The sequence below is a fragment of the Halomonas sp. SpR8 genome (genome assembly GCF_031010195.1).
Lineage (GTDB): Bacteria > Pseudomonadota > Gammaproteobacteria > Pseudomonadales > Halomonadaceae > Vreelandella.
This window is the reverse complement of the sequence record NZ_JAUAMC010000001.1, coordinates 1-57,075: the sequence shown is the minus strand read 5'-3', so window position 1 is coordinate 57,075 and position 57,075 is coordinate 1. Positions and strand designations below refer to the sequence as shown.

The window sequence follows — 57,075 nt, the reverse complement described above, 5'->3', positions numbered from 1 at the left end:
GCGTGTGGCCGCCCCCGAGTTTGGCGCGGTGCCCTTGGTGCTGGTGCGTATGGGGATTGGCGCCCTGCTACTAATGCCGCTACTGATCAGCCTGCGCTATCTGCGACTCATCTGGCAGCATAAAGGCCCATTGCTGTTTTTAGGGGTCGTCAATCATGTATTGCCTTTTTCACTGTTAGCACTCGCCACCACACAACTTGAGGCGGGCTTTACCTCTTTGATTAACGCCACCACACCGATTTTCACCGCACTGCTTGGCGCGCTGTTTTTCGCTACCGCGATACAGCGACAGCAGTACTTGGGGCTCGCCTTGGCGTTGCTGGGTGTGTATGTACTGTCTGCCAATCGACTTGACTTTGCTTTGGGCGGGGACGGCTGGTTTATTTTAGCCGCACTGGGAGCAACGTTTTGCTACGGTATTGCGAGCAACTACTCCAAAACACGCCTTAGTCATCTGCCAACGCGCGTTCTCGCGGCGGGCAGTAGCGCGATGTCGGCGCTGGTGCTTCTCATCCCTGGCATTCTGCTATGGCCAAGCGACCCCATCAGCCCACTGGCGTGGGGAAACGCCCTAGCGCTCGCGGCGCTAAGCACTACGCTGGCGTTCCTGCTCTACTTTGGCCTACTCGCCAGCGCGGGCGCCACAGCAACCTCAACGGTGACCTTTTTAGTCCCGGTGAGCGCGCTGATATGGGGCTACTTGCTGCTTGATGAAATGCTGAACCTTCAGATTATCGCCGGCATGGTGATTACCCTGATCGGCACGGCCATTGCGACCAAACTGTTGCGCATTAGGCGTCGCGCGTCGCCGCCACCAGTCTATCCCCCACACGAATAACACTGCCTTCGCCGTTAAGCAGCGTGGCGTTTTGGCCAAAGTGGGCGCCTTTTTTAGTGGGTTGGGTATTGAGCTCAATCAAGGTTTTCAGAGGCTCTGCGGGAGCAGGCACTGCCGCTGTATGCTGATCGATGGTAGTGACTTTGCAACGCTTACAGGGTTTACGCAGTGCCAGCTGAAAGGTGTCGTTTTGTTCAGCGAGCGTTGCCCAGCGATCCTCCGCCCAAGGTTCATCGCTTTTGACCACGATATTGGGCCGAAAACGGTTCATGGGTACAGGCGCCTGCCCTTTCGCTACCAAGGCTTGATTAAGGGCGTCTAATGAGCCCGTGGTGGCAATCAAAAAGGGGTATCCGTCAGAGAAATAAGTGTGCGCCGCCCCGCCATCAAGGAAATCCTCTTCAACGGCACGGGTAAACTCAGTGGCAAAACGCACCATGCTAAGCCCCTGGGCCTGCTCGCCCAGAGCAGCAACCAGCCAGCGAGAGACTTCATCGCTTTCGGGCCAAGCCTTGCAGTGGTCATTCCACACGTTTACTAGGCGTAAATTCCCCTCGGGCTCTGCCAACGGCACATTCAGCGGCTCAACATTGGGATGAGAAAGCACCAAGTGTGTATCGGCCAACGCGACCTCGACGGTGGCAAGTGCCGGCAGTTGGCGTTGGGTAACAAAACGCTGTTGCGCATCGACCAGCATCCAGCGCCGATCCCAAGCTAGCCCGTGGCCTTGCAGCTCGCTGTGATCAATGCTGATGCCTTTTAGCGACTTAACGGGATAAATGTTGAGTTGAGTAATCTCCACGACGGCCTCGCGATAAAAGTAAAAGGCTACTTTAGCTACTCCCAACATTCGCTGCTACTCGAAAACACGCCGCATTTCTTAAGCAGTCGTGTTAGAGCGTCATGCCCGTTTCAATCCGATAGCCCAAATCAACCACTTTCTGTGTCAGTGCCTCTCCGCGAATACGCGCTAACAGCTCCCCCGCCGCCGCTTCGCCAATAGTTTGGCGAGGAGTCACCACGCTGGCAAGCCTAGGCGTCATCACCTGCCCGACGTCATGGCCGTGAAAGCCAGCCAGCGCCATGCGTCCTGGCACATCAATGCCGCGTCGCTGGCACTCAAAGTAGGCGCCGACCGCGACGTCATCATTGGTACAGAACACACCATCCGCCGCGGGATAATCAGCGACGACCTGCCCAAGCAGCGCCGCCCCCACGCTGTAAGATGAACGCTGGGTGCTTTGCAGCGTGACGGGCACCAAGCCATGCTCTTGCATGGCTTGGCGATAGCCCTGCTCGCGCTGGCGGGTACGCTCATCCAAACGCACTGCCAAGTAAATCACCTGTCGTCGTCCACGCCTTATCATCTCGTCAACCATGTCAAAGGCAGCTTGAACGTTGTCATAGCCTACCGCCTGCTGAAGCGGAGGGCGGCGGGTGTCCATGATTTCTACAATCGGAATCCCGGCGGTTTCCAGCATGCGCAGGCTACGCGGCGTATGGTCGCGGTCAGAAAGTATCACCCCATCAACGTTATAGGAGAGCAGCGAAGCCAAGCTGCGCTCTTCGAGTTCGGGGCTGTAGCCATAGTGAGACAGCATCAGATGGTAGCCCGCAGGCTCCGTTAATGACTCAATACCGACGATCACATCGGCAAATACCTGATTGGTGAGTGACGGCACCAGCACGCCTATCGAGTGGCTGGTGGCTCTAGACAGCAGGTCTGGCGCACGGTTGGGGATATAGCCAATCTTTTCGGCAATCGAAAAGATACGTTCGCGCAGACCTTCCGAAACCGTCTCAGGATCCCGTAGGCAGCGGCTTACCGTCATTTTGGTAGCCCCTACGTGGTCGGCAATATCTTGTAGGGTGGGGCGTTTTTTCTTCAATTGTTCTCAACTAGCAAGAAGCTGGGGTAGCGTTGGTCGTGATAAGCGCATTGATGCAGCTTTGTAAAACCATCTCTGGTGGCTGATTAATTGATACAGTTATTGCTTCAATTTCACTGGGAGGCTCTAGCTGAGCGAATTGACTTTGCAGCATATCGTCACCTTTGAAATAGTGATCTTCCCTTGCTGCAAGGCGATCGCGAATCGTTGCAAAGTCGCCCTCAAGATAAATAAACACCACCTTTGGCTCATCCCGGCGCAAGCGCTCCCGGTAGCGACGTTTCAGAGCAGAGCAGCCAAGTACTAGCGCTGTTTCTTGTGACAATAATTGTGCTAAATCGGATAGCCAGTCACTACGATCTTGATCATTCAAAGGAATTCCCTGAGCCATCTTATCTACATTGCTTTGACTATGAAAATCATCAGCATCATAAAATGGAATGCCTAACGAGCTCGCCAACTGGGCACCAATTAAACTCTTACCGCAACCAGACACACCCATAACCAGAATTTTGCAGTGCTTGGGCAAGTTATGCATTTTTAACCTCTTTAGCTGCCACTTTTTCCTTATGGCGCATCCGGATAACGACTAATAGCATGATAACCACCAGCGCTACCAACCCTTTAGATAGCGGCGTTGCTAGCAAATACTCCCATAGCGGCATATTACGGGCGCCGGCAATACGCATCGCCCTTGCTAGATTGGTCTCAATCAACGGCCCTAGCACCACCCCGATAATGATAGGTGCGACAGGCACATGGATTTTCTTAAAAATAGCGCCAACGATACCCAGCACTATGGCAATAAAGACATCAAATAGACTATTGCGCAGGCTATAGGCACCAAACAGAGCAAATACCAGCACTGTCGGTACTATATATTCCATTTTTATTTTCAAAATGTAAGAGAAGTACTTGATACCTACCGCGCCGATGATGGTCATCGCCACCACGGTTAGCAACATTCCATACAAGAATGTAAACGCTACGTCTGGACGGTTAACAAATAAACTGGGGCCAAGAACTATGCCATGAATGACGAGCGCACCTGCGATGATTGCGCTAGTGGGGCTACCTGGGACACCAAGCGCCAGCAACGGAACCATTGAACTTCCTACAGTGGCATTATTGGCGCTTTCGGCTGCGATAATCCCGTCAGGGTTTCCTTGCTCAAACGGAACATCGCGCCGAGAGGTACGCTTAGCGTCTCCATACGACATAAACACCGCAAGCGTTGTCCCCACGCCTGGCAACAGCCCCACCAAGGTGCCGATCAAGCCTGATTTCCAAACCAAAAAACGTTGGCTCAAGATATCTTTCACCACCGTCATACGCGAAATTTTCTGATCACGATACTGAACTTGTTCGCTGGGTTTTTTACCAATATTTAAGAACATTTCAGCAAAACAAAAAAGTCCCAGCACAACGGGCACTACGGAAATACCCGAGCGTAAACTTATGCTATCAAAGGTGAATCGCTCAGATCCCGTGATCATATCTACCCCGACTGTACTGATAAACAACCCTAGCAACACAGCAAACGCTGCTTTCAAAAAACTGCCGCTCAGCGCGCCCACAATGATTAAACCGCTTAGCGACACAAAAAACATTTCCGCAGGACCAAATTGCAGCGCAAGTTTTGCTAACGGCGGTGTAAACAAAATCAGGATAAGCACGCCGATAAAACCACCGAACATGCTGGAAAAAATAGAGTAATAGAGCGCTTCTTTAGCACGCCCTTGCTTCGTCAGCGGATATCCTTCCATCGCTACGGGCGCAGCGACGACATCGCCTGGCACGTTAATTAAGATCGCAGTGATGGAACCACCGTACATACCACCCATGTAAATACCACCAAGCAACAATAGTCCGATCTGCGGCTCCATCGTGAAGGTCAGTGGTAACAGCAGCGAAATACCAATAGCACCGTTTAAGCCGGGAATAGCTCCGACAACAATGCCGACCAGAACACCCGCAAACACCACTAAAAAAACGCTAGGGGTAAATAAATTGAGCAGGATTGAAAAAATATCCATGGGCACTACTCGGGTAATAGCAAAATGAAACCGGGGTGATTAACCCCGGTCATGACCTGGCATTAATTGCCGTTAATTTTATCTAAATTATTTTCAATAACAGGCATTAAGACACTATTGGATTGCTCCAACATTTTATTAACAGCACTATCATCTAAATAACGATAAGGAATTTTAGCGTTTTCAAAGTTAGCGATCATTGCTTCATCGGTACTGATCTCGTTCAATGCGGTGACAAGTGCTTCACGAACGTCGTCAGGCAGCCCTTCAGGGGCAACCAGCACCCGAGACACCCCCATTACAAGGTCAAGGCCTTGTTCTTTAAATGTCGGCACATCAGGAAACATTTCCATACGCTCTTCCGCTGCAAAACCGATCGGCGTGCCGTTTGAATCAACAATCGGATCATGGCTCATGGAAGATGTCGACGCTAAATCAATATGGTTACCTAACAAAGCATTCATCAGCTCGCCACCACCGGAGTAACGAATGGGGGTAATTTGCATATCGGAGCGTTCAGCAAAGGCTAGTGCGTGGAGCAAGCCCAGAGCGCCAGACTCGCCAATAATCATTTCGGCTGGATTTTCTTGACCATAGCTCACCAGTTCTTCCAGAGTACTGTGCTGGCTATTAGGCGAGGCAAATACTCCCATCGGCATATCGTCAAATGCAGCCAAATAGTCGAGGCTATCAAAAGTAAAACTGGTATCTCGTGTGTGCTCTAAGACAAAGTTATCAGGATAACCAAATACCCCCAGGGTATAGCCGTCAGCATCACTACGGGCAATCTCATCGATGCCGATCTCACCACCTGCACCCTCGCGGTTAACGACATTAATTTGTTGGCCTAATTCTTCTCCCAAACGATCAGCGACAATACGCGCAACCGTATCGCCTCCGCCGCCGGCGCTATATGGCACTATAATTTGAATGTTTTTAGTAGGAAAATCTTGTGCCTGGGCTATGCCCGCCGTTAGTAAAAACGGCGCACTCAGTAGAAAAGATAATTTAGCGTTCATTGTTATCACCTTGAGCAATTGTCATACGTGAATAAATTGGCGTTACTCTTCTTTCAATGCGCTTGCGTACTTGATCAAAAGAGTGCGCCGGAAGGTGCTGGGAGGCCCAGCAATAAAGTAAAAATGAGATACATAAAGAGTGTGACTGCTATCGCGAAGCCGATGGAGCGAAACCACATAGACTTGTTGAGATTAGCGGCATCAATGCGATAAGCATGGTAGCTGTAGATAGTAAAGACCAAAAAAGCAGATGCTGGATAAAACCCCACGGACAACAATAATCCATATGCCATTAGCAGTAGTCCACCAGGCACCAGCACTTGAAAAATCAGAATATCGTTTAACTGAGCACGCGCTTCACGACGGCTTACCAAACCTTCTTGTGAAACTTTTTTTCGTACTTCCAGCAACGCCTGAAAAATTAACAGCACACCCACAATCGCCATTCCCCACAAAATAAAATGCGGAAAAAGCGCTGAACGCTCAGGCAAATCAATCGCCTGTAGGTAGAAAAAAATCGAACTAAGTAAGATCACTACGCCGAGAATAAGGTTTGATAGCATTTGAGCACACGCGTTAGTGGAGCAATGGATTACTTTTATTACCGCTAATGTTACCGGTAACTTTAATAACATTAAGGCTATCTACCAATGATGCGGGCGTCAAAATAAAACTGACAAATTACGACCAATGTCTAAAAAATTGATGCCTTTTGGAGAATATAATTAGCTTTTGAAAATAACTCCGATATGTGAAGGACTTGTTCATAATAATTAATGCCTTATATCAGATATAGGCATTAAATCTTATATGAAATAAGTCCCTCCCATTGCTTAATCTTACTTTTAATTACTTGGCTTAACGTAGCGTACTTCAGGGCTTCGTCAGCGTGGCAGCAAATTGATTAACGATTTCCTGCGGCGACAGAGTAATAGAGGCGTTAAAGGCCTCTTCTTCACCGGGCGGTTCCAGATCGGCCAATTGGCTGGCCAACATGGAATCGCCTTTAAAGAAGTGGCCTGCACGGGTTTCCAGGCGTTGCTGCAACAGCGCTTGACTGCCCTCTAAATAGAGAATCTGCAGCGCCGGATCACCCTGGCGAAGCCGATCACGGTAACGCTTTTTAAGCCCCGAACAGGCAATCACCAGTGACTCATCCCGGCTCCGATACTGCGCAAATAACGCCGACAAGGTATCCAGCCACTCGCGCCGGTCATCGTCGTTAAGCGGCGTGCCGCTGGCCATCTTTGCCACATTGGCAGGCGAGTGATGATCGTCGCCATCGATAAACGTCGCGCCGACCTCTGCGGCCAGCAGTTGACCGATATACGACTTACCCGAGCCAGACACGCCCATTACCAAAATACGCTGCGAGAGGTTCTTCACAGAGGCTCTCCTATTAATTAATTGCCACGCACGGCGGTCAAGTCAGGCAGCCAGGTAACGATGCCAGGGAAGGCAATCAAGACCACCAGCACCACTAGCAGTGCTGCGTAGTAAGGCAGCATTGCTCTGACCAGTGACTCCATAGAGACCTTACCTACGCCGCAACCGACGTAAAGGCAGGTGCCCACCGGCGGCGTTAATAACCCAATGCCCAACACAAACGCCATTAATACGCCAAAGTAGGCGGCATCAACGCCCACCGATGTCACAATGGGGGCCAGCATCGGCGCCATGATGACCATCGCCGGGGTTAAGTCCATTACAAACCCTACTAGCAGTAGCAAACAGGCAACAATCAGCAGCAGCAAAAAGGGGTCTTCAGTAATCGCTTTCACCTGACTAACCAGCGTCTGCGGCACCATATTGATGGTCAAGAACCAGGCAATCACCGTTGCAAACGCCAGCAGCATCATGACCATACCGGTCAAGCGCGCGGTACGAATCAACATGCCGCCCAGTTCTTTGAGCTTAAATTCACGATATACCACTAGCGAAATAGCCAGCGAGTAAAGCAGTGCTGCCACCGCAGCTTCGGTAGCGGTAAACACGCCGCCAATAATACCGCCAATCACAATCACCGGTAGCACCAGCGCAAGCCAGGCAGCTTTGAAGGCTTTCCAAAGACGCTCCCAGTTGAACTTACGCACACCGCCGCCATCTTTTTTGGCCAAAATATAGGTGGTCACCATCAGCGCAAAGCCAATCAATAGCCCCGGAATAATACCGGCGATAAACAGGCGGCTAATCGAGGTTTCCGTAACGATGCCGTATAGAATCAGCGGGATTGACGGTGGAATAATAATCCCGATCACCGATGACACGGTATTAATCGCCGTTGCATTGGCCGCGGTATAGCCCTGCTCTTTCATTGAGGGAATCATCATTGCACCGGTAGCGGCGGTATCGGCGACGGCCGAACCACTGATGCCGCCGAAAAACATCGAGCCGGTAATAGCAACCTGCCCCAATCCACCACGCATAAAGCCCACTAACGCACCCGCTAGCTCCATCAAGCGGCGCGCGATGCCGCCATTGCTCATCACCTCACCGACTAAAATAAAGAACGGAATCGCCAGCAGCGGAAAGCTGTTCACCCCGCGAATCGACTGCTCGATCATGATCGATAGCGGTATATCAGAGAGTACCGCCATCACTAGTGCCGCCACGCCTAAACCAAAGGCAATGGGCAGGCCAATAACAATGGAGACCATTAAAATGGCTAGAAAAATCCATAGCATGATCAGTGCTCCCGCTCAGGTTGGCGAATAACGCTGAGGCTGACCCACATCCGCCAAATCGCTACCGCTGCAATAAAAGTAACGCACAGCACCAGCGAGAGGCTTAACACGCTTAACGGCACTCCCATAATCGCTGAACGCCCGCTAGACCGAGTTAGTACTTGATAGCCGCCCCACATCATTACTCCCATCAGGCCGGTAATAATCAGGTGCTGGAGTAGATAAAGCATATGCGCTAAGCGCATCGGCAGGCGGCGCACTAAGGCATCAACAGCAATGTGCTCATAGCGTGAAAACGCGGCGGCGGCACCGATAAACACCAGCCAGATAAACAGCATGCGCGCCAGCTCATCGGCCCACGGCAGCGAATGATTAAACAGCGCGCGCCCCACCACGTTGCAGGAAACGGACACAATCAACGCTACTAAGATAGCGCCGATCAGATACTCCATACCCAGGGTGAGCCAGCGGAAAACCGCCGGGCCTTGAGGGGCATCGGTATCGATTTCCAGCTGTTTGCGGTTAGGGTCGTCAAGATACACCGATGGATCTTCAAGCGGTATCGATGCAGTTGGGGGTGTAGAGGAGAGAGGCATGGGAACTCCTGGCACTGACACGCCGGGCAGACACACTGGCCTGCCCGCCGATAGTGCGCTAAACGTGAGGTTTAGTTGCTGCTGTCTTCAACAATTTGCTGAATGTCGGCGATCAGGTCTTCACCAATGCGCGGCGCCCACTCTTCATAAACCGGCTGAACGGCGTCTTGGAAAGCAGCTAACTGCTCATCATCCAGACGCGTAATTTCCATTCCTCGCTCGGCCAGTTGGTCGCGTGACCAGTCATCGTATTCAGCGGATAGCTGGATTTCGTAATCGGCAGACTGGCGCGCAGCCTCAAGCACTAACTCTTGATACTCGGGCGCCATACGATCCCAGGTACGCTCGGAAAGCATCATGATAAACGGCGTGTAGACGTGGCGCGTTTCGGTGCCGTAATCCTGCACTTCGTTGAAGTTAGACGTCAGAATGGTGCTCCAGGGGTTTTCCTGACCATCTACAACACCCTGCTCCATAGCAGAGAATAGCTCACCAAATGCCATCGGTGTTGGATTGGCGCCTAATGCTTCCCAAATAGCTAAGTGAACAGGGTTTTCCATGGTGCGAACGCTGAGACCGCGCACGTCCAGACCCGCTACATCCTCGGGGCTAGCCACCGGGCGAGCGCTGTTAGAGAGCTGACGATAGCCATTTTCAGAGAAAGCGAGGGCTTTCAGGCCAGTGCCTTCAAAGGCGTCCAGCATGCCCTGGGCCACTTCGCTCTGCATCACAGCGATGGCGGCTTTACGGCTGGGCAGTAGGAACGGCAGGTCAAACGCCGCCAGTTCCTCTACGTAACCGGTCGTTGCGGAGCTAGATGGATAGGTCATATCCAGCGTGCCGGTTTGCAGCATTTCCAGCATCTGTACATCGTCGCCTAGCTGGCTGTTAGGAAAAACGTTGACGGTAATACGGCCGTCGGTGCGCTGCTCCAAAATCTCACCAAAGTATTTACTTGAGAGGAACTGAGGCGAGCTTTCTGCAAGGCCGATGCCCATACGTAGCGTATGCGAACCGTGGTCGCCCACCACCTCACCTTCAATCTCAGGCGGATCAGACAATTCAGGGCTCTGTGCGTGAGCCATGCCTAACGTCAAAGTGGTAGCACCCACCAAGGTAAGCGTGTTGCGCCAAATAGCAGTCATAGCGTTATCTCCAAATATTCGTTGTTGTTTATAGCGAACTTAAAGACCGGCAAATTGTTACCGGTAACATTGAATAAGCAAAGGCTATCGACCTGCCGTGGGCGTGTCAAAACAAAACTGCCAACTTACGACCAACGTCTAGATCTAGCCACTGGCGCGGCATCACGCTACATTAATGTAAATACTGAATGTGAACACTAACCTTAAATACCACGGTTCGGAGCACCCCTACTTGTGCAACCATCTTGCAGCGAATTAGAACTCGATCATCAGCTTTGCTTTGCGCTCTATTCAACTTCGTTAATGATGACAAAGATCTATAAGCCGCTACTAAAAGAGCTAGGGCTTACTTACCCGCAATACCTTGCCATGCTAGTACTATGGCAAAGCGACGGCATCACCGTAGGGTCAATGAGTAAGCGTTTACTAACTGATCCAGGTTCACTAACCCCGCTGCTTAAGCGCCTTGAAGCCGACAAGCTACTGGATCGCAAACGCAGCCATCAAGATGAGCGCGTGGTAGAGCTTTATCTCACAGAAAGGGGTAAAGCCCTGCGCGAGCAGGCTTACCATATTCCTAGCTGCGTGGTGCATGCGAGCGAACAGTCAATCGAGGCACTGACCGTATTGAAAGAAGATTTGGTGAAGCTGCGCGATAGCTTACAAAAAAATCAATGACCCTTCGCTTTTCGGTCAAGAGTCGATATTAATTGATTATTTATCTTGCGCACAAAATAAAGCTGCGCTAACTTAAAGCAGCAGGTTAAAAATTAACAATTCAGACAGGAGATTTAAAATGACCACGACCACTATCGAAAAAGTTGTTTATCGCGCTCACGCCACTGCCACAGGTGGCCGTGAAGGCCAAGCCCAATCGTCGGATGGCGCGTTGGATGTCAAACTCAGCACGCCGAAAGAGCTGGGTGGCGCTGGCGGTGATGGTACCAATCCCGAGCAGCTCTTCGCGGCTGGCTACTCTGCCTGCTTTCTAGGCGCATTAAAGCACGTTGCGAGCCAGGAAAAAGTGAAGCTGCCCCAAGAGACCAAAATTGATGGTCATGTAGGTATCGGTGCGATTCCTACCGGCTTCGGCATTGAAGTTGAGTTAAAAATCAGCCTGCCCGGCCTGGAGCAATCCGTCGCCCAGCAGTTGGTCGATAAAGCTCACATCGTTTGCCCCTACTCCAATGCCACCCGTGGCAATATCAACGTCACGCTGACGCTGGTATAAATCACTCAGCTAAAGACCACGCCACCGCCTTCTGTGCATGCAGCGCGGTGGTGTCATATAGCGGCACCACGGTATCACGTTGACTCACCAGCATGGCAATTTCGGTACAGCCTAAAATCACCGCCTGAGCGCCTTGCGCATAAAGTGAATCGATGATCTTAAGGTAGCGCTGACGAGATGCCTCTTCGACCCGGCCTTGGCAAAGCTCGTCGAAAATCACTCGGTGAATGACTTCGCGCTCAACAGGCCCTGGCACCACGACTTCAATGCCAAAATGCTCTTCTAACCGGCTAGTGTAAAAGTCCTGCTCCATAGTAAAACGGGTACCTAATAAGCCGACACGCGTAATGCCATCTAACTTAAGTTGCTCAGCGGTGGCGTCGGCAATATGCAGTAGCGGAATCGTAATGGCTTGCTCAATAGCAGGCGCCACTTTATGCATGGTATTAGTGGCAATCAGCAAACACTCAGCGCCCGCGCACTCGACATTTTGGGCGGCACTGGCCAGCAGATCACCGGCTGCCTGCCAATCCCCCTGCTGCTGTAGCGCTTCAATCTCTGCGAAATCGACGCTGATTATGACGATTTTGGCCGAATGAAAACCGCCCAGCGCCGCTTTAACGCCTTCGTTTAAAGCCCGGTAGTAGCCTTGGGTAGATTCCCAGCTCATGCCGCCTAGTAGTCCAATTACACGCATCCGCCACACCCTTTGAAAATAGATTACTTATTAACAGGCTAATTACCAGCCTACCCTTGTAGCCACATTTCATCACCCCCATAACTTAACAATAGCGGCAAATATATATTCATTCCTGTACCCAGCAGCTACCGATAACCGGTTTATAGCGAGGAAACAATGAGCAATAACACCTACACACCCCCTACCATTTGGAAATGGGAACCTGGTAATGGCGGTAAATTTGCCAATATCAACCGCCCCATTGCAGGCCCCACCCATGACAAAACATTGCCTGTGGGCAAACACCCTCTCCAGCTCTACTCACTGGCCACTCCCAACGGCGTCAAAGTCACCGTGATGCTTGAAGAGCTGCTGGAAAAAGGGATTCAGGGCGCTGAGTACGACGCTTTTTTAATTCAAATTGGCGAGGGCGACCAATTCGGCAGTGGTTTTGTCGAGGTGAACCCCAACTCCAAAATTCCCGCGTTAATGGATCACTCCACTACTCCTCCTCAGCGAGTATTTGAGTCTGGCGCCATCCTGCTCTATTTGGCTGAAAAGTTTAACGCTTTCTTACCCAGCGACTCGGCAAAACGCACCGAATGTCTCTCATGGTTATTCTGGCAAATGGGTAGCGCACCGATGTTGGGCGGCGGCTTCGGACACTTTTACGCTTACGCGCCGGAGAAGTATCAGTATCCGATTGACCGCTACACCATGGAAGTAAAGCGGCAACTTGATGTCCTCGACCGCCATCTGGCGGAAAACCGCTTTATGGCGGGTGATGAGTACACCATTGCCGATATGGCGATTCACCCCTGGTACGGTGCGCTGGTAAAAAACCGCGTTTACGAAGCGGCAGAGTTCTTAGAGGCCCACACTTATAAGAACGTTTTGCGCTGGACCGAGGAGATTGATGAGCGCCCTGCAGTCAAACGTGGTCGCATGGTTAACCGCTCCTTTGGGGAGCCACACGAGCAGTTGCATGAACGCCACGACGCCAGCGACTTTGAGCTTCGCACTCAGGACAAACTGACTGATAGTGAATAAGTAGTCACCAAAAAAGGGCCTACGCTTGATCTCTCAACGTAGGCCCTAATGGATGCTAAGGTAAATTTGCTCTCTTTAACCGCTATTCAAAGCGCGAGTTATTCAAAGCGTAATTCCAAACCCGATAGAAGTAGAAAACATATCCTAAACCAAAGGTGACCAGTGAAATCAGCATCCATAGGATGATGTGGCCGACGTTGCTAAATAGATTGATATCGCAGATCATTTTTCGCTCGACGCCAGTGCTGGCATCTACTAACGACGTGCGATTAATGACGAACCGCGCAAACGAGTAGGGGAAGAAAAATAACGCTATACCAAATGTGATAATACTCAGCACCACCCAAAGAACTAGATGGCCGATGATATCGAGAATGGAAAGATCAGCTTTGATATTCACAGATTGCCCTTAATATGCGCGGAAAGCGGCTGAGAGTAACACCGCCAGCCACAAAAATTAATAAAAATTAGCGCTAGGAAGGATTGCTGCAACAGATCTTTGTCGTTTAGAAACGCTTAGATAGCGTCAGGGCGCCAAATTTATCCTGCTTTTCCTGGCCATCAAATTCACGCGAACGTTGAACAGCGGCGTAAGTGACCTGCCAATCTTCCCACGCCAGCGCCAAGCCAGCGGATACATCTCCCACCCACTCTTTACGGTCAACCGAGTGGCTATTTCTGAATGTATTGCCATCAAGCGTTAGGTTTTGCGCCATATAGTAGCCATCGACACTGGCAAACAGGTACCACTGCCAGCCGTCATTGCCGGTCATATGATGGCGACTACCAGCATTAGGCGTCAGCCTAGGAATGCCCGATGCCTCGTCACCCCATCGCACGCTGTAGCCAGCGCTGGCATAGGTGTAAAGATTCCCTAACGCAGCGCTGATACTAGGGCCATGGGCAAGTTGCTTACCGATAAACGGAGAGCTGTGCCACCACTGACGCCGCATAGCGACGTTCACAATGGCTTCATCACCCAGTTGATTATTCCAACCGTTAGGGCGTTCGCTGTCAGTGACACGATGCACTTCACGTTGAATACTATCGGCAAGGGACGACGGCCCTACTAAACCAATATCCAAGTGCAGATCGGTCGCCTGCTGCCAACGACCCATGGGCACATCTTCATACAGCGAAATACCGCCGTAAACGGTCCCAGCATAGGGGCGATCATCTTCAACCAGCCCACGCTGCTCAATGTCATCGGGCGTATAGATCTGATGCACCAGCCGATAGGCAGCCGTGTCAGCACTACCGATTATACTATCGGGTAATGCAGTGGCTAAGCGCTGTGTCCAACTCTGAGTCTCGGGCTTAAACGCCCAATTTAGCTCAAAACCGCTGGTAAAATGACCATCATCACTGCTGGCAATACTATCATTTTCGTGCTTAATCGAGAGTACGCCATCGGCTGCCTGCGCAAACTCTGGCAACAGGGTGATGGCGGCTACCAGCGGAAGCAGTTGCCACTGTATAGGGGACTTTCCTTTCATTGCTCGTTCCTTGAGGTGAGGGGGAAGAGTGGGCTGCCATCAACAAACATTGTTGATTGTATGTAATTGTGCAAAAAGATAGCAAGCATACTTTTAAAAAAATAAGGGATGACCCGTGGACCAACCCTTTGTCTGCTGATCACTTAGCGACACAGCTAAGATTTATAGCTTATACAATAAACGCAAATCTGGTATTTCCTAGCGGTCGCGTAGCAGCCACTGCGGAGTAATTTCATGCTGGCCGTTTTCATCGGTTATAAACAGCGAGCCTTCGCTAATCATAACCGCCCAATTAATAGCCCTGGGGAGGTCTTTGGCAATGGTCGCGAGCGCCTCTTGGGGCAGCCCCGCCACATGGACATTTTTCAGAGATGCCACACTGGGCAGTACTTTACTCTCCCACAGATCTACCCGACCATAAGCAAGCAGCGATACTCGCTCCGCTCGGCGCGAGCACCAGGTGATACGCTCCGCATCTGGCAGACCCACTTCGATCCAGTGCAGCAAGCGCCCATCTAAGCTTTTCTCCCATAACGCTGGCTCATCCACATCAGAGAGCCCACGCCCAAAGGCGAGGGTCTCGCTGTACCACAGCACATAGGCGAGCAAGCGTGCGGTCATGCGCTCTTCGGTTTCTGAGGGGTGGCGAGCCACGGTAAAACGCAGCGTTTCATACACCCCGCGATCCAGATCGGTAAGATTAATATCAACTTTGTAGGGCGTTGCGCTAAGAGCCATGGACGTTTCCAAACGAAATTTGCGTCAGTGTACCCGATGCTGGGTGTTCCTGGAGAATTGCCACGTAGCTTAAGGCTTACGGTAATCAGCTGTTGCGTTGCCATTTTTCAGCGTATCGGTCTCATGCATGGACTCGCGCCATGGCTCCTCAAGCGCAGCTTGATACCACGTTTGCATGGCAGGCAGCGCTAATAAGTGTTCAACATACGCTTGGGAAGCCTCGCTGAGCGGTAAGCTGAATGTCTGCGCACGAAACGCCACAGGGGCATAAAATGCATCGACAGCCGTAAAGTGGCTGCCTGCTAAAAACGGCCCACCAAAGCGCTCCAGCCCCTGCTGCCAAAGTGCATCCAAGCGCGCCACATCCGTTTTAAGTTTGGTCGATAAGCTGTTCAATGCCACCCGCATACCGCAATTCATCGGACACTCGTCGCGCAGCGTACCAAAGCCGCTGTGCATCTCGGCAGTAGCTGAGCGTGCCCAGGCGCGGGCGGTCTTGCCACTTGGCCAAACGTTGGTGTGTTGCTCGGCCAGATACTCGACAATCGCCAGGGAGTCCCATACCGCCAGCTCGTCATCATCTTGCACATCTACCAGACAAGGCACTAAGCCAGAGGGAGAAAAGCGAATAAAGGTGTCGTAGCTTGCCCCAGTGCCCCCTTCAAAGGGCATTAGGTGTTCACTAAAGGGAATTTCCAGCGCTTTCATTAGCACCCAAGGGCGCAGCGACCAAGACGAGTAATTCTTGTTGGCAATATACAGATCAAACATGCAACGCTCCTTAAGTCGAGAATTGAACTACCTAGGTAGGCAAAATGATTAACGCGCCGCCTGAGCCAAGGTGTTGCCCCCCAGCCCCATCAACACACCGCCCCCGATACGCTGAATAAGTGTGGAAGAGCCAGAGGATTTTTGTAACCACGCCCGTAGAGGGCTAGCCAGTAGCACCACCACGACATCCGCAGAGGAAAACAGCACATTGGTAGCGATACCTAGCCAAAGCAGCTGCCATGCCACTGGCATCGCGCTCTCGGGCTGCACAAACTGGGGCAGAAAGGCGACAAAGAAGAGCGCTGTTTTAGGGTTGAGCACTTCCACTAGACAACTATCGCGCAGCACGCGCTTAGTGGTGGCCAGCGGCACCTCATCGCCATGGGCGCGAATGCCCTGCTGCCACAGGCGCAGTCCCATCCACAGCAAGTAAAGCCCGCCGATAATTTTCATGGCAATATAGGCAGGCGGGATCGCTGCAAACAGCAGCGCCAGGCCAAGTGCGGCGGCAATAACGTGGACGTAGCAACCCATATGCACACCGATGACCGCTAACCACCCTGCTCGTCGGCCGCGACCCAAGGTTTGCGCTGCTGTGTATAGCATCGCAGGCCCAGGGAGATAGGCAAAACCCAGCGCGGCGAGGATAAACGCGGCCCATTGCATAGTGGCAACTCCAATGAAGTTGATGGTCGGCTTTCGAGCATAAAACGGGGGTGACGCAAGCGCCACCCCCTAAATCAGCAAATCTTGAATGAGCGAAGGGTTAAAAGTTCGGCTTCCTCTTTTCTACAAATGCAGACATCCCCTCTTTTTGCTCGTCGCCGGCAAAGCAGAAGGCGAACAGGCTGGTTTCCAGCGCCAGTGCGCTATCAAGGTCTTGGTCCATCCCGTCGTGAACCGCCTGCTTGGCACTGCGCACTGACTGCGGGCCATTACCTTTAAGCTGTTTAGTGAGCTCTTCAACGTAGCTCTCTAGCTCCGCTTGCGGCATCACCCGATTCACCAGGCCGATACGCAGCGCTTCTTGGGCATCAATTTTGCGCCCGGTGGTGACCAAATCAATCGCCATGGCTGGGCCAACGCGGCGCGGCAAACGCTGCGTTCCGCCAAAGCCAGGGATAACCCCTAGCAGTACCTCCGGCTGGCCAAACACGGCGTTGTCGCTGGCTACCGCCCAGTCGCAGGCCAGCGCCAATTCGCAGCCGCCGCCAAGGCAAAACCCGTTCACCAGCGCGACCACCGGCACGGGCAATGTCTCTAGGCGTTTAATGGTACGCAGCGCTTGGCTGGCGAAAGCCCGCGCTTGCTCGGGTGTTTTGTCACGCATTTCGGTGATATCAGCGCCCGCCACAAAAGATTTTTCACCAGCGCCGGTAATCAACACGCCGCGTAAATTCGGGTGAGCTTCAAGCTCTATTAAGTGCGCTTCTAGCGCTGCTAATACATCGCTGTTCAGGGCATTCAGCGCTTTAGGACGATTGATGGTGAGACGCACCATCCCATCGTTATCAACCTTTTCGATGACGGCTTCGCTCATGGCGGGCTCCTTATTTGATTTGTTATTGAACATTGAATTGAACACCACTCAACCCTAGCGAACGCTTGGTTGAGTGGCAATGACTTATTTATGCCGCGCCCTTCAACTCAGCGCAGGTTAGTCGTAGTGATAAAAGCCGCGCCCGCTCTTACGGCCTAAATAGCCCGCGGCGACCATACGTTTAAGCAGTGGGCAGGGGCGATATTTGGGGTCGCCAAAGCCTTCCTGGAGTACCTCCATAATCGCCAGGCAGACATCCAGGCCAATCAAATCTGCCAGCGCTAATGGCCCCATGGGGTGGGCGGCGCCGAGTTTCATGGCGTCATCTACTGATTCAGGCGCTGCAGTGCCCTCTTGGACGATAAACGCCGCTTCGTTGATCATCGGTACCAGCAGACGGTTCACTGCAAAACCTGGCGCATCGCCCACCGGCACGGCGGTTTTGCCTAAAGCGATAGCGAGCTGCTCAATACGCTCAACGGTTTGATTTGACGTTTGTTCCGCGCGAATTACTTCCACCAGCTTGAGCACCGGTACCGGGTTAAAAAAATGCATACCCACTACGCGCTCTGGGCACTCGCAAACTGCCGCTAAGCGAGTTAATGACAGCGACGATGTATTGGAGGCCAAGATGGTCTCGCTGCTTAAACGGCTTAGATCGCGAAACAGCTGTTCTTTCAGTTCAGGCTGTTCCGGAGCAGCTTCAATAATTACCGCACAATCACTCAACGTATCTAGCGTCGTGGTCGTCGAAAGGCGCGCTAAAGCAGCGTTTCTATCCGCTTCGCTGATTTTTTCTTTCGCTACCAGCTTACTCAAGCCTTTATCGATATTTTTCTCAGCGCGACTAAGCTGCTCCTCTGCTACATCGTAGAGCCTAACGGTGAAACCACTCGCCGCCACTACCTGGGCAATCCCCTGCCCCATTGTGCCGGCCCCTACTACGCCAATCGTTTTGTCGCTCATACCCTCACTCCTTAAATGCGTTATCAATGATTTTTAGCTTCTTCGCGCAGGACGAACTTTTGGATCTTGCCCGTTGAGGTTTTCGGCAGCTCGCTAAAAATGACCGTTTTGGGGACTTTGTAGCCCGCCAGATGTTCGCGACAGTGGGCGATAATATCGGCTTCGGTAACTTCGCCGTAACCCACTTTAAGCTTCACAAAGGCACAAGGCGTCTCGCCCCACTTCTCGTCGGGCTTGGCCACGACTGCCGCCTCTTCGACCGCAGGATGGCCGTAAATAGCGTCTTCCACTTCAATGGTGGAGATATTCTCACCGCCGGAAATAATGATATCCTTGGAGCGGTCTTTAATCTCGATATAGCCGTCAGGGTGCCACACGGCCAAATCGCCGGTGTGATACCAGCCGCCCTCCAGCGCCTGCTCGGTGGCTTCGGCATTCTTCAAATAGCCCTTCATGACGTTGTTGCCACGCATCAGAATCTCGCCGATGGTTTGGCCGTCTTTGGCGACTGGCTCCATGGTCAGCGGGTCGGCCACACACAGCGCCTCGAGCATGTGATAGCGCACCCCCTGGCGGGCTTTGATCTTGGCCCGTGCTTCAAGCGGCAGCTCGTCCCACGCCTCACGCCAGGCACACACCGTTACTGGGCCGTACACTTCGGTAAGGCCGTATACGTGGGTGACTTCAATACCCAGTTTCTCTATCCCGGCAATTACCGACGCGGGAGGTGCCGCACCGGCGGTGGTAACTTTCACCGGGTGGTCAAACTCGCATTTGTCTTCAGCCGGTAAATTCACCAGGCCATTAAGAATAATCGGTGCCCCGCTAAAGTGGGTGACCTTTTCATCGGCAATCAACTGCATGATCTTTTTGGGATCGACCCGGCGCAGGCAGACGTTCACCCCGGCATTGGCGGCAATCGTCCACGGAAAACACCAGCCGTTACAGTGGAACATGGGTAGCGTCCACAAGTAGATCGGGTGGTGAGGCATCGCCCACTCCATGATATTGCTCACCGCGTTAAGGTAAGCACCGCGGTGGTGATAAACCACGCCCTTGGGCTTGCCGGTAGTGCCGGAGGTGTAGTTGAGCGAGATCGCATTCCACTCATCCGCGGGCAGCTGATAGGCGAAATCGGCGTCACCCTCTTCAAGAAGTGCTTCGTACTCGATCTCACCAATGCCCTGGGTGTCTCCGAGAAACTCCACGTCGGCAACATCGATGATCAGCGGCTTATGCTCAAGCTTGGCAACCGCTTGTTGGATGACCTCGGCAAACTCAGGATCGACCAGAATGGCTTTGGCCTCGCCGTGCTCCAGCATATAGCTGATTGCCTCGGCATCCAGACGAATATTAAGTGTGTTCAGCACACAGCCTGCCAACGGCACGCCGAAGTGAGCTTCAAACATCGCAGGGATATTAGGCAGCATCGCTGCTACGGTTTGGCCCGGCTGAAGGCCCCGCTGCTTGAGCGCAGAGGCAAGCTGGCGACAACGGGCCCAGGACTCGCCCCAGGTACGTCGTGTGCTGCCATGTACCACCGCAGGATAGTCAGGGTAGATCGACGCCGAGCGTTCGATAAAGGTCAGCGGTGAAAGGGGTACATGATTGGCTACGGTTTTGGGTAAGCCTTGCTCGAAAATAGCGGTCATAGTCGGCTCCTGGTCTTATTATTAAGCGTGTTGTTGAAGTCGGTGTTAGTAAAAGCGTTCGTTTTAAATGACTGTTTCGGTTGCCTAAAAACAGCACCGCCGCCTCGAAGGGCGGCGGCGCAGACTGAAACATTAGCGTTAGTGAACCTCAAATTCGCTTAAACACTGCATACCCGCTTCAATCACCGCCCGTTGGGCGCGACCGACCGGTAACCACTGGGTAATCGCAAATTCGGCGCTGCGTAACTTGGCAGTATAGAAAGGATCATCGCTACCGTTTTGAATCGCGGCCAGGGCGCTCAGGGCAGCCTGCCCCATTTGCCATGCACACAGCACGTGGCCCGCCAGGGTGAGAAACGGCGTAGCGTAGGCCTGCACCGCATCTGCGCCGTTTTCAGGATCACTGCCTTGTTCAAGCACGATCGCCTGAGCGGCTTTTAGATCTTCTAGGCCTGCGGCCAAGCCGCTGCCCAATGCTGCCAAGGTAGGCTCGGCGTTAAGCTGCTCCACCGTCGCGGCCACATCTTTTAAGAGCATGGAGAGCGCTTCACCGCTGTCACGCTGAAGCTTGCGGCCTGCCAAATCCAGCGCCTGAATACCGTTGGTGCCTTCGTAAATCGGCGCAATACGCGCATCACGCAATAACTGGGCGGCACCGGTCTCTTCCACGTAGCCCATGCCGCCATGAACCTGAATGCCCATGGAGGCGATATCCACCGCTTGATCGGTGGAGAAGCTTTTGATCACCGGAATCAAAATATCAGCGCGAGCCTGAGCGGCATGGCGGGCATCACCACTTTCGGCGTGGCGGGCCGTATCCAGTTCGGCGGCACAGTAGAGCGCCAGGGCGCGCAGCGCATCGGTACGCGAACGCATGGAGAGCAGCATGCGGCGCACGTCCAAATGGTCGCTGATAGTACAATTCTCACCACCGCGCGCTTTGGGGGAGCGGCCTTGGGTGCGCTCCAAGGCATAGGCAAAGGCGTGCTGGCAGGCGCGCTCGGCCACGCCAATGCCTTGAATACCAACCTTGTGGCGCGCCTCGTTCATCATGGTGAACATATGGTTCAGGCCACGGCCTTCCTCGCCTACCAAATAGCCAATCGCGCCGCCGTTTTCACCAAAGCTCAGAGTGCAGGTGGGCGAGCCGTGAATACCCAGCTTGTGCTCAATAGACGCACAAGTGACATCGTTGCGCTCGCCAAGAGAGCCGTCGTCATTAACCAGAAACTTGGGCACCAGAAACAGAGAAATGCCTTTGTTACCCTCCGGCGCGTCTGGCTTGCGGGCCAGTACCAGATGGATAATGTTTTCGGCGGCGTCGTGCTCACCCCAGGTGATATAGATCTTCTGGCCGCTGATGCGATAATGATCGCTTTCTGGAACGGCGCGGGTGCGCACTTGGGAGAGATCCGATCCCGCTTGGGATTCGGTAAGGTTCATGGTACCCGTCCAGGTGCCTTCTACCAGTTTGGGCAAGTAGGTCGCTTTGAGTGTATCGCTGCCGTGATGAGCCAACGCCTCAATGGCCCCGGCCGTCAGCATCGGACACAGGCCCAACGCCATATTGGCGCCGTGAAGCATCTCTTGAACCGCGCTGGCAACAACCTCTGGCAGGTTTTGACCGCCTAACGCCTCGGAAACACCAATACCGTTCCAACCGCCCTCGACATACGCCTGGTAAGCTGCCGCGAAGCCATCCGGCGTCGTTACGCTGCCATCGGTGTGACGCTTGGCCCCCTGCTGGTCCCCTATCTTGTTGAGCGGCCCCCAAACGTCACCGGCCAGTTTTGCGGCCTCTTCCAGTACAGCCTCGACCAAATCCGGCGTGGCTTCTTCAAAGACCGGCAGGTGCAGCGAGCGATGCTCCAACAGCTCTTCAAGTACAAAGCGAAAATCACGTACCGGCGCGGCGTAATAGTTCATAATAAGACCTCGGGCCAAAAAATTAAACAATCGTTTGAAAGCATGCCCTAGATAGTAGTAATACTCTATCACCTACACCATTAGCCCAAGGTATCACCCGCGACCGATAACGTCTCCACTCGGCTTTATTTTCGCTCGTCTACTTGCTCTACATCATCATAGTAAGTGATATGGCTCTCATCTTCTGCGGGTGGCCCAACCACAGGTTCAGCAACGTCCACATCCCATACGGCATCGGAGAGATCCTCCAAGTGTTCGTGCTCCAGCGCCCCCTGTATCAGCTCTTCAGTGACCACCAGCTCAGCACCTGCAGCGGTCATCGGCGTGGTAGCTGTAAACGGTGCCACAGGTACCGGCGCTGGGCGCACACTACGGCGCCAGGAAAAGAACATGACAAAAAATAGACTAAGTGAACCGAAAGCCCAGAACAGTCCCGCATCGCCCATCACCGTCATCACCGGGGAGATCATCAGCGGGCTGACCGTGGCACCGATCGAGTTGATCAGCAGTAGGCCCTGGCTCATGCGCACCAGTGCTCCTGCGGGCGCCCGGTCGGCGGCATGACTCACTGCCACCGGGTAAAGCGCAAATACCCCACCGCCAAGCAAGAACAGCAGCAGCGCCAGCATTGGCGTCGAAAGTGGCAGCCAGAGCATCGCCGCTGAGATCAGCACACAAAAACCGCTAATGCCGATCAGCACCATTTGCCGATCATGGCGGTCCGACCAGCGGCCAATCGGGTACTGCAGCAGCATGGCACCCAGGATCACCACCGCCATCATCTGGCCCACTTGACTGACCGTCATGCCAATACGCTGAAGATAAAGCGGCAACAGTGAGTACGCCGCGGCCACTACCATGCCAGAACCTAAGCTGCCCATCACGCCAGTGGGCGTCAGCGTAATCAAACGGTGGGGTGGCAATGGTTCGGCATGCTCCATAATTGGCGATACGCGGGGGATCATCGCCATGGGCAGCACAGAGAGCGAGGCCAGTAGGCCAATCACCATAAAGGGCGCGGTGACGCCCATGGCATTGGTTACACCCAGCAGTAGTTGCCCTAACACACCGGCGGCATAAAGCGAAATCATATACAGCGCCAGCAGGCGGCCGCGGACTTTTTGATCACCGGCGGTGAGCAGCCAGCTTTCAATGACTAGATAAACCCCTACCGTGGCCCAGCCGCCAATTAGGCGCAGCACAAACCAAGCCCAGGGGTCAAAGAACAATCCCTGTAGCAGCACCGTGACGGCCACTAATGAGGCAAAACTACCGTAAGCACGAATATGACCAATACGCAGCAACAGTCGGTCATTCACCATTGCGCCTAAGGCTAAGCCAATAAAGTAAGCCGACGAGACAATACCGATGACCGTGGCCGATTCACCGGCGGCATCCAGGCGCAGAGTGATTAAGGTGGCAAGAAAACCGTTGCCAATCCCAAGGATGAATAGCCCTAAAAGGGGCGCCAGCGCCATGGCTAGCAGTTGCCGCGACATGAAACCTCACCTTACCTACTGGAGTGAAACAGGAATAAAAACGCTGCCAGCAGTGTTCAAACTGGTATCAAAGCAGTGTTCAAAATAGCCGCTATCTCACCTGTTGCATCGAGTCAGGCTGGAATATCGGCGCGCAATTATTGCCCTCAAATGAGCAAAGTCAATGCTTTTCTAACGTCAAAATTTTTCACGTTAGCGTTTTGTGTAGAATAACCGTGTCGGCCCCAGGAAATTCCACCACTAAACTATTTTTTTGCGCCCACCAACGGAAGGTCTCTTCGCTAAAAAAGCTGACATGGGTAGGATCCGAAATATAGTGCCAGCGGGCAAAAGCTTCAGGGGAAGATACCCGCTTGGTCATCAGCCCCAGATAGCCGCCTGCTATCAGTTGAGACCCTAGTTGAGAAAGCACTTGTCCAGGCTGCGACAAGTGCTCAACGACTTCTGTGGCGGTGATAAAGTCATAGTCGTCGGCAAGCACCGAGGCGTCCGGGGCATAAAAAGGGTCGTAAATTGACATGGAATACCCCTGCTCTTCGAACATCACCGACAGCGTCGGTCCAGGCCCGGATCCAAAATCGAGCCCGCGGGCATTGGGAGCAAGCTTGGCTAAAAGCGGGGTAAATAAACGCCCTAAAAAGCGCCGGTATCCCGTATCATGCGGCGAGTTTTGATGCTTATCGTATTCGGCCTTTTCAGCCTCGGCACTCAAATGCTGCTCGGGGGGCACAAATACCAGCTTGCACGTGGCACACTGGTAATAGTCACGACGCCGATCCTGGTGGTAAAGCGCAGTGGTCGATCCCGCACATAGCGGACAGCAGCGCATCTTCGTATTCTCTGGCTTATCGTTACGTATTAAGGAAAGTGGCATGCTATCAGGCCTGGATCATCTCGTTGTTACTGTGACCGATATGGGTCGCGCCGTAGATTTTTACTCACGCGTGCTTGGGTTAGACGTTCGCTATCGCGATGCCCAGCGAGTCGATTTAATGCTGGGCGATACCGCGTTACGCCTGCATCAAACCGACACCGACATCGCGCCTATTTCAGCGACGCCCACCCCCGGCAGCCTGGATTTATGTTTGCGTTGCCAGCTCCCGCTGGACGAATTCAAGCAGCATTTAGACGCGCTGGATATCGAAGTGGAGCTAGGACCCGTCGCCCGTCAGGGTGCCAATGGACCGATTGAGTCGCTTTACCTGCGCGACCCCGACGGCAATCTATTAGAGATATGCCGTCCCGCGACACGCTAATGCCAAGGAAGCTTTCGCACGTTATCATATCACCTTAATAGCACCCGCTGAGATGCACCCAGCGACGGCTCGCAATACGGCATTTTTGATTTTGCAATTACCAACATCCTACCCAAGGGAAACGCTATGAGTGATAACGCCAATGATTCGCCCATCGATGGCGAAATCGTCAGTAAAGAGCAGCGCCATCAGCCCGACACCACCATGGCAATGGTCAACTATGCGCTCTACCTCGCCAGTTTCATCCTGGGCTTTACCTCCATTATCGGCGTGATTATCGCTTACATGTATAAAGGCAAAGGCCCCGTATGGCTGGACGAACACTACCGCTATCAGATTCGTACGTTTTGGATAGGGCTGGTCTATGGCATCGTGTTCTCGATCTTAACGCTGATATTGATCGGCTTTCCGTTGCTGCTAGCGCTTGCCGTTTGGCTGATTATTCGCTGTGTTAAAGGCTTCAAAGGGCTACAAGAGCACCGCGCACCCTCTAACGTAGACTCCTGGTTGTTTTAACAATGGCTCTACAAACAGGTAACGCCCGCGAGCGTTACTCCAAAGCCAGTGCGATCAGCTGGCTATGGCGCACGTTATCGCGCTGGCCGCTCACGCGGCTGTGGCGCGTCTCTTCAGCGCTAGGGCCACTGGTTTACCGCTTTAATAAGCGTGAGCGCGAAGTGACCGAGCGCAACCTAGCCGTTGTTTACCCGCATCTCTCTGCTCCAGAACGTAAGACGCTTGCCCAGCAAAGCTTGCGCCACTCGACGGCCACAATGTTAGAGCTAGGCCACGCCTGGATGGCAGAACCTCAACAAGTCGAGGCCGGCATTTTAGCGGTCAACGGGCGCGACAAGCTCGATAGCGCGCGCGCCGAGGGGCGAGGAGTCATTGTGCTCGCTCCCCACTTTGGTAATTGGGAGGTGCTTAACTTCTGGCTCTCGAGCCATTTCCCTTTTACCGCCATGTATGAGCCGCCCAAAATCGCCGCCCTTGATCCAGTCATTCGACATGGCCGTGAACGCATGGGCGCTCGTCTCGTTCCGACTAATCCGCGCGGCGTCGCAGCGCTGCTTAAAGCGCTTAAACGCAGCGAAGCGATTGGCATCCTGCCTGATCAAGAGCCCGATTGGGGCAGCGGCGTTTTCGCACCGTTCTTCAGCCGCGACGCCTATACCGCCACGCTGCTGCCTAAACTGGTGGCCCGCACCCAGGCAAGCGTCGTCACAGGCGTAGCGCTGCGCATTCCGGGAAAGGGTTTTGAGATTCACTTTTTAGATGCCGATGAGCGGGTCTATAGCGCAGACGACGTAGAGTCTGCCACCGGTGTCAATGCCAGTGTAGAGGCTGCGATTGCGCTGGCCCCCGCGCAATATCAGTGGGAGTACAAGCGCTACCGCAAAGTGGTGCAGGAGCAGCAAAAACTCGCCAACTACCGCGACTACCGCCTTTATTAGTTCGCCGATTTCATTAATCACTTTCAGCTTTATTGATAAGAGCTTACCGATGACGCAAAACAGCACTTCTGGCGATGAAACACGCCCGCCGCAAATTGTTTACGCGCTTTATCTGGCGGGCATTATTACCGCCAATATCACTCTGCTGATTGGAGTAATAATTGCCTATGTCTACCGTAGAGATGCCGCGCCGTGGCTACAGCAGCATTACCGCTACCTAATCCGCACCTTCTGGATCGGCACGCTGTATGCCGGCATTGCTTTTTTGCTGAGCATTGTAATGATTGGCACCTTGCTCTGGCCGCTGCTAGCGGTATGGCTGGGGGTGCGCGGCGTGCTTGGCTGGGTCGATGTACGCAAAGGGCGGCCACCGGCGCGCCCCGCTAGCTGGCTTTGGTAAGCTCTTTCACTTAAGACCCGTCAATTAAGAACTGTCATTCCAGCCCTGTCATTCATTGCTATCACGAGCGTAAACATCGTCTAAGCGCTCGATGTCGTCTTCACCCAGGTAGCTTCCCGACTGCACTTCTATCAGTTCTAAAGGAATCTTGCCGGTGTTTTCCAGCCGATGAAGCGCCCCAATGGGGATGTAGGCCGACTGGTTTTCACTGATCAAGAAACTACGCTCTTCAAGCGTTACCCGCGCCGTGCCGCTGACGACCACCCAATGCTCAGCGCGGTGATGGTGGCGCTGTAGCGACAGCCGCCCGCCAGGCTTCACGGTAATCCGCTTGACCTGATAGCGTTGGCCGCTATCCACCGCCTGGAAACTGCCCCAAGGGCGCTGCACCTGGGATGCCAAACTCGGCTCGCTGCGCCCCGCCTTGGCAAGCGACGCCACCAGTTGTTTGACCTGCTGCGCCTGATCACGGTGGACCACCAGCACGCTGTCCGAGGTCTCCACCACGATTAGATTTTGCACCCCCAGCGTGGCCACCAAGCGGTGCTCGGCCAACACCAGCGAATTCTGTGTATCGGTCAACCAAGTGTCGCCCTGGGCGGCGTTGCCCGCTGGGTCGGGCTCAGCAATAGCCCACAGCGCATCAAAGCTGCCGATATCGCTCCACTGCGCGGCCAACGGCACGACGGCGGCATGCTCACAGTGCTCCATTACCGCATAGTCGATAGAGTCCGCCGGGCAGCGGCGAAAGGCCTCTTCGCCCAGGCGTAGAAAATCCAAGTCACGGTGCGCGCCGCTAACTGCCTCTGCGCAAGCTTCAAGCATGGCTGGCTGTAGTCGCTTTAACTGGGCTAAATAGCTGGAAGCACGCAGCAAAAACATGCCGCTGTTCCACAGATAGTCGCCGCTCTCAACCAATTGTGTGGCGCGCTTGGCGTCGGGCTTTTCAATAAACGCCGCAAGGTGATGGCCGCCTTCCAGCGGATCACCACAGGCAATATAGCCGTAGCCGGTTTCGGGCTGTGTGGGTACGACACCGAAGGTCACCAGATAACCCGCTTCGGCTAACGGGGCGGCGAGTTCAACGCTGTGCTCAAACGCCTGTACATCGCCAATCACATGGTCAGCGGGGAGCACCAGCAACAGCGGGTCATCACCAGCCTGACGCGCCAGCAGCGCCGCACAGGCAATCGCCGGGGCGGTATTGCGTCCTTCTGGCTCAAGCACCAGGGTCGCCGTTTGATCCATTTCGCGCAGCTGTTCGGCCATTAAAAAGCGATGGCTATGATGCCCCATCAACATGGGCGCAGCGGTGGTTATCCCGGCCAAACGGCTAAGCGTTTGCTGAAGCAGGCTATGGGATGAGGTCAAGCGCAAAAACTGTTTGGGCATCTGCTCCCGAGAGAGCGGCCACAGCCGCGTACCGCTGCCACCGCTCAATATTATCGGCTGAATCATGGTGCTGTCCTTATGGTCGTACTTGTGGCCGAGCGGCTCTCTTCCTCTATTTCCGATTCTGACTCACCAAAATCGGCCTGCATCCAGTGGCGCAACTGGTTCATTCTGGGGGCCTCAGCGGCTTGATCAAGCGCGGGCAAGGTGCCGGGGATAAACCCACGCGCCTCAAACGGTGCCAATAGCGCGGGATCGCCGCTAATAATATGCACCGGCACCGCGCCACTGGCGTTATCGCCAGTAATCAGCGGCGCCGCCTGATGATCACCCAGTACAATCAATAGCGTGTTGTCGTCCACCACGCGCTCAGCCCAGCGGCCGGTGACTTTCACAGCGTAGTCTACCGACCATGCATAGTGATCGCGAATTCGCTCGATGTCCTGCCACAACACTTCAGGCGGGTCGCCCGCCGTCTCCCAAGGGGCAAAGATGCGCCCGTCCTCAATGGATGACCAGTCATCCAATACCGGCAGAATCGGCGTCCAGGGCGCATGGCTGGAGATCAGGGCTAGCTGAGCAAACACCGGCGTCTCGCCCAGCAGGTGGCGCTGGGTGTAATCAAGGGTGAACTGATCAGGCATGGTCACCCAGTTAAGCGCTGGCCCGGCGTAATCGATATCGCTTGCCGAAGCAATATCATCGAAACCGTAGGCGTCCCCTTCCGGCCACGCCATGGTAATGGCAGGCATGACGCTCAAAGTGCGTTGCCCGGTGGCGCTGAAGTCATCAATCAAGGTGGTGTGCTCGCTGTCTAACATCAGCCGGTACCAGAGCTGATTATCAATCCAGCGCCCGCTGAGCGCCGTTGCGTGGGCAAGCCAGGATTGCCCGCCGCGAATCGGCGATTCCAACATCCCCGAGACAACATGGAGGTCGCGCTCATCGAGGCGCTGCTGCAGTTCCATAAGAGTGGGAAGTAGAACGTCTGCATAGCGCGTATCGTCGAGTGCCGAGACACCGTAGGACTCAATAAAGGTCAGCAACACATTGCGCCCTTCAAGTCCTGGTAGCGGCTGTGCTTCTATTGGCGACGCTTCCAGCTCAGCTGTAAAGTCCAGCCGCGCAGCATGGGTGTCTGTTACTTGCTGCCACTGAAAACGGGTGATATTGACCATCGGCAAACGCGCGCCATCCACCAGTCTCACGCCATAAAGCTCCAGCGCAGCGCAGCAAGTAGCAACCACCAACAGCATTAACGCGGCCGCGCCTGGCAGCCGTTTAAGTGGATAAGCGAGCGGCGGCAGCAGTAGTTTCACCAAGCCCACGATAATACCCAGCAGCAAACCAATCGCCGCCAGCACTGCACACACGGCTAAAAGCTGACCTACATTGCCTACTAACAGGTGATAAATAGAGCGCAGCAGGGGCACATCTAGATATAGGTTGAGTGGCCGGGCAAAGGCCATGTGGGTAGCGGCACTGCCCAAGTTCGCGGCGGTGGCCAGCAGTACCCAACTGACAAGCCCAATCCCTAGTAACCGGCGCGCGCGGCCTACAGGGAGCAGTAGCATTAACGGCGCAACAATTAGCGCCTCCCAAGCAATTAAATACGCGCTTATCTCGCCGAATCGCCACCATAGCGGCGCGATGAGTAAGCAATTCAGCATTAGGACCGTCAACAATAATCGGCTCATCGGATTCTCATTTGTGCCTGCTTTAGCTTACAGTGTCATAGGCCTGACCTATCAGTGTTCTGTCCCACAGAGAGGCGTTATCAAGAACAGGGGACAGGGCTGATGAGAAGCACAACAATCATGTACTGTTTTGATTTATCGTATAGATATTGTGTAAAAATTTCACGTTTTGCTGGGTTATACACCACGCAATTTGCAAGCCTTCACCGGAAGGGATATCGCCCATGCTTGTTAACGTTATTGATAAACATGAAGTTGATTGCCAAGAAATTGATAGGCAAGAAGCTGATAGACGGCGGATGGGTAGATGGCAGCCTGGACGGTGGATGACTGGACAGTGCATGGTTTTATTCGGATGCACGCTAGCCTCCACCGCTTTTGCCGCAGACGATCGTCATTTTAGTGCTGTGATTGAGCGCGCCCAGCAGCTAGCTGAAGAGACCTACCAGCCCCCTGAAGAGCCATTGCCCCAGGCATTGCGCGACATTGACTACGATACTTATCGGCAAATTCGTTTTGATCCTGAGCATGCCTACTGGCAAGACGAGAGCCCTTTTAGTTTACAGCTCTTTCATAGCGGTTTTATTTTTCAAACCCCCATTGCTCTGAACATTATTGAAAACGACAGCGCCTCTCCCCTGCCCTTTTCATCAGATAACTACTCCTACGATGGCAATGCCGAGAAGCTTAAAGAGCAGGACCTAACCGGTAGCGACCACGCGGGATTTCGCCTCCACTACCCGTTAAACAGCGATGAATACAACGACGAGTTTGCCGTATTCCTCGGCGCGAGTTATTTCCGACTGGTGGGGCGCGATCAAGTTTACGGGTTATCGACGCGCGGGTTAGCCATTGATACCGCCTCAGTTGAAGGCGAAGAGTTTCCTTCATTTCGCGAGTTCTGGCTGTATAAACCCGACGCCGATGCCGATCAATTTGAGTTACTGGCGCTGATGAATAGCCCCTCGGTCAGCGGTGCCTATCGATTTATTCTCACACCGGGCGACAATACCCAAGTAGAAGTCGAAGCCGAACTGTTTGCCCGTGAAGACATTGCCAAGCTGGGCGTAGCGCCCCTCACCAGTATGTTCACTTACGGTGAGGCAAGTCGCGAGCGTCCGGACGACTTCCGCCCCCAAGTGCACGACTCCGATGGCCTACTGATGCATACCGGCAGTGATGAGTGGATTTGGCGGCCGCTTAGCAACCCAGCACATGTGCGAACTTCGACATTTAGCGACGCGTCTCCCCACGGCTTTGGCCTGATGCAGCGGGAGCGTGATTTTAATCGCTACTTGGATACCGAAGCTCAGTACCATCGCCGCCCCAGCCAGTGGGTCGAGCCGCTTAGCGAATGGGGCCCCGGGCATGTCGAGCTGGTTGAAATCCCCACACCCGATGAAACCCACGACAACATCGTCGCTTACTGGGTAGCAGACGACACATTAGACGCCGGCGAATCACGCCGCCTTCACTACCGCACCTTCACGTTGAACAGCCAGCCCGAGGAGCATACGCTTGGCCGCGCCATTCGCACCCGCCATGGCAGCGCAGCAGGACCGGGGCAAACGGACTCAGCGGCCAGCGAGCAGCGTCAGTTTATTGTCGATTTCCAAGGCGGCGTGTTAGCCGATATTACTGCCGACCAGCCGGTCGAATTAGACATCAGCACCCAGCAAGGTGAGGTTTTACTGCCTCAAGTCACCGCACTGCCTAACAGTGGATGGCGAGCTAGTTTCCGGCTACCCGACAGCGGCCAGCCCAGCGATGTTCGTCTCAGGCTCACCTTAAACGGCGAACCGGTGACCGAAACCTGGAATTACGTGTGGTACCCCGATGAGTGATGTAGAGACTCAGAAAAGCCAATTAATGCAGCGCCAGTACCTGCAACGGCTGCGCAGCGTGGGCGGACTTGCCCGCTCGCTGTTTATTTATTGGCGCCCGGGACGCCAGCGCGGACTTAAGCGCCTTTATCAGCCATTTATTCAGCCCGGCAGCGTGGCCTTTGATATTGGCGCTCACTTGGGCGACCGCAGCGCGGCTTTCCATTCGCTAGGCGCTAAGGTTGTCGCGCTTGAGCCTCAGCCCGAGCTTGCCAAGTGGTTCAAGCGCTTAGTCAGACCGCAAAGCATTACCCTGCTGCCCATAGCGGCTGGCCCGACGGCAGGCTTTGCCGACATTGCGATCAGCGCCGGCAACCCCACGCTTTCCACCCTGGCCACCGAATGGCGCGAACAGATTGGTGAGCGCAATGCAGGCTTCAGCCAGGTGCGCTGGGAGCAGCGTTTACGGGTGCCGGTCACCACCTTAGATACATTAATCGAAGAGTACGGCGAGCCCAGCTTTATCAAAATTGACGTTGAGGGTTTTGAAGCCGAGGTCCTGGCAGGATTAAGCCGCGCCGTAGCCGCACTTTCGGTGGAGTTTGTCTCCGGCGCGCTAGCGGTTAGCCACGCTTGTGTTGACCATTTAAGCCGCCTTGGCGACTATCGCTACAATGTCGTGGTTGGCGAGCAGCGCCATTTCCGTTGGGCTGAGTGGCAAACCCCGCAGGCTGTTATTGAGTGGCTCAATGCAGGTGCCGAAGAGCTACCCTCCGGCGATCTTTACGCCTGCCGCTCCAATCATCCCTTCGTTCTGAACGATGCTTAATACCGAAAGGCCTTTCACATCATGATTCACCACTGGCAAACGCTCACCGCACCGCAGCTAGCCGAGTTCGCCCAGCGCGATCCGGTGGCAGTGCTGGTGCTTGGCGCTATCGAACAGCACGGTACCCACCTTCCTTTAGCCACCGACCTCACCATTGGTGAAGGACTTCAGGCGGCCATGCTGAAAGCGCTTGCCCCTTCGCTTGAGGTTATCTGCCTGCCACCCATTGCCGTGGGTGCCAGCGATGAACACGCCAGCTTCCCCGGCACGCTAAGCCTGCCAGCGCCACTGGCGATTGCCACCCTAGAAGCCTACGGCGACAGCCTCGCGCAGGCGGGAATTCGTCGTTTGGTGCTGCTTAACAGCCACGGTGGTAACAAAGCGGTAATGGATTTGGCAGGCTTAACGCTGCGGCGGCGGCATAGCATGCGCGTGGTGAAAGCCACCTACACCCGGCTACCGCCCTTGGAGGGTGCGATTGCATCTGACGAGTTGCGCTACGGCTTGCACGGCGGGTTACTCGAAACCGCGATGATGCGCTATTTGGCACCCTCGCTGGTGCAACTAGAAAACTATCAAGCCACACCACCTGCAGCCCCCAAGGGCGACGCCTTAGTCAGTGCCGAAGGTGTTGCAGCATTTGCCTGGTTAGCAGAAGACTTGAGCGTCCAGGGTGTGGCGGGGGATGCCACCCACGCAAGCGCTGAATTGGGCGAGCGGCTAGTGAAGCACTACGCCAAACAGCTGGCGGCAGTGGTAACGGAAACCGCCCACCTGCCGCCGCTCGCGAGAGACTAACGCTGGTTGTTAAGACTGGCCGTTCAATACCTCTTCCAGCAGATGCCCACCGCGCGTTGCTTTAGCATTCAGATAGCGGTGGTTTTGGTCGGTGACACTGCCATATAGCGCCTGACGCGAGACCACTTCAATGCCGCCCTGGCGCAACGCCTCCATCTTAAGAGGGTTATTGGTCAGTAGCTGCACTTGGGAAATGGCTAATGCGTTAAGCATATCTACCGCTACCGCGTACTGGCGCTCGTCGTCGCCAAAACCCAGTACCTGATCCGCATCGACGGTATCCAAGCCACCATCCTGCAGAGTATAGGCACGCAACTTATTGGCCAGGCCAATGCCACGGCCCTCTTGCGCCAGATAGAGCAGCACGCCGCCGCCCAGGGCTTTAATATCGGCCACCGCATTGCGCAGCTGTTCGCCGCAGTCGCAGCGCAGGCTGCCAAACAAATCCCCAGTAAGGCACGCCGAGTGCATTCGTAGCGGCACCGCGGTTTTCCACTCTTCGGGCTGACCAATCACCACGGCGATGTGTTCACGCAAGCCATCCGGCTCGCGGAACAGCACAAAGCGGCTGTCGACAGCGTCCTCCAAAGGAATATTGGCTGCGCTTACTTGCTTAAGCATGCCCGGCGCCCCGACCAAACACTGCTCGGCGTCATTGGCATCGACGGCCAACAGCCGCCCTTCTGACAGCTGTTGATCAATGTCCGCCGCGGCTTTTTCACTCACAAAGGCACATAGCGCGGCAGGAATGAGCCGTGCGCGGCGCATCAGCGTGACTGCACCAAGTTCGGCTACTCCGGCCGGTTTTAAGCGGCTGGATAACTCACCCGCAGATTGCTTGAGCGTTTCAGCCGTAGCCAAGCCTTGCAGCTCGCTGGTAGTGATGCCAGCTACTAACGGCAGGCTTGCTGCCTCGGCGGCTAACGTCACTCCCATCGCGGCTAAGCGGTGGCGAGTCAGCACCAGCGAAGGCTGCTGGCCGGCTAATTGAGCCAGCGATTCTACTGAATCGCTGCCTTCTAACGCCTGTACAAGCAGACGCTGCTCACCGGCATTCACCACCACTGGCAATCCACGACGGATATCGAAAATAGCTCGTTCAATCTGGTACATGTAGGCCTCCTAGCTTCCTAGCATGAGGGACGTTACGCGCTTGCGCTGAATTGATAGGGCCCGCATGATAAAGCGGTTTTTTTAGCACGGAGGCGTCATGTCCGACTCTTATGTCAACATTATTGCGCTGGCCGACGCCTGGGAGTGGCTGCTGGCGGTGCGTCATCAGCACCCTTGCGCCGCCCCCATCAAGGCACTGCCTAACGGCGAGTGGCAAACAAACCAGACGGTCACCGCTGAGGCGCGTGAACTGCTGGACTGCCTGACGCCGCTCGCCAGTAGCCCGGCATGGGTAATCGCTCAACTGGGCCAGAGCCTGGATGGCCGCATTGCGACGGAAAGCGGTCACTCCCACTACATCAACGGTTACGAAAGCTTGGTCCATTTGCACCGCCTGCGGGCGCTGGTTGACGCGGTGATCGTCGGCGCAGGGACGGCCAGTGCCGACAACCCGCAATTGACCGTACGCCACGTTAGTGGCAGCAACCCGACCCGGGTGGTGCTTGACCCACGAGGCCGCCTTCCTAATGACCTGACGCTGCTGTGCAACGACGGCGCACCGACGCTGCATATCGTAGGACCCGATGTGGCGAAGGCTGTGCACTCTTGCCACGTTCAATCTCAAGTTCAATCTCAAGTTCGGTCCCACGTTCAGCGCTGCGTGCTGAGGCTGAACGAACACGGCCAGTTCAAGCCCAGCGAGGTTATCGCCCTGCTGGCCGGCAAAGGCTTGCCCCGCGTGCTGGTCGAAGGCGGCGGCATTACGGTTTCTCAATTTATCGAAGCGGGCAGCGTCGATCGGCTGCACCTGCTGGTCGCGCCATTGCTGATCGGCTCTGGCAGGCCGGGGCTTAAAATGACGCCCATCGAGACGCTTGAGAGTGCGCTGCGCCCGCCCACGCGCACCTTCCGTTGCGGTGACGACACGCTGTTCGATATGCGCCTGCGACCCTTGCCCACCTGACGGCTGAGCGCTGCGGCGACGACTCAAGGCGACGCCAATGCCGGGTAGGCAGGCCAGTAGCACGATAACGCCATAGGCCAACGACACGGCCACACCCTGGGCAGGCGGCAAGCCTACTAACGCCCACACCCCGGCGGCCGCGCCTTCGCGTACCCCCCAGCCCGCCACCGAAAACGGAATGAGCATTGCCAGCAGCAGCACCGGGGTTAGCGCCAGCAGTTCCAGTGCCGGTAGCGCAACGCCAATCGCTCGCGCCGCGCACACCATGACCGCACCGTAACTCAGCACAATCAGCAACGAAGAAAGCAACTGCTGAAGCCACACGCCGCGCGTTAGTAAGCCGCGTTTTAGGTCGCGGGCCAAGGATTGGCACCAGTTAGGCAGTTGCCCTAGCCAGGCGTTTAAGCGCTGGCGCAACAGCAGGCCACCAACGATGACCATAGCCAGCGCCGCCGCAGTGCCGAGACCGATCGCAGTGATCCACGCCCCGCCCAAAACGCTATACCAGAGGGGTGAAAGCATCAGTGCGCTAAACGTGAGCAGCACCACGGCCACCTGTCCTGAAGCACGTTCAATAATCACCGCTCGCCAAGCGCGACCGCGAGATTGCGCTTGGCTGGCATGGCGATGCGCTCGCCCAGCGTCACCCAGCACACCACCGGGCAGAAGCTGATTAACCAACAGTGCTAAATAGTATTCGCGTAGGGCATAGCTAAACCGTAACGGCACATCGATAAGCCCGGCGGTGAACTGCCAACGCCAAGCGCATAGCATCACTTGCAAGGTGCTGATCACTAACGCCACTACTAGCCATCCGGCTGAAAAACGCTGCACCTCGGCTAGAATGGCCTGGGGATCGACCCACAGCGCAACCGCCCCTAACAGCGCGGCGCTAACTAGCCCACGCCGTAGCCATGGGCTTCGCTGCCAGTGTGCCTGCATCCGCCTTGCAAGGCTCATCCGTCTACCCCTCTGCCCGTGGTATAGCGAATAAATCGTGGTGCCCAACACTAATACCCAAGCTGCCATTCGCTACCGCTTGCTGGCGCTGCTCAAGCCAGGCGGCAATGCGCCCCGCCGCTTCCGGACTTTGCTCCGTCGCGGCTTCTGCCCAGCCATCAAGTAATGCCATCATCAACGGTTGTTGGTCGCGATCGCCCGCGGCGAGCTGCCAGGGTGTCTCGGCCTGTTCAATACGGTAGCCCGCTTCTTTTAACATGGTGACCAAGACTGACTGGGCATGGCCGCCGAGCGCATCGCCCAAGCCTTTATCGCGCTGCTGGTGGGCAATAAACATCGCCAGCAGCCAGTGATCTTCGTCATCCATTACCGACGCACCCTGGCGATCAGTAAAGTGCCACTCGCCGGTCACACTTAGCGCGATTAGCAGCGCTTGGCGGTGTTCAGCACAGCGGGCTACCAGCGCCTCAATCCACTGTTGGGAGACAAGATCCAGCAAGGCCGAAGCGGTCACCAAATGTGCATCGTCCATCGGAACATCGCTAAGCGGCTCCAGCGACACGCAATGGGTTTCAACCGCCACCGGATGCCCCTGCGCGCCGCCTAATCCGGCTGCCCGCTGACGCGCTTGGGCCAATAAAATGGCGTCGTGATCAATCAGTTTCCAGCGCTGGTGGCCGTTTAACCGTGGGGCTAGGTAGCGCATATTGCTGCCGCGGCCACAGCCAAGATCCGCTAGCAGCGGCGTTTGCGTCCGTGCACTTAGCCACTCGGCGGCTAGCCCCGCTAGACGCTGGCTGCGCGATGCAAAGTCGGCCGCCTCGCGCAGGGTTAGCCAATCAGACCCAAAATGACTTCCGGTGTGCAGGCTTAACGAGCTCTCAGCCGAGTCGCTCTGGGCCGATAACGCCGCCGCAAACGCCGTGCCAGCTGCTTGCCAATCGCTTAACGCACTGCGGGCCTGGGCAGCCCCATGGCGCAACTGATGGCGCAGCTCGGCGTCATGGCAAAAGCGGCTCAAGGCGTCTTGTAGGGCCGCCCTATCGCCCGGCTCAACGCTCAACCCAGCGCCTTCCGGCAAGGTATCGCGCAGCGCGCCGCCGGTCGTGGTAATCACCGGCAGCCCATGGGCCAGGGCTTCGGTGACCACCATCCCGTAACCTTCATACCAAGAGGGCAGTACCAGCGCGTGGGCGCTCCGATAGGCGGCTTCCAGCATCTCGCTGCCACACTCTCCGTGTAGCTGCACGCGGCTCTGTAAGCCATTTTGTTCAATCAGGTGCTGTACCCGCTGGGTAAACGCCGGGTCTCGCGCACCGCCGTAGCAATCACACTGCCAGTGATCACCAGCGACCCCCGCCAGCGCTTGAACAAGAATATCCTGCCCCTTGCGCGGCGTGAGCGTGGCGACACACAGTAAGCGCAGTGTCTCGCCGGGGGCCGCTGCTGGGCTGATCGGCGCCTGGGCAACGCCCGGTTCAACCACGGTGACACTCGCTTTGAGTGGCAAGTCGTAAAGGGCCGCAAGCGCTGGCAAACGCCGGGCGGTAAAGTGGCTGGTGACGATAATCCGTGCCACAGACGCAAGCGCCGTTAGTTCACTGCGATGAAAACGCTGTTGATCAGCTTCGTTCAGGCCGAGCTCATCGCCTAACGGGTGATGAAGCAACGCGGTAATGTCCAAGCGCTGAGCATGCTGAGCGACGACGTTAGGCAGCGCTCCCATGGCCAAGCCATCAATCACCACCGCGGCATGCTCGGAAAGCGATGCAAGCGCCTGGGCAAGCGCTGCCGACGCCTCGTCATCTGCATCAGGAAAACTACCGGCGAGGCCAACAACGTCAATCTCCCACCCCTGGTCACGCAAGGCTGAGACGATGTGCGCATCGTAGAGGTAGCCACCGGTGCGCTGAGCAGGGTCACCGGCAACGATAAGGGTAAAACGCCGGCTCATAGCGCGCCTTCGAAGCTGGCCCAGGCCACATGGGATTCGTGAAGCTTGATCTCCATATGAGTGATCCCTTGGGCGGTTGACCCCATTTTCCCCTCGCCAATCGCTTTGGCGAGCTGGTCGAAAATCACTTTGGCCATAAATTCAGTGGTGGTGTTTTTACCTTGAAACTCGCTGACCTCATCCAGATTTTGAAAGTTATAGCCTGCCAGTACCTCTTTAACGGTGTCACTGGCGAGACCGATATCGATCACTAGGCCATCGTCATCCAGCTCAGGACGCTGAAAAACCACGTCCACCACATAGGTAGCGCCGTGGGTGCGCTGGGCTGGGCCAAAAATCTCACCGTTAAAACTATGGGCGATCATAAAGTGGTCACGAACACACAAACGAAACATATAAACTCCTGATTAATTACCCATAAAAAATAATTAATTTATTAACATGCAGTTATACAGGGTAGCGCAGCCGATGGCAGAGTTCGGCGCTGCTGCGGCCAAACAGTCTCGGGGCCAGTGCGGGGAACTGGTCAAAGTCGCTTTCACCGCTGATAAGCACATCTAAACGCTCATCTGCCAGCAGGCTCAGCGCCAGTTGAAGACGGCGTTGATAGTCCCAGCGAGGGCGCAATTTTGGTGGCAGCTGACCTACTTGGCTGGCCTTGAGGGTAAGCCGCTGAGAGTGAAAAGCGCCACCTAATGGAATTGAAACATCCCCCTCGCCAAACCAACTCATTTCGATGATGCGCCCTTCGCCGCCAACTAATTCAAGCGCTTGGCGAAGGCCTGCAGAGTGGCCGCTCGCATGAATCACGCAATCCTGGTTATCCGGGGCTTGTTCAGGGGCGCAAAATGTCACTCCCAGGCGCTCGGCCACAGCGCGGCGCTCCGGGTTAATATCGATGAGATGAACGTTGACACCTGGTATTCGGGCGCAGAGATACGCCACCAGCAGGCCGACGACGCCCGCACCCAACACGCACACCCGCTCGCCCAGCATGGGCTCGGCATCCCATACGCCATTAATGGCTGTTTCCATATTGGCCGCCAGCACCGCGCGTTTAGCGGGCACGATGCTGGGCACCTCCAGCACCGCTGAGGCGGGCACTACGTAGTGATCTTGATGGGGAAACAGGCAAAAAACGGTTTTATCGATTAACGCTTCAGGGCCCTCTTCTACGCGACCAACGCTGCAGTAGCCGTATTTTACCGGGCCGGGAAACTCACCCGCTTGAAAGGGGGCCCGCATGCGGGAAAACTCACTTTCGGGCACACGACCATTGAACACCAGCGATTCGGTGCCACGGCTAATACCACTGTATAAGGTGCGTATGAGCACCTCATCTTGGGCAGGTACATTTAGCGATTCTTGTCGCAGCTCGCTTTGGCCTGGGCTTGTCACCCAGAAAGCGTTGGCACACTTTTTTGTGCGAGCGTTAGGATTTTTTGGGCGAGCATAGGGATTTTCGCCACTATTGTCAGGCGCTGGCATAACAATTCCTTTTCGTTGCGAACTCTATTGCCATGAGTTCGTTTTCACTCCATTGAATAGGGCGTCGCACCACTGCATTGCACGTAATAACCCTTGGTTTGATCACATAGTGAAGAGTTACAGGCGTGACGATGTTCAATGGTTCCCCCCTTCAGAGTAGCGTTTGAAAAGAAAATATTCGATTAACAATGTTAACAATTGGGGCTAGGCACTCTATTTTCGTATCTTATAGACAACACTACCTTCTTCTACAAGAATGGTACATATAAAAATAGTTGCATCATTTTTCAACTGCGGACAGCGACGCCGCTTCGTGAGTCACCATGGCGATTTTTTCAAATACTTCTTCTCACCCTGTGCCTCAGCGCCTTTATAGCGCTGGTGAGCTGTTGCTGGGTGGCCTGCTGCTATTGGCAGTGGGCAAAGCGCTGCCGCTATTAATGGCCTCGCCTGCCAACTGGTGGGTCGCCTATGGCTGCTATACGGTCATATCGCTATTGCTCGTTATCTTCTGGCCCTACGGCCCACTGGGCTGGGCAAATCGGGTTACGTTAGTAAGAGCGGTGCTCGTAGTGATAGTGGCAGGTGCCCTCGCCGACAATACTTTTATCGAGGCGATATGGCAGTGGCTAGTCATCGCGATGATCGCCCTGCTGCTGGATGGAGTAGACGGCTGGATTGCCAGGCGCACCAAAAGCCACTCGCGATTCGGTGCGCGCTTTGATATGGAGCTGGATGCGCTGCTGATTTTGCTGCTTTGTGCGGGGCTGTTACAGCTTGAATCGCTGGGGCCGTGGGTGCTGCTGATCGGTGGGATGCGCTACCTGTTTGTGGCTGCTAGCTGGCCGCTCGAGTGGCTCTCACAGCCGCTATTTGCCAGTTTTCGCCGCAAAGCGGTGTGTGTCTGGCAGGTGGTCGCGCTGCTGCTGGCATTAACACCGCTCACCTCTCATCTTGTTGCCAGCCTGCTCGCTATTAGCGCGCTGCTGTCACTTGCCTACTCGTTTGGGTTTGATGTGTGGTGGCTGCACCAACAATCCAAACGAGACGCAGACGCCTAGCGCTCTAATCCCAAGCGTTGATGCCATTCAGCCAGGCTCTCGTCGGGGTACTCATCGAAACACTTATCTTGAAAACCTGCGTTTACTTCAACCCAATCCGCCCTACTGCCCAACATCATATGGGTCCGCTTGGGCGGCGTCGGCAGGGGGGTATCGATCGCGGAGGCGAAGGGGTGTACCAGCTCAGGCCAGTCGGGATCATACACCCACAACGAGGAGGCGCAGTGTTTACAAAAATGCCGTTCGCCGGTGCTCTGCTCACGATTAATAAGCGCACTATAGACAGAGATATGCTCTTCTCCCCTAACGTTAAGGGTTTTGCTATCGCCGCTGAGGTTGATGGCATAGCCACCCCCGCCCGCGGTTTTACGGCAAATAGAGCAGTAACAGCGGTTGAAGGGATAGGGGTGATGCGACTTCACGCTAAACGTAACTGCTTGGCAATGGCATGATCCTTCGAGCAGCATAACACCTCCTTTGGTAGCGATTTTCAACCAAGATTAGCAAATACATCGCACCGATCTCGATAAGTCGATACTCCTTACTATATACACTCCAGCGTTAAACTATCGTGTTAAGCGGATAACAATAGTTGAAAGATTGCAGAAAGTCGTAGTACCAAGGCTTGCAGCTGATATCGATAAATTCCTAAAAAATGATAATGATATCGTAAAATATAATTATGGAATAACTGTCATATTTAATATTCTTTTAAGGAATATTAAATATGGCAAAGGGAATGGAAACAGCTCGCTATGAACATTCAACAACTACGTATCGTACGCGAGACAGTGCGCCAGCACTTCAACCTAACGGAAGCTTCAAATGCACTATTTACCTCGCAGTCTGGGGCTAGCAAGCATATTCGCGACTTGGAAGAAGAGCTAGGCGTGGAACTGTTTGAGCGGCGTGGCAAACGCATTTTGGGCCTAACCGTGGCAGGTAGCACGTTGATCGATTGCATTGAACGCATTTTGCTTGATGTAGAAAATCTTAAGCGCTCAGCGCATCAACTAACCCATGAAGATCAAGGTAGTTTGGCAATTGCCACCACTCATACGCAGGCACGCTATGCCCTCCCGCCGATTATCGCGCGCTTTAAGCAGGCTTTCCCCAAAGTGCACCTTGAGCTTCATCAGTGCAGCCCAGAAGAAATTGTCTCAATGCTGAAGGCAGGCAAAGTGGATATCGGCATTGCTACCGAGGCGCTGCATGAGGAAGGGCAGCTTTTTGCCTGCTTTCCCTTTTACCATTGGTACCATGGGGTTGTGGTGCCGGAAGAGCATCCGCTCAATGACGGCTTGCCATTAACACTTGAACGTATTACTGAACACCCGATTGTGACTTACCACGAAGGGTTCACCGGGCGCACCCGTATTGATACCGCATTTTCGGCGGCGGATGCATTTCCGGATATAGTGCTTACCGCACTGGATGCGGATGTGATCAAAACCTATGTAGAACTGGGCATGGGAGTTGGGTTAATCGCCTCCATGGCGTATCACGAACAGCGTGATCAGGGTCTAAAACTACTGGATGCCAGCAGTCTATTTCCCCGTAACACTACCTATCTAGCGCTACGACGTGGCCATTTCTTGCGCGGCTATGCCTACCAATTCTTAAAGCTTTGCCGCGACAACCTGGATGAAGAGACCGTTAACCAAGTATTAGCAGGCCGCAGGGATTAGCTGACGTTCACCACCTCCGTTTTCCTTCTTTTCCACTCTCCCCATGACGAGCTGGTAACCATGCCACCTGACCATTGTGGCTTTTCAATATGCCTGATTTCTCTACGTAAGCTCACTGGTTTGTAGCGGATCACTAATCATAAAAAGATATAAGCAATCCATTTTTTATTCGTTAAATTGAATAATCGAGACCGTTAGGCTGTGCTTCATCACCTCAACAAACGATAGCTAAACATTGTGCTGGAGCAGCCTAATCATGGAAAAAACAACGCCTACAAACATCTGGAAAAAATCTAAACTCACCGCCGCCATAATATTGGGTGGCGCAATACTCGCTAGCACAATGACATTCAGCGCAACCGTTCAAGCACAAAGCGAATCACTGCAAATATTAAACGTCTCCTACGACCCGACTCGCGAACTTTATCGTGAGTACAACGACTGGTTCAGCAATTACTGGCAAGAGCAAACCGGTGAAACCGTCACCATTCGTCAGTCCCATGGCGGCGCTGGCTCCCAGGCCCGTGCGGTTCTCGATGGCTTGGAAGCCGATGTTGTTACGCTCGCCTTAGCCTATGATATTGATCAATTCCACGAGCGCTCTGATTTAATTCCTGCGGATTGGCAGTCACGTCTGCCCAATAATAGCTCTCCTTATACATCTACCATTGTGTTGCTGGTACGCGATGGCAATCCAAAGAACATTCAAGACTGGGATGACCTTGTTCGCAACGATGTAGAAGTGATCACACCCAATCCCAAAACGTCAGGCGGCGCACGCTGGAACTACCTTGCCGCGTGGGGTTACGCGTTAGATAAATTCGATGGCGACGAACAGAAGGTCTTTGAATTCGTACGTGATATTTACAAAAACGTACCTGTACTCGATTCCGGGGCACGCGGCGCGACGAACACCTTCGTTCAGCGCGGTATTGGCGATGTACTACTCGCCTGGGAAAACGAGGCATTCTTGGCCACCGAGCAGCTTGGTCAAGGCGAGTTTGAGATTGTCGTGCCGTCGGTAAGCATTCTCGCAGAACCGCCTGTGACCGTGATTGATAAGAACGTCGACGCTCATGGAACCCGCGAGGTGTCTACCGCTTATTTAGAGCAACTCTATTCTGATGAGGCTCAGCGCCTAGCAGGCAAACATTATTACCGTCCATCCAATGAGACCATTGCGGCAGAGTTTGCTGATCAGTTTCCGGAAGTAGAGCGTTTTACCGTTGATGAGGTGTTTGAAGGTTGGACGAATGCTCAAGAAACGCACTTCAATGACGGTGGTCGTTTCGATGACATTCTCGAACAGGTCGGCAATCCCACTAATTAAGATAGGTTGATACTTTCAATCCCCAGGCTGTGAGGCCTGGTTTTTTTTTGGGTTTAACCACCCCAACAAATGATGAGCTTCACCATGCCGAACCTTAACCAACCGCGCAATGTGATCCCAGGCTTTGGCTTGACAATGGGATTCTCGCTTTTCTATCTCGGCTTAGTCTTCCTGATTCCCGTTGCCGGATTACTGATATTTACCACGACCATGAGCTGGGCTGACTTTTGGTCTGCCATTAGCCATCCCCAAGTCGTGGCATCTTACAAACTCTCTTTTGGCGCGTCATTGATCGGCGCCTTAATTAACTTGTTCTTTGGCATGCTAGTGGCCTGGGTTCTGGTGCGCTATCGCTTTCCAGGTAAACGTATTGTAGATGCGCTAGTAGATCTTCCCTTTGCCTTGCCAACGGCTGTGGCAGGCATTGCCCTAGTGACGCTTTACGCCAGCACTGGCTGGGTAGGCCAACACCTTGACGTTTTTGGTATCCGCGTCGCCTATACCCAATTGGGTGTTGTGGTAGCTCTCACCTATATAGGCCTGCCCTTTGTTGTACGCACTGTGCAGCCGGTGCTTGAGGATCTCGAAGCGGAGTTTGAAGAAGTGTCAGCTAGCCTAGGAGCCAGCCGTTTCACGACTGTTCGGCGAGTGATTCTCCCTGCACTTCTACCGGCAGCATTGACTGGGTTTGCGTTGGCGTTTGCGCGCGCACTGGGGGAGTACGGTTCCGTTGTCTTTATCTCCGGCAACCTACCGTATAGAACCGAAATTACCCCATTACTAATAGTCACCAAGATTGAGCAATTCGACTATCAAGGTGCCGCCGCTATCGGCACGGTGATGCTGCTCGCGGCCTTCTTGCTACTGCTGCTGATTAATGGCCTGCAGTGGTGGGCTTCTCGGCGCCACTAAGGATATTTCCATGTCATTAACAAACACTTCATCTTCATTATCCAATTCTTCAATAGAAAAGCGCTGGCGTCGCGCTACTGAAGAGCCTGCTTGGCTACGGCTCAGCCTAATTCTTATTGCGCTTGCTTTTCTAGGTCTCTTCCTGGTGCTTCCGCTGATCGTGGTACTTTACAGCGCCTTCAGCCAGGGACTATCGGCCTGGCAAGCGGCCGTCACTGAGCCCGACGCCTTGGCAGCTATCCGCTTAACATTGCTGGTGGTGATTATCGTTGTACCCGCCAATATGGTGTTCGGCGTAGCGACCGCCTGGGCCGTTGCAAAATTCGAGTTCCGAGGTAAGTCCGTATTAATCTCACTGATCGACATGCCTTTCGCTATTTCACCGGTCGTGGTAGGCCTGATTTTCGTCGTCATGTTCGGCTCCCAGGGCTGGCTTGGCCCCTGGTTGTATGAGCACGACCTGAAAATTCTCTATGCGGTTCCTGGTATCGTGATCGTCATCATATTTGGAACACTGCCGTTCATTGCACGCGAACTTATCCCTCTTATGCAGCAGCAGGGTAAAGAGGAAGAAGAAGCCTCGTTAACACTCGGCGCCAACGGCTGGAAAACCTTCTGGTACGTCACGCTTCCCAACATCAAATGGGGGCTCATCTACGGCGTGATTCTGTGTAATGCCCGGGCGATGGGGGAGTTTGGTGCAGTAGCGGTTGTTTCTGGCCGGATTCGCGGTGAAACCAACACCATGCCCCTGCATATTGAAGTGCTCTACAACGAATACATGTTTACCGCTGCTTTTGCCGTCTCTTCGCTTTTGACAGGCCTTGCGCTCGTCACCATCGCGATTAAGAGCGCCGTTAAGTGGAACGATGAACGCCGCCAACGTATCGCCGCCGCCTGATCCCTTTGCGCTTCACAGAAATAAGAGACTATTTATGAGCATTGAAATCGATCACGTTAATAAACATTTTCGCGACTTTGTGGCGGTCGATAACGTCAGCCTCACCTTCCGTGACGGCGAGCTCACTGCTCTGCTCGGCCCTTCCGGTTCGGGTAAGACGACCCTGCTACGTATCATTGCCGGTCTTGAGCATCCTGATACGGGGCGAATCCGCTTTCACGGCGAAGACACCACCAACCTGCATGTGAGCGAGCGCGGTGTTGGCTTTGTATTTCAGCACTATGCCCTGTTCAAGCATATGACCGTGTTTCAAAACGTCGCTTACGGGCTAACCGTCCGGCCACGCAAAACCCGCCCCAGCAAAGTCGAGATTAAACAGAAAGTCATGCGTCTGCTGGAACTCGTACAACTGGACTGGACGGCCCACCGCTACCCTCACCAGCTTTCCGGTGGCCAACGCCAGCGGATTGCACTGGCCCGGGCACTGGCCGTGGAGCCTAAAGTGCTGTTGCTGGATGAGCCTTTTGGCGCACTGGACGCCAAAGTACGCGCCGAACTTCGTCGCTGGCTGCGCCGATTACACGACGATATTCACGTGACAAGCGTGTTCGTTACCCATGACCAAGAAGAAGCACTCGAAGTCTCTGACCGCGTTGTGGTAATGAACAAAGGCCGCGTAGAGCAGGATGGCTCACCGGAAGATGTTTATGACCACCCGGCCAATCCATTCGTGTACCAGTTCCTCGGTAATGTGAACCTGTTTCATGCGCGGGTGCATGACGGGATTGCCCGCATTGGCGATGTACAACTGCCGGCGCCTGAATTTCAAGGCTACAAGAATGAGCAAGGCCAGGCTTACGTGCGCCCCCATGAAATTGAGGTATTCGCCCAGCGTGAACATGACGACGCCCTGCATGCCAAGATTGAATTGGTTTCGGTCGTTGGCCCCACTGTAAGGCTTGAGTTGCGTACTGATAACAGCGAAGAGCTGGTTCACGCAGAGCTGGCCAAGCACCGCTTCCGGGCATTAGGCTTAGCGCAAGGTGGCGATGCCTGGATTCGCCCCACATACAGCCGCGTGTTCTTGCCGGATGAACGTGTTTCAAACGGCTAAGGGCCTAATGAGGAAGTGGCGTCGCTGGTGCAAACAACACCAGCGGCCAGCCCGCTCTGCCTCAGATAAAACCCAGCCAGCCCCCTGGTTTGGACCGCGTGACATTACTGACTGGGTGGATGGGCCTTGAGGCTAGTTAGCCATTCAATTCACGGTACGACGTTGTAAGTAGCATAAAATAGATTTACGAACGATTTCACCCATACCTCCTGCTAGTAGCCCCCAAAAAGGGTCAACCAGGACAGTAATGACGGTGGTAATCGCGATCACTGGCCAGCAGGATCGCTTACAATCAAACAATCGTTTCGTTACTGCTAATTGGCCAGCGGTTACAAATAGTAAGGCCCCCAGGCCAGCTACCGGAATAGCAGATATAATAGTAAGCCCCACCCCGCCGGGAATCAGAGCAAAAGCGATTAATGCCAGCCCTAACATTAGTGGGGCTGCACCACTACGCGCTCCAAATCGATAATGGGCAGTTACCCCACCCGCGCCATGGCACATGGGTAATGCACCGAATGGAGTGAGGATTAGATTTGCCAAGCCACTGGTAATAGATAATTTTACAGGCGTCACATGGGAAGCACGCTCTCCATGATAATCAACAGCCAGGAGAGCTGTGAGCAGTATTGCGTTGGTGAATGTTAGCGAAAGTTGGGGCAGAACGAAGACTGATAGCGCACGTTCAAACTCCGCTATTGTGGGTAATGAAGGGATAGATATGATACCGGAACTTACCTCACTAAGGTTCAATTCCAATCCTGGTGTATTAAGCACTTGGGCCAATACAGTTGAGACGATCAGCGCAATTAACACTGCCGGATAACGAGGAAAAAACAATAGACCTAAAAGTAGTCCTAGCGTCACAATCGCCACCAGTGGAGCTGGCAGCATAAGACCAATACTCATGTAGCCAAGTACGATACCTAAGCCAAGCTGGAGACCCGCCAATACCGACTGAGGTACGAGGCGGCCTATTCGTTTAATCCAACCGGTGCCACCCAATATCAACAGCGTTAATCCAATCACCATACCGCTAACAGCAAGCCCACCTGGGGCTATACCTGCCGTCAGCATGGCGGCCGCTACTGCTTTCATCGGCTGTACAGGGATCGGAAGTCGATAGTAAAAAGCTGAGCCGATATAAAATAGTGCAAAACCAAGTAAAACAGGAGTAGGCGCTAGTCCAATTAAAGCAATGGTACCTAGCATAAGAGGTAAAAGCGTGCCTAGGTCACCTAAAGCACCACTGAATTCCCGAAAAGTAAATTCAAACGCTCTGCCTCTTTTTTCACCTCCGTACATATTTATTTTCCTATAAATAAGCAACTAAACGATATATAGCTAACTTAACCCTTATTCATCTGAGACGTCTCTTTTTAATGTTAAATCCGCAGGTCAAGCAAGAGAAAGCAGCGCAAATGAGCTAGACTCGCGTTCGAAGCGAATTTTAACAGCGTATAAGTAAGCGTGATTATTAATCAGCACTTTCTTATATAAAAATAGTGAGTTAGGGGGAGCATTATAGCGTAACGGGCGTCCATGCCCATTAGAACTTCTTTTTTTCCATACACTCAAAAAGCATGTGCCCCATGGAGCGACTCAAGAGCCTCCACCTTTAACGTGCTCAACCGTCCATCCGTGCGCTCTCTTGGGCGTGGGAGTGGCACGTTAATCGTATGCAGTATCGTACCTGGATGGCTTCCCATCACTAACACCCGGTCTGCCAGATAAAGCGACTCATCGATATCGTGGGTAACCAGCAAGATGGCAATACTATGGGAGTCGGCAATCGACAATAGTAAATCCTGCAACCGCATCCTGGTAAATGCATCCACCGCGCTAAACGGCTCATCCAATAGCAGTACATCTGGCTGCGAATATAACCCTCTCGCAATCGCAACACGTTGAGCCATCCCACCGGACAACTGCTTTGGTAGCGCACGCTCCCATCCTGCCAATCCCACCTCTGAGAGTAGTGCATGCGCTCGCCCGGTATCAGCCCGTTTACCATCAGAGAAACTGACATTTTCCTCCACTGTTAGCCACGGCATCAGTCGAGGCTCTTGGAAAATAAAGGCGACACGACGCGCCCCCTGTTGCTGACGCGAGTGATCGAGAAGCCTTACCTGCCCAACATAATCGCGATCCAGGCCCGATGCGATTCTTAACAATGTGCTTTTTCCACAGCCACTAGGGCCTAGCAACGCAACGACTTCCCTGGGTTTTATCCCCACGTGAACATGATCAAGGATTAGCGTATCGCCAAAGCGCTTCTCATGAACATCAAGGCTTAATACATCTGTCATTATGTCTGTCGCTCCTTAATTGGCTGCGCTAAAAGCGTCTCGCCAGCGTAGGCTGCGCTCTTCGACAACCTTCAAAAGGGTATCAGTCAATTTGCCCATTACCGCTAATGAGACGATGGCAATAAGCACCAAGTCAGGTCGAGAGACCTCCCTACCATCCGTTAGCAAATATCCTATTCCCTGGGTAGCGGCTAATAGTTCAGCGGCGACGACACATAACCACGCCATAGACAGGCCGTTGCGTAGCCCCGTAAATAGATAAGGCTGGGCAGCGGGCACGAAGATACGCCGAATTTTCTCAAGGCGGGAGAAGTGGTACATATCCCCAACCTCGACAAGTTTGCGATCAACGTTACGGATACCGGCGACCAGGTTCATGTAGATAGGAAAGAAAGAACCTATAGCAATCAGGGTGATCTTGGAAGACTCACCAATACCTAGCCAAATCAGTAGTAAGGGTACCCAAGCGAGCCCCGGAACCGCTCTTAGCGCCTGAAACGTTGGGTCTATATATGCCTCGACTGACCGGCTAATACCTACAATCGCGCCTATTAATAACGCCAGAACCGCACCGCACATAAACCCTGCAAGGACGCGCCCGGTACTCGCCGCAATGTGCTGCCACAACGCCCCTTCCGCCAACTCCGCTAGGGTAACTGCCAGCTCACTAGGAGCTGGCATAAGATAAGAAGGGACCAATCCACTACGCACTACCACTTCCAGTAGAGCGATTAAAAACAGTGGAAGCAGCCAACCTCGCCATCGGCGCCTACCCCGTGCCACATTTTTGGCCATGGGGCGGGGATGGGCCTGGCCGCTATCTGCATTCGAGACATCGCTCACGTCGCTATGCGATGTAACTACTCGAGTCATGGTGACTCTCCCTCAAGTAGCTTATCGATTAAGGTTGTATCGACCAGACTATTCAAAGCGCCCTCTACATCGGCGTTACGACGTAGGATGCCATCGGCTTGGAGTAGCGGAACGACGGGTTCGATAGCCGCAATAAATCGCTCGTCAGGGATGGGTGAGTCGAATTTGTAACGGCCCAACTGGAGTTGGATTACCTCAACCGGCAGTTGTGTCTCATCGGCCACTAACTGAGCGGTTTCATCAGGATTATCGATGATCCATTGGCGGGCACGTTCATACGTTTCCAGTACGAGAGTAACGGCATCTGGATAGTCACGCAGAAAGTTTTCGGTGGTATTAAGCGATGCACCCAACCCAAACTCAGGATTACGATAAATAAAGCGGTTACCGGCCAACTCAGCTGCCGCCATGTGTGGATCCAACCCGGCCCACACATCCACACGCCCCTGCTCAAGTGCCGTTTTGCCATCAGGATGCTGTAGATGAACAATGCTGACATCACTGGGTTCAAGCTGATTAGCTTCTAGTGCACGTAACAGAAAGAAGTACGGATCCGTGCCCTTGGTAGCTGCTACGGTTTTACCTTCAATCTCTGCGATTGAAGTAATCTCTGAATCTTCCGTAACCACTAATGCGCTAGGTTCAGACCATAAATAGCTATAAATTGTTTTAACCGGCTGCCCATTGGCACGACTGATAAAGGCAGAAACACTCGATGTAAGTGCAAAACTAGTTGCTCGACTATTGAGAAACTCCAACGAATTATTACTACCGCGAGAGTGAACCCAATTGACCTCTACATCATGCTCTTCCAATGCTTCTTCTAGCCATCCGTGGTTTTTAATGATCAAACTTTGAGGAGAGTAATATGCATAGTCCAGACTTAACTGATCAGGGTAGTTGACCTCCGCCGAGGCTGTAGACATGCCAAGCGTCGACGTAGCTATTATTATAGCAGCCAATGAAAATAGTTTTTCTTTTTTAGTTTTCACTTCTTTTTCTCCACAACAACCAGGAAGGATCAAGGGGAGAAAACATAGTCATCAAGTTCAGCACTCGAGACAAATCACTTAACATGATAAAGGTATCAAAAAGCCTATATAACAAAATCAAAAAAGCCCCGGCACAGAGCAGGGGCTTTTAAAACTAAAACAATCAACAATAATAAAACCATGGAGCCTCTGATTAACGTTGGCACCCCCTCATGTAGGATTAATTTGATGCTGCTTATATAACTTGAAATCCATGAGTCCCATCTTTCTCCAACTGCGCGACTAAACCAAACTCCCAATCCAGATAGGCCTGCATGGCCTCTTTGGGATTATCCGTGCCTTCATATGGGCGTCGGTAGCGGTCGATCAGCGGTGATAACGCGTCGCCAGATCCTGCTTCTTCCGATAATCCCGCTCTACGCCAAGCTGCATTACCTCCCTCAAGCACAACCACCTTATGGGGCACTTGCTGGGCCAACTCTTGCCAGGCGTAACGGGCTAAGCGATCACTGCCGCAGGTTAAAACGATCACCTGATGCTGGGGTAGCGCTTTTACTTGGGAGACCACATCCGTACGCAGCACCCATTTAGCACCCGGGATGTGGCCTTTTTGATAGCGCTGATACGTCGTAAGATCGAAAACCGCTACACCGCCTTCACCCAGCAGTGTCGCTAGGCTTTCCGCCGTCACTACGTCAGCAGACTGCACCGGCGGATACCGGCGTTTTTCATCGCCTGACTCCGTGAAATGACTAAGTTCGACGCCCTCAAGCACATAGACCTCCCACCCCATTTGCGCCAGCCAAGATGCCGTCATGTTGGCACGTACGCCATCGTCGTCTACCAGCACCACCCTGGCGCCTCTCACCGCCGCATGATGATCCGTCTCTTGAACTAACTGGCCTCCTGGTGCAGAGAAGGCGCCAGGAAAATGCCCTGCAGTAAACTCATCAGGAGTTCGTACGTCGAATAGATAGGTGGTGCGAGTGGCGTTCTGCTGCCAAGTAAAAAGCTGATCTCGTTTCGCTCTTTTTACACCGGCTCGGTCTGCCACTGCATGTGCAGAGGTCGCCGCTGTCAAACGTGTTTCATCGCTAACGGGCTGAAAAGACCGGGACTGCCCATGCTCAAGAGTCTGCCCAGCCAGTGTCCAGCCGATAGTGCCATTGCGCAGCGCCGCGACAGGGTTGGGCACACCAGCGTTGATCAATGACTGTGTACCAATAAGACTGCGCGTACGACCCGCACAATTAACAATTACCTGGGTGGAGGGGTCTGGGGCAAGCTCCTTTACACGCAGCGCTAACTCCGCTCCCGGCACGCTGATGCCGGTAGGAATACTCATGGTTTGATACTCATCAAAACGACGCGCATCCAACACCACGACATCCGCCCTGGCATCAAGTAATGCCTTTACCTCTTCAGCCGCAAGTGAAGGCGTATGCCTCACCGATTCCACCAACTCTCCAAAGGCCTTGCTGGGGGAGTTAACATCATGAAATATCTCACCTCCAGCCGCCTCCCACCCTTTTAGCCCCCCTTTCAGAAGCGCAACGTCGCTGTATCCCCAACCAGAGAGCTTTTGATAGGCCTGCTCTGCCAAGCCCTCACCGTTGTCATAAACCACCACCGGTGTATTTAAACGAGGAACCCGGGTAAAAATCTCCAGTTCGAGGCGCGATAGGGGAATGTTGCTAGCAAAGAGAGGGTGCCCTTCTGCAAACGGGGCTTCTTCACGGACATCGATAATGGCGATTTCACATGAGTTTATCAGGTCACTTCTGACTCTTTCTGTACTTATTTTTTTATACACCACCACACCCCCTTATCTTAACTCTAGATATGTAAATCTAATTTTTTCACATAACTTCCACCCTTCCAATTAAATCACCTCTGCGCTTTTTGATTATCACTTTTTATGAATAACCTTTTCTGTTTTAACTATTTAAGCGAATAGGAATCGCGTTGGTAGCATAAATCAACATTCTTTCTAGCTTAATTCTTTATTTCACGGTTTTTTCCATTTTTGGAGGGATTGTCTATGTCCATAGCATCACAAAGGTTAGCGTCTAACAGGTGGGCCGACAGCGCACTGCCATGGGCGGTTCCCATTGTATTAATACTACTCTGGCAGTTGGCGGTGTCGTTCGGCTGGATTTCTAGTCGCATCATGCCAGCCCCTTTGGCAGTGATTGAAGCCGGCTGGCGGTTAACCGCTTCGGGGGAAATCTTCTACCACCTGGGGGTTAGCTTTCAGCGCGCGGCATTGGGGTTTGTGATTGGCGGTGGTATTGGGCTGGCACTGGGCCTGATTAGTGGGCTTTCTCACTGGGGGGAACGGTTGCTCGACAGTACCGTGCAGATGATCAGGAACATTCCGCATCTGGCATTGGTTCCGCTGGTCATTCTCTGGTTCGGGATTGATGAAACAGCCAAGATCTTTCTCGTGGTATTGGGTACTGCCTTTCCCATTTACCTCAACACCTTCCATGGCATTCGCAATATTGACTCCAACCTGATGGAGATGGCGCGCAGCTACGGCCTGTCTGGCTGGCCGCTCTTTACCAACGTGATTTTACCGGGTGCCATGTCGTCAATCCTAGTGGGCGTACGTTACTCGCTGGGGTTGATGTGGCTAACGCTTATCGTGGCAGAAACTATTTCAGCCAGTGAAGGCATTGGTTATCTGGCCATGAATGCGCGTGAATTTTTGCAAACCGACGTCGTCGTGCTCGCCATTGTGCTCTATGCGTTACTTGGCAAATTAGCTGATGAAGCTGCCCGCTTCCTAGAGCGTCGCTGGCTGCGCTGGCACCCCGCCTATGTTAAGGGAGACTGAACATGAGCTTTTCTACCTATACAGAAACAACGACGCCAGTTAAAGAAAGCGCTGCCAGCAGTGCTCGCACCGCCCTCTCTTCCTCGAAAGGTGGTACGCATTTACACCTCAAGGGTGTGGTTAAAAAGTTTGGCGAGCTGGAAGTACTGAAAGGCATCGACCTAGAGATCGAGAAAGGCCAGTTCATTGCTATCGTGGGCCGTAGCGGCTGCGGAAAAAGTACGCTACTGCGCCTGATTGCCGGATTAGATCGCCACAATGCGGGCACATTAAGTGCCGATGGCCATGCTGACCTCGCCTCCACAGATATCCGTTTAATGTTTCAGGATGACCGGCTGCTGCCCTGGAAGTCCGTTATCGACAACATTGGACTTGGCCTTAAAGGCGACTGGAGGCCCCGCGCGTTAAGAGTATTAGAAGAGGTCGGCCTTTCAGACAAAGCCGATGTGTGGCCCGCCAAACTTTCAGGTGGACAACGCCAGCGTGTTGCCCTTGCGCGTGCACTTATTCATCAGCCGCAGCTACTGCTACTGGATGAACCTCTTGGCGCGTTGGATGCACTCACCAGAATCGAGATGCAGCGCCTCATTGAACGATTATGGCAACAACATGGTTTCACCGTATTACTGGTTACCCACGACGTTCAGGAAGCTGTGCAACTGGCAGACCGCGTGATTGTTCTGGAACAAGGGCAAATTGGCATGGATAAGGCAGTAGACCTTGCCAGGCCCCGTGAACAAGCCAGCGCTGATGTTTCTGCCATTGAAGGAAAAGTGCTGAAACGCGTCTTAGGCCAATAACAACCATCTGACCTTACCCTGCTCTCCTCTCATAACCCCAATGCACACGGAATGTGCCCATTAAGGAATAACTCCATGAAACCTTTCGCTCTGCCACTCGCCTTTAAACGAACCGCCATCGTGGGGGCTTTAGCAACAGCCACACTACTTCAAGCACCGCTTACCCTGGCCGAAGAGTTACGTATTGGCTATCAGCGCTCGTCTACTCTGATGAGTGTTTTAAGGAACAACAATTCGCTTGAAGATAAACTCGCTGAGCAGGGCGTCACCATAGACTGGTACGAATTCACCAGCGGCTTACCGATGCTGGAGTCTTTAAATGTCGGCAATATCGACATCAGCGCTGATGTCGCTGATACCGTGCCGATTTTTGCCCAAGCAGCCGGTGCCGACCTCACCTTCTATGCCAGTGAAGCCCCCTCGCCTGGCGGTCAGGCGCTGATCGTACTAGAAGACAGCGACATAGAAACATTGGAAGACCTCGCCGGTAAGCGAATTACCGTGACACGCGGCGCGGGCAACCATTACTTACTGATTGCCGCCCTTGAAAGCGTTGGCCTCACACTAGATGACGTACGCGTCTCCTATTTGCCACCTGCCGATGCCCGCGCCGCCTTTGCCCAAGGCAATGTAGACGCCTGGATTGCGTGGGAACCCTTCCTCTCTACCTCCCGCGCAACCCTTGAAACTCGCACTATCACAGATGGGAGCGACGGGTTAGCCAGCTACACACGTTATTACCTGGCGGCCACGCCCTATGTAGAAGCGAACCCTGAGGTGATATCAACCGTTTACGAAGCACTAAACGAAGCGGGCAACTGGGTAAACGAGAACCCAGAAGAAGCCGCCGAGCTGTTAGCACCGCTCTGGGGCAATCTTGATCCTGACATTGTACAAACGGCCAACCTAAACCGTAGCTATGACGTTCAGCCTGTCACGCTGGAAGGCCTTGGCGAGCAGCAGAAAATTGCTGATGCCTTCTTCGCCGCGGACATTCTGCCTCACGCCGTTGATGCAACGGACTCACCCATTTGGCAACCAGGAGAATAAGATGACCGCACCTTCTGTTGCTTCCCAAACAGCTGCGCCTGTCACAAAAGGGAAGTTTCTGTGGTTTTTACCCACTCATGGAGATGGGCACTATTTGGGAACGGCCAAAGGAGGCCGCGAAGTTAGTCTTGGCTACCTTAAGCAAATTGCCCAAGCGGCAGACCAGCTCGGCTTTTACGGGGTTCTTCTTCCCACTGGCCGAAGCTGTGAAGACTCATGGGTGATTGCCTCCGCTCTGGTACCCACCACCGAGCGCTTGCGCTTTCTCGTTGCAGTGCGCCCTGGGTTGCAGTCACCCACCGTGGCAGCGCGTATGACCGCAACCCTTGACCGCATTTCCAATGGCCGATTGCTGATCAATGTAGTGACTGGGGGCGACCCCGTTGAGAACAAGGGCGATGGTATCTTCCTGCCCCACGATCAACGATATGAAGTTACCCGAGAGTTCCTGGATGTCTACCGTGGCTTACTAGCGGGTGAAAATGTTACCTACCAAGGTAAGCATATCCGCATTGAAGAGGGCCAACTGATTTTTGAACCGGCTCAAACGCCCTACCCACCCCTTTATTTCGGTGGTTCATCGGTCGCAGGCATCGAAGTAGCGGCGGATATCGTTGATAAATATCTCACCTGGGGTGAGCCACCGGCACAAGTGGCCGACAAGATTGCGACCGTGCGTGAAGCAGCCAACAAGGCAGGCCGTGAATTAACGTTTGGCATCCGGCTGCATGTCATTGTACGCGACACGGATGAAGAAGCGTGGGCAGCGGCGGATAAACTCATTGAGCATGTGGATGATGAGACCATTGCCGCTGCACAGAAGACGTTTTCACGTATGGATTCCGAAGGCCAGCGCCGGATGGCCGCCCTGCACGGTGGGCGGCGGGATAAACTTGAGGTCAGTCCCAACCTATGGGCAGGGGTGGGCTTAGTGCGCGGCGGCGCAGGCACCGCATTAGTCGGTAGCCCAGAAACCGTGGCCGAGCGTATTCGAGAGTATATGGCGGTGGGCGTCGATACCTTTATTTTCTCAGGTTACCCACACCTGGAAGAGGCTTACCACTTTGGTGAAAAGGTACTTCCACTGCTGCCAAAAGACCACGAGCCGCCACCCGCGCTCGACACTCTTCGCGCAGCGGTGCGCGGTGAAATAGTTGCTAACAGTGCCAAGCCTCGCTAAACAAACACTTTTTAATCCTGAATTCAACTAATAAGTGCAGCACCTGCGGTTTCTAGTGCTCCTGAGTATTCCCCTAAGAACACTTGAGCTGGGGTTCGGTATCCCAGCCGTTTCCTTGGTCTATCGTTCAGCTTATTGACGAC

The 57,075-nt window shown here is 53.8% G+C and carries 56 protein-coding genes and 1 pseudogene (1 of these 57 only partly in view); 22 read left to right on the top strand and 35 right to left on the bottom strand.

Annotated elements, in window-relative coordinates:
• Window positions 1–838: the 3' portion of a DMT family transporter gene (locus QT230_RS00285; RefSeq protein ID WP_308319484.1), read on the top strand. 68 nt of this gene lie to the left of the window's left edge; 838 of the gene's 906 nt are visible here — the last part of the coding sequence; its start codon lies beyond the left edge, outside the window; its stop codon occupies window positions 836–838.
• Here the strand turns inward: QT230_RS00285 and QT230_RS00280 are convergent.
• The 10 genes from QT230_RS00280 to QT230_RS00235 all read right to left on the bottom strand — a co-directional run bounded on the left by QT230_RS00280 (window position 792) and on the right by QT230_RS00235 (window position 10,207).
• Entirely contained in the window at window positions 792–1,640 is an 849-nt protein-coding gene (locus QT230_RS00280) for an MOSC N-terminal beta barrel domain-containing protein (RefSeq protein WP_308319482.1), read from the bottom strand. The genes QT230_RS00285 and QT230_RS00280 overlap by 47 nt on opposite strands.
• Window positions 1,641–1,731: 91 nt before the next feature.
• Window positions 1,732–2,727 (bottom strand): gluconate operon transcriptional repressor GntR, encoded by a 996-nt coding sequence (gene gntR / locus QT230_RS00275; RefSeq protein WP_308319481.1) that lies wholly within the window; start codon window positions 2,725–2,727, stop codon window positions 1,732–1,734.
• A 10-nt stretch (window positions 2,728–2,737) separates the two neighbouring features.
• On the bottom strand, window positions 2,738–3,265 hold the full coding sequence (locus QT230_RS00270; RefSeq protein ID WP_308319479.1) for a gluconokinase: 528 nt from the start codon (window positions 3,263–3,265) through the stop codon (window positions 2,738–2,740).
• Window positions 3,258–4,763: a tripartite tricarboxylate transporter permease gene (locus tag QT230_RS00265; RefSeq protein ID WP_308319478.1), complete on the bottom strand. Its 1,506-nt coding sequence runs from the start codon at window positions 4,761–4,763 to the stop codon at window positions 3,258–3,260. Before QT230_RS00265 ends, QT230_RS00270 begins: the two co-directional genes overlap by 8 nt.
• 62 nt (window positions 4,764–4,825) lie before the next feature.
• Window positions 4,826–5,782, bottom strand: a complete 957-nt coding sequence (locus QT230_RS00260) for a tripartite tricarboxylate transporter substrate binding protein (protein ID WP_308319476.1) — start codon at window positions 5,780–5,782, stop codon at window positions 4,826–4,828.
• Between the two features lie 74 nt (window positions 5,783–5,856).
• The gene (locus tag QT230_RS00255; RefSeq protein ID WP_308319475.1) at window positions 5,857–6,345 is read right to left on the bottom strand and encodes a tripartite tricarboxylate transporter TctB family protein; all 489 of its coding nucleotides are present in this window, start codon (window positions 6,343–6,345) and stop codon (window positions 5,857–5,859) included.
• Between the two features lie 310 nt (window positions 6,346–6,655).
• Window positions 6,656–7,168 carry a gluconokinase gene (locus tag QT230_RS00250; protein ID WP_308319474.1) on the bottom strand — a complete coding sequence of 171 codons (513 nt, stop codon included), beginning with the start codon at window positions 7,166–7,168 and terminating at the stop codon, window positions 6,656–6,658.
• A 17-nt stretch (window positions 7,169–7,185) separates the two neighbouring features.
• On the bottom strand, window positions 7,186–8,466 hold the full coding sequence (locus tag QT230_RS00245; protein ID WP_308319473.1) for a TRAP transporter large permease: 1,281 nt from the start codon (window positions 8,464–8,466) through the stop codon (window positions 7,186–7,188).
• Window positions 8,467–8,468: 2 nt separating this feature from the next.
• Entirely contained in the window at window positions 8,469–9,062 is a 594-nt protein-coding gene (locus QT230_RS00240) for a TRAP transporter small permease (protein WP_308319472.1), read from the bottom strand.
• Between the two features lie 71 nt (window positions 9,063–9,133).
• Complete coding sequence (locus QT230_RS00235) at window positions 9,134–10,207, bottom strand: TRAP transporter substrate-binding protein (RefSeq protein WP_308319471.1); 1,074 nt, start codon at window positions 10,205–10,207, stop codon at window positions 9,134–9,136.
• 234 nt (window positions 10,208–10,441) lie between these two features.
• Between QT230_RS00235 and QT230_RS00230 the strand changes: the two genes are divergently transcribed.
• Both QT230_RS00230 and QT230_RS00225 read left to right on the top strand, forming a co-directional pair.
• Window positions 10,442–10,885 carry a MarR family transcriptional regulator gene (locus QT230_RS00230; protein WP_308319469.1) on the top strand — a complete coding sequence of 148 codons (444 nt, stop codon included), beginning with the start codon at window positions 10,442–10,444 and terminating at the stop codon, window positions 10,883–10,885.
• A 118-nt stretch (window positions 10,886–11,003) separates the two neighbouring features.
• Window positions 11,004–11,438 (top strand): organic hydroperoxide resistance protein, encoded by a 435-nt coding sequence (locus QT230_RS00225; RefSeq protein WP_308319468.1) that lies wholly within the window; start codon window positions 11,004–11,006, stop codon window positions 11,436–11,438.
• Between the two features lies 1 nt (window position 11,439).
• Here the strand turns inward: QT230_RS00225 and QT230_RS00220 are convergent, their stop codons facing one another.
• Window positions 11,440–12,135 carry an aspartate/glutamate racemase family protein gene (locus QT230_RS00220; protein WP_308319466.1) on the bottom strand — a complete coding sequence of 232 codons (696 nt, stop codon included), beginning with the start codon at window positions 12,133–12,135 and terminating at the stop codon, window positions 11,440–11,442.
• A 159-nt stretch (window positions 12,136–12,294) separates the two neighbouring features.
• Between QT230_RS00220 and yghU the strand changes: the two genes are divergently transcribed.
• Window positions 12,295–13,167, top strand: a complete 873-nt coding sequence (yghU, locus tag QT230_RS00215; protein ID WP_308319465.1) for a glutathione-dependent disulfide-bond oxidoreductase — start codon at window positions 12,295–12,297, stop codon at window positions 13,165–13,167.
• A gap of 82 nt (window positions 13,168–13,249) precedes the next feature.
• On the opposite strand, the gene QT230_RS00210 is transcribed toward yghU, so the two are convergent.
• The 11 genes from QT230_RS00210 to QT230_RS00160 form a co-directional block, all read right to left on the bottom strand.
• Window positions 13,250–13,567 carry a DUF6693 family protein gene (locus QT230_RS00210; RefSeq protein WP_308319463.1) on the bottom strand — a complete coding sequence of 106 codons (318 nt, stop codon included), beginning with the start codon at window positions 13,565–13,567 and terminating at the stop codon, window positions 13,250–13,252.
• A gap of 106 nt (window positions 13,568–13,673) precedes the next feature.
• A complete protein-coding gene (locus QT230_RS00205; RefSeq protein ID WP_308319462.1) occupies window positions 13,674–14,663 on the bottom strand; it encodes a lipid A deacylase LpxR family protein in 990 nt (329 codons plus the stop codon).
• A 198-nt stretch (window positions 14,664–14,861) separates the two neighbouring features.
• Window positions 14,862–15,401 carry a YaeQ family protein gene (locus tag QT230_RS00200; protein ID WP_088701025.1) on the bottom strand — a complete coding sequence of 180 codons (540 nt, stop codon included), beginning with the start codon at window positions 15,399–15,401 and terminating at the stop codon, window positions 14,862–14,864.
• Between the two features lie 69 nt (window positions 15,402–15,470).
• Window positions 15,471–16,172, bottom strand: a complete 702-nt coding sequence (locus QT230_RS00195) for a glutathione S-transferase family protein (RefSeq protein ID WP_308319459.1) — start codon at window positions 16,170–16,172, stop codon at window positions 15,471–15,473.
• Between the two features lie 48 nt (window positions 16,173–16,220).
• A complete protein-coding gene (locus tag QT230_RS00190; RefSeq protein ID WP_308319458.1) occupies window positions 16,221–16,838 on the bottom strand; it encodes a LysE family translocator in 618 nt (205 codons plus the stop codon).
• A gap of 100 nt (window positions 16,839–16,938) precedes the next feature.
• Window positions 16,939–17,712, bottom strand: coding sequence for an enoyl-CoA hydratase-related protein (locus QT230_RS00185; protein ID WP_308319457.1), 774 nt, complete (start codon window positions 17,710–17,712; stop codon window positions 16,939–16,941).
• A 117-nt stretch (window positions 17,713–17,829) separates the two neighbouring features.
• Window positions 17,830–18,678 (bottom strand): 3-hydroxybutyryl-CoA dehydrogenase, encoded by an 849-nt coding sequence (locus QT230_RS00180; RefSeq protein ID WP_374694428.1) that lies wholly within the window; start codon window positions 18,676–18,678, stop codon window positions 17,830–17,832.
• Between the two features lie 23 nt (window positions 18,679–18,701).
• Window positions 18,702–20,330: an acyl-CoA synthetase gene (locus QT230_RS00175; protein WP_308319456.1), complete on the bottom strand. Its 1,629-nt coding sequence runs from the start codon at window positions 20,328–20,330 to the stop codon at window positions 18,702–18,704.
• A 138-nt stretch (window positions 20,331–20,468) separates the two neighbouring features.
• A complete protein-coding gene (locus QT230_RS00170; protein ID WP_308319455.1) occupies window positions 20,469–22,256 on the bottom strand; it encodes an acyl-CoA dehydrogenase in 1,788 nt (595 codons plus the stop codon).
• Between the two features lie 125 nt (window positions 22,257–22,381).
• The gene (locus QT230_RS00165) at window positions 22,382–23,755 is read right to left on the bottom strand and encodes an MFS transporter (protein ID WP_308319453.1); all 1,374 of its coding nucleotides are present in this window, start codon (window positions 23,753–23,755) and stop codon (window positions 22,382–22,384) included.
• Between the two features lie 187 nt (window positions 23,756–23,942).
• A complete protein-coding gene (locus QT230_RS00160; protein WP_308319452.1) occupies window positions 23,943–24,629 on the bottom strand; it encodes a class I SAM-dependent methyltransferase in 687 nt (228 codons plus the stop codon).
• Here QT230_RS00160 and QT230_RS00155 point away from each other — a divergent pair.
• From QT230_RS00155 to QT230_RS00140, 4 genes are all read left to right on the top strand, one after another.
• Window positions 24,628–25,011 carry a VOC family protein gene (locus QT230_RS00155; protein WP_308319450.1) on the top strand — a complete coding sequence of 128 codons (384 nt, stop codon included), beginning with the start codon at window positions 24,628–24,630 and terminating at the stop codon, window positions 25,009–25,011. The genes QT230_RS00160 and QT230_RS00155 overlap by 2 nt on opposite strands.
• Before the next feature lie 126 nt (window positions 25,012–25,137).
• Window positions 25,138–25,527 carry a DUF4870 domain-containing protein gene (locus QT230_RS00150; protein ID WP_308319448.1) on the top strand — a complete coding sequence of 130 codons (390 nt, stop codon included), beginning with the start codon at window positions 25,138–25,140 and terminating at the stop codon, window positions 25,525–25,527.
• A 2-nt stretch (window positions 25,528–25,529) separates the two neighbouring features.
• On the top strand, window positions 25,530–26,465 hold the full coding sequence (locus QT230_RS00145; protein WP_308319447.1) for a lysophospholipid acyltransferase family protein: 936 nt from the start codon (window positions 25,530–25,532) through the stop codon (window positions 26,463–26,465).
• Window positions 26,466–26,514: 49 nt separating this feature from the next.
• Window positions 26,515–26,865, top strand: a complete 351-nt coding sequence (locus tag QT230_RS00140) for a DUF4870 domain-containing protein (RefSeq protein ID WP_308319446.1) — start codon at window positions 26,515–26,517, stop codon at window positions 26,863–26,865.
• 48 nt (window positions 26,866–26,913) lie between these two features.
• Here QT230_RS00140 and QT230_RS00135 read toward each other — a convergent pair whose 3' ends face one another.
• A complete protein-coding gene (locus QT230_RS00135) occupies window positions 26,914–28,323 on the bottom strand; it encodes a mannose-1-phosphate guanylyltransferase/mannose-6-phosphate isomerase (RefSeq protein ID WP_308319445.1) in 1,410 nt (469 codons plus the stop codon).
• The gene (locus tag QT230_RS00130; protein WP_308319443.1) at window positions 28,320–29,954 is read right to left on the bottom strand and encodes an alkaline phosphatase; all 1,635 of its coding nucleotides are present in this window, start codon (window positions 29,952–29,954) and stop codon (window positions 28,320–28,322) included. The genes QT230_RS00135 and QT230_RS00130 overlap by 4 nt, the downstream gene beginning before the upstream one ends.
• Before the next feature lie 341 nt (window positions 29,955–30,295).
• On the opposite strand from QT230_RS00130, the gene QT230_RS00125 reads away from it, so the two are divergent.
• The 3 genes from QT230_RS00125 to QT230_RS00115 are packed head-to-tail and all read left to right on the top strand — an operon-like array spanning window position 30,296 to window position 33,404.
• A complete protein-coding gene (locus tag QT230_RS00125; protein WP_308319442.1) occupies window positions 30,296–31,798 on the top strand; it encodes a glucan biosynthesis protein G in 1,503 nt (500 codons plus the stop codon).
• Entirely contained in the window at window positions 31,791–32,606 is an 816-nt protein-coding gene (locus tag QT230_RS00120) for an FkbM family methyltransferase (protein WP_308319441.1), read from the top strand. Before QT230_RS00125 ends, QT230_RS00120 begins: the two co-directional genes overlap by 8 nt.
• 21 nt (window positions 32,607–32,627) lie before the next feature.
• Window positions 32,628–33,404, top strand: coding sequence for a creatininase family protein (locus QT230_RS00115; protein ID WP_308319439.1), 777 nt, complete (start codon window positions 32,628–32,630; stop codon window positions 33,402–33,404).
• Window positions 33,405–33,413: 9 nt separating this feature from the next.
• Here QT230_RS00115 and ribA read toward each other — a convergent pair whose 3' ends face one another.
• Complete coding sequence (gene ribA, locus QT230_RS00110) at window positions 33,414–34,517, bottom strand: GTP cyclohydrolase II RibA (protein ID WP_308319438.1); 1,104 nt, start codon at window positions 34,515–34,517, stop codon at window positions 33,414–33,416.
• 97 nt (window positions 34,518–34,614) lie between these two features.
• On the opposite strand from ribA, the gene QT230_RS00105 reads away from it, so the two are divergent.
• Window positions 34,615–35,481 carry a RibD family protein gene (locus tag QT230_RS00105; protein ID WP_308320096.1) on the top strand — a complete coding sequence of 289 codons (867 nt, stop codon included), beginning with the start codon at window positions 34,615–34,617 and terminating at the stop codon, window positions 35,479–35,481.
• A gap of 63 nt (window positions 35,482–35,544) precedes the next feature.
• On the opposite strand, the pseudogene QT230_RS00100 reads toward QT230_RS00105, so the two are convergent.
• From QT230_RS00100 to QT230_RS00085, 4 genes and pseudogenes are all read right to left on the bottom strand, one after another.
• Window positions 35,545–36,423 (bottom strand): annotated as a pseudogene (locus QT230_RS00100) (lysylphosphatidylglycerol synthase transmembrane domain-containing protein); the annotation flags it as partial.
• Between the two features lie 22 nt (window positions 36,424–36,445).
• Window positions 36,446–38,395, bottom strand: coding sequence for a glycosyltransferase (locus QT230_RS00095; RefSeq protein ID WP_308319436.1), 1,950 nt, complete (start codon window positions 38,393–38,395; stop codon window positions 36,446–36,448).
• Complete coding sequence (locus tag QT230_RS00090) at window positions 38,392–38,790, bottom strand: 6-carboxytetrahydropterin synthase (protein WP_308319435.1); 399 nt, start codon at window positions 38,788–38,790, stop codon at window positions 38,392–38,394. The genes QT230_RS00095 and QT230_RS00090 overlap by 4 nt, the downstream gene beginning before the upstream one ends.
• A gap of 52 nt (window positions 38,791–38,842) precedes the next feature.
• Window positions 38,843–39,883 (bottom strand): zinc-binding alcohol dehydrogenase, encoded by a 1,041-nt coding sequence (locus QT230_RS00085; protein WP_308319434.1) that lies wholly within the window; start codon window positions 39,881–39,883, stop codon window positions 38,843–38,845.
• Between the two features lie 323 nt (window positions 39,884–40,206).
• On the opposite strand from QT230_RS00085, the gene QT230_RS00080 reads away from it, so the two are divergent.
• A complete protein-coding gene (locus QT230_RS00080) occupies window positions 40,207–40,944 on the top strand; it encodes a CDP-alcohol phosphatidyltransferase family protein (RefSeq protein ID WP_308319433.1) in 738 nt (245 codons plus the stop codon).
• Here QT230_RS00080 and QT230_RS00075 read toward each other — a convergent pair.
• Window positions 40,941–41,411: a GFA family protein gene (locus QT230_RS00075; RefSeq protein ID WP_308319431.1), complete on the bottom strand. Its 471-nt coding sequence runs from the start codon at window positions 41,409–41,411 to the stop codon at window positions 40,941–40,943. The genes QT230_RS00080 and QT230_RS00075 overlap by 4 nt on opposite strands.
• 288 nt (window positions 41,412–41,699) lie before the next feature.
• Here QT230_RS00075 and QT230_RS00070 point away from each other — a divergent pair, with 288 nt between their 5' ends.
• The 5 genes from QT230_RS00070 (at window position 41,700) to QT230_RS00050 (ending at window position 46,889) form a co-directional block, all read left to right on the top strand.
• On the top strand, window positions 41,700–42,632 hold the full coding sequence (locus tag QT230_RS00070) for a CysB family HTH-type transcriptional regulator (protein ID WP_308319428.1): 933 nt from the start codon (window positions 41,700–41,702) through the stop codon (window positions 42,630–42,632).
• A gap of 256 nt (window positions 42,633–42,888) precedes the next feature.
• The gene (locus QT230_RS00065; protein ID WP_308319427.1) at window positions 42,889–43,962 is read left to right on the top strand and encodes a sulfate ABC transporter substrate-binding protein; all 1,074 of its coding nucleotides are present in this window, start codon (window positions 42,889–42,891) and stop codon (window positions 43,960–43,962) included.
• A gap of 84 nt (window positions 43,963–44,046) precedes the next feature.
• On the top strand, window positions 44,047–44,874 hold the full coding sequence (gene cysT / locus QT230_RS00060; protein ID WP_308319426.1) for a sulfate ABC transporter permease subunit CysT: 828 nt from the start codon (window positions 44,047–44,049) through the stop codon (window positions 44,872–44,874).
• Window positions 44,875–44,884: 10 nt separating this feature from the next.
• Window positions 44,885–45,775 carry a sulfate ABC transporter permease subunit CysW gene (cysW, locus tag QT230_RS00055; RefSeq protein WP_308319425.1) on the top strand — a complete coding sequence of 297 codons (891 nt, stop codon included), beginning with the start codon at window positions 44,885–44,887 and terminating at the stop codon, window positions 45,773–45,775.
• Between the two features lie 34 nt (window positions 45,776–45,809).
• Entirely contained in the window at window positions 45,810–46,889 is a 1,080-nt protein-coding gene (locus QT230_RS00050; RefSeq protein WP_308319424.1) for a sulfate ABC transporter ATP-binding protein, read from the top strand.
• Window positions 46,890–47,033: 144 nt separating this feature from the next.
• On the opposite strand, the gene QT230_RS00045 is transcribed toward QT230_RS00050, so the two are convergent.
• From QT230_RS00045 to QT230_RS00025, 5 genes are all read right to left on the bottom strand, one after another.
• Complete coding sequence (locus QT230_RS00045; protein ID WP_308319423.1) at window positions 47,034–48,194, bottom strand: putative sulfate/molybdate transporter; 1,161 nt, start codon at window positions 48,192–48,194, stop codon at window positions 47,034–47,036.
• A 269-nt stretch (window positions 48,195–48,463) separates the two neighbouring features.
• Window positions 48,464–49,198, bottom strand: a complete 735-nt coding sequence (locus QT230_RS00040) for an ABC transporter ATP-binding protein (protein ID WP_308319422.1) — start codon at window positions 49,196–49,198, stop codon at window positions 48,464–48,466.
• Window positions 49,199–49,213: 15 nt separating this feature from the next.
• Window positions 49,214–50,071, bottom strand: a complete 858-nt coding sequence (locus QT230_RS00035; protein ID WP_308319420.1) for an ABC transporter permease — start codon at window positions 50,069–50,071, stop codon at window positions 49,214–49,216.
• Window positions 50,068–50,997, bottom strand: coding sequence for an aliphatic sulfonate ABC transporter substrate-binding protein (locus QT230_RS00030; protein WP_308319419.1), 930 nt, complete (start codon window positions 50,995–50,997; stop codon window positions 50,068–50,070). Before QT230_RS00030 ends, QT230_RS00035 begins: the two co-directional genes overlap by 4 nt.
• Window positions 50,998–51,298: 301 nt before the next feature.
• Entirely contained in the window at window positions 51,299–52,876 is a 1,578-nt protein-coding gene (locus tag QT230_RS00025) for a rhodanese-related sulfurtransferase (protein ID WP_308319418.1), read from the bottom strand.
• A 228-nt stretch (window positions 52,877–53,104) separates the two neighbouring features.
• On the opposite strand from QT230_RS00025, the gene ssuC reads away from it, so the two are divergent.
• From ssuC to ssuD, 4 genes are all read left to right on the top strand, one after another.
• Window positions 53,105–53,902, top strand: coding sequence for an aliphatic sulfonate ABC transporter permease SsuC (gene ssuC, locus QT230_RS00020; protein WP_228632033.1), 798 nt, complete (start codon window positions 53,105–53,107; stop codon window positions 53,900–53,902).
• A gap of 2 nt (window positions 53,903–53,904) precedes the next feature.
• A complete protein-coding gene (locus tag QT230_RS00015; RefSeq protein ID WP_374694427.1) occupies window positions 53,905–54,702 on the top strand; it encodes an ATP-binding cassette domain-containing protein in 798 nt (265 codons plus the stop codon).
• Window positions 54,703–54,777: 75 nt separating this feature from the next.
• Complete coding sequence (locus QT230_RS00010; protein WP_308319416.1) at window positions 54,778–55,752, top strand: aliphatic sulfonate ABC transporter substrate-binding protein; 975 nt, start codon at window positions 54,778–54,780, stop codon at window positions 55,750–55,752.
• 1 nt (window position 55,753) lies between these two features.
• The gene (ssuD, locus tag QT230_RS00005; RefSeq protein ID WP_308319415.1) at window positions 55,754–56,932 is read left to right on the top strand and encodes an FMNH2-dependent alkanesulfonate monooxygenase; all 1,179 of its coding nucleotides are present in this window, start codon (window positions 55,754–55,756) and stop codon (window positions 56,930–56,932) included.
• The last annotated feature ends 143 nt before the right edge of the window (window positions 56,933–57,075 follow it).

Excerpts from the sequence above, each read along its gene's own strand:
- QT230_RS00170 (WP_308319455.1), bottom strand. The coding sequence starts at position 22,256 with ATGAACTATTACGCCGCGCCGGTACGTGATTTTCGCTTTGTACTTGAA.
- QT230_RS00245 (WP_308319473.1), bottom strand. The coding sequence starts at position 8,466 with ATGCTATGGATTTTTCTAGCCATTTTAATGGTCTCCATTGTTATTGGC.
- QT230_RS00200 (WP_088701025.1), bottom strand. The coding sequence starts at position 15,401 with ATGGCTCTTAGCGCAACGCCCTACAAAGTTGATATTAATCTTACCGAT.
- QT230_RS00095 (WP_308319436.1), bottom strand. The coding sequence starts at position 38,395 with ATGAGCCGGCGTTTTACCCTTATCGTTGCCGGTGACCCTGCTCAGCGC.
- QT230_RS00030 (WP_308319419.1), bottom strand. The coding sequence starts at position 50,997 with ATGTCTACAGCCTCGGCGGAGGTCAACTACCCTGATCAGTTAAGTCTG.
- QT230_RS00010 (WP_308319416.1), top strand. The coding sequence starts at position 54,778 with ATGAAACCTTTCGCTCTGCCACTCGCCTTTAAACGAACCGCCATCGTG.
- QT230_RS00080 (WP_308319433.1), top strand. The coding sequence starts at position 40,207 with ATGGCGATTTTTTCAAATACTTCTTCTCACCCTGTGCCTCAGCGCCTT.
- QT230_RS00255 (WP_308319475.1), bottom strand. The coding sequence starts at position 6,345 with ATGCTATCAAACCTTATTCTCGGCGTAGTGATCTTACTTAGTTCGATT.
- QT230_RS00090 (WP_308319435.1), bottom strand. The coding sequence starts at position 38,790 with ATGTTTCGTTTGTGTGTTCGTGACCACTTTATGATCGCCCATAGTTTT.
- QT230_RS00270 (WP_308319479.1), bottom strand. The coding sequence starts at position 3,265 with ATGCATAACTTGCCCAAGCACTGCAAAATTCTGGTTATGGGTGTGTCT.
- QT230_RS00140 (WP_308319446.1), top strand. The coding sequence starts at position 26,515 with ATGACGCAAAACAGCACTTCTGGCGATGAAACACGCCCGCCGCAAATT.
- QT230_RS00145 (WP_308319447.1), top strand. The coding sequence starts at position 25,530 with ATGGCTCTACAAACAGGTAACGCCCGCGAGCGTTACTCCAAAGCCAGT.
- ribA (WP_308319438.1), bottom strand. The coding sequence starts at position 34,517 with ATGTACCAGATTGAACGAGCTATTTTCGATATCCGTCGTGGATTGCCA.
- QT230_RS00135 (WP_308319445.1), bottom strand. The coding sequence starts at position 28,323 with ATGATTCAGCCGATAATATTGAGCGGTGGCAGCGGTACGCGGCTGTGG.
- QT230_RS00185 (WP_308319457.1), bottom strand. The coding sequence starts at position 17,712 with ATGAGCGAAGCCGTCATCGAAAAGGTTGATAACGATGGGATGGTGCGT.
- QT230_RS00155 (WP_308319450.1), top strand. The coding sequence starts at position 24,628 with ATGCTATCAGGCCTGGATCATCTCGTTGTTACTGTGACCGATATGGGT.
- QT230_RS00015 (WP_374694427.1), top strand. The coding sequence starts at position 53,905 with ATGAGCTTTTCTACCTATACAGAAACAACGACGCCAGTTAAAGAAAGC.
- QT230_RS00195 (WP_308319459.1), bottom strand. The coding sequence starts at position 16,172 with ATGTTTGATCTGTATATTGCCAACAAGAATTACTCGTCTTGGTCGCTG.
- cysW (WP_308319425.1), top strand. The coding sequence starts at position 44,885 with ATGTCATTAACAAACACTTCATCTTCATTATCCAATTCTTCAATAGAA.
- QT230_RS00175 (WP_308319456.1), bottom strand. The coding sequence starts at position 20,330 with ATGACCGCTATTTTCGAGCAAGGCTTACCCAAAACCGTAGCCAATCAT.
- ssuD (WP_308319415.1), top strand. The coding sequence starts at position 55,754 with ATGACCGCACCTTCTGTTGCTTCCCAAACAGCTGCGCCTGTCACAAAA.
- yghU (WP_308319465.1), top strand. The coding sequence starts at position 12,295 with ATGAGCAATAACACCTACACACCCCCTACCATTTGGAAATGGGAACCT.
- QT230_RS00165 (WP_308319453.1), bottom strand. The coding sequence starts at position 23,755 with ATGTCGCGGCAACTGCTAGCCATGGCGCTGGCGCCCCTTTTAGGGCTA.
- QT230_RS00260 (WP_308319476.1), bottom strand. The coding sequence starts at position 5,782 with ATGAACGCTAAATTATCTTTTCTACTGAGTGCGCCGTTTTTACTAACG.
- QT230_RS00035 (WP_308319420.1), bottom strand. The coding sequence starts at position 50,071 with ATGACTCGAGTAGTTACATCGCATAGCGACGTGAGCGATGTCTCGAAT.
- QT230_RS00150 (WP_308319448.1), top strand. The coding sequence starts at position 25,138 with ATGAGTGATAACGCCAATGATTCGCCCATCGATGGCGAAATCGTCAGT.
- QT230_RS00265 (WP_308319478.1), bottom strand. The coding sequence starts at position 4,763 with ATGGATATTTTTTCAATCCTGCTCAATTTATTTACCCCTAGCGTTTTT.
- cysT (WP_308319426.1), top strand. The coding sequence starts at position 44,047 with ATGCCGAACCTTAACCAACCGCGCAATGTGATCCCAGGCTTTGGCTTG.
- QT230_RS00160 (WP_308319452.1), bottom strand. The coding sequence starts at position 24,629 with ATGCCACTTTCCTTAATACGTAACGATAAGCCAGAGAATACGAAGATG.
- QT230_RS00075 (WP_308319431.1), bottom strand. The coding sequence starts at position 41,411 with ATGCTGCTCGAAGGATCATGCCATTGCCAAGCAGTTACGTTTAGCGTG.
- QT230_RS00065 (WP_308319427.1), top strand. The coding sequence starts at position 42,889 with ATGGAAAAAACAACGCCTACAAACATCTGGAAAAAATCTAAACTCACC.
- QT230_RS00040 (WP_308319422.1), bottom strand. The coding sequence starts at position 49,198 with ATGACAGATGTATTAAGCCTTGATGTTCATGAGAAGCGCTTTGGCGAT.
- QT230_RS00180 (WP_374694428.1), bottom strand. The coding sequence starts at position 18,678 with ATGAGCGACAAAACGATTGGCGTAGTAGGGGCCGGCACAATGGGGCAG.
- QT230_RS00220 (WP_308319466.1), bottom strand. The coding sequence starts at position 12,135 with ATGCGTGTAATTGGACTACTAGGCGGCATGAGCTGGGAATCTACCCAA.
- QT230_RS00225 (WP_308319468.1), top strand. The coding sequence starts at position 11,004 with ATGACCACGACCACTATCGAAAAAGTTGTTTATCGCGCTCACGCCACT.
- QT230_RS00130 (WP_308319443.1), bottom strand. The coding sequence starts at position 29,954 with ATGAGCCGATTATTGTTGACGGTCCTAATGCTGAATTGCTTACTCATC.
- QT230_RS00070 (WP_308319428.1), top strand. The coding sequence starts at position 41,700 with ATGAACATTCAACAACTACGTATCGTACGCGAGACAGTGCGCCAGCAC.
- QT230_RS00125 (WP_308319442.1), top strand. The coding sequence starts at position 30,296 with ATGGTTTTATTCGGATGCACGCTAGCCTCCACCGCTTTTGCCGCAGAC.
- QT230_RS00235 (WP_308319471.1), bottom strand. The coding sequence starts at position 10,207 with ATGACTGCTATTTGGCGCAACACGCTTACCTTGGTGGGTGCTACCACT.
- QT230_RS00115 (WP_308319439.1), top strand. The coding sequence starts at position 32,628 with ATGATTCACCACTGGCAAACGCTCACCGCACCGCAGCTAGCCGAGTTC.
- ssuC (WP_228632033.1), top strand. The coding sequence starts at position 53,105 with ATGTCCATAGCATCACAAAGGTTAGCGTCTAACAGGTGGGCCGACAGC.
- QT230_RS00240 (WP_308319472.1), bottom strand. The coding sequence starts at position 9,062 with ATGCCTCTCTCCTCTACACCCCCAACTGCATCGATACCGCTTGAAGAT.
- QT230_RS00105 (WP_308320096.1), top strand. The coding sequence starts at position 34,615 with ATGTCCGACTCTTATGTCAACATTATTGCGCTGGCCGACGCCTGGGAG.
- QT230_RS00085 (WP_308319434.1), bottom strand. The coding sequence starts at position 39,883 with ATGCCAGCGCCTGACAATAGTGGCGAAAATCCCTATGCTCGCCCAAAA.
- QT230_RS00045 (WP_308319423.1), bottom strand. The coding sequence starts at position 48,194 with ATGTACGGAGGTGAAAAAAGAGGCAGAGCGTTTGAATTTACTTTTCGG.
- QT230_RS00190 (WP_308319458.1), bottom strand. The coding sequence starts at position 16,838 with ATGCAATGGGCCGCGTTTATCCTCGCCGCGCTGGGTTTTGCCTATCTC.
- QT230_RS00205 (WP_308319462.1), bottom strand. The coding sequence starts at position 14,663 with ATGAAAGGAAAGTCCCCTATACAGTGGCAACTGCTTCCGCTGGTAGCC.
- QT230_RS00120 (WP_308319441.1), top strand. The coding sequence starts at position 31,791 with ATGAGTGATGTAGAGACTCAGAAAAGCCAATTAATGCAGCGCCAGTAC.
- QT230_RS00050 (WP_308319424.1), top strand. The coding sequence starts at position 45,810 with ATGAGCATTGAAATCGATCACGTTAATAAACATTTTCGCGACTTTGTG.